The following is a 42874-nucleotide window of genomic DNA, read 5'->3' on the forward strand; positions in this document are numbered from 1 at the left end:
GAGGGGGCGTCCAGTGGCTTCGGAACGGCCGTGTGCCCCTGACCATGAACGACCAGATCTTCGAAACCGTGGTGACGACGCAATCGTCGGAAGGCGTGGCGCACATTGCGCCGATGGGTGTGCGCTACCAGGCGGGCCGCGTGGTGCTGATGCCCTTCAAGCCCTCGAGCACGCTGGCCAACATCCTGGCCACGCAGCATGCGGTGCTCAACCTGATCACCGACACGCGCGTGTTCGCCGGCTGCGTCACCGGCCGCCGTGCATGGCCGCTGGTGCCGGCCGAGCGCATCCACGGCCAGCGCCTGGCCTGCGCCTTGAACCACGTCGAACTGCGCCTCGACGAACTGCTCGACGACGCGCAGCGCCCGGTGCTGCGCATGGCGCGTGTGCACGAGGCGGGCCACGCGCCCTTCGTCGGCATGAACCGCGCGCAGGCGGCGGTGGTGGAGGGGGCGGTGCTGGTCAGCCGGCTGCACATGCTCGACGACCAGAAGATCGCCAGCGAGATGGCCTACCTGCAGATCGCCATCGACAAGACCGCCGGGCCCGGCGAGCACGAGGCCTGGGGCTGGCTGCAGCAGGCCATCGCGGCGCATCGCGAGAAGGCGGTGGCCCGATGAGGCGGGCCGAGCGCTGGGCCGCTCCCAAGCCGGCTCGCATCCCCCCGGGGGATCGTCCGACGTGCCCGTCGGACGAGGGGCAGTCATGAGTACCCGCCTGCTGGTCAGCGTGCGCAGCGTCGACGAGGCGCTGATCGCCGCGCGAGGCGGCGCCGACTTCATCGACCTGAAGGAGCCCGGCCAGGGCGCCCTCGGCGGGCTGCCGGTGGCGACGATCCGAGAGATCGTCGCGGCGCTGCGCGCGCACGGCTCGCTGCTTCCGGTCAGCGCCACCATCGGCGATGTGCCGATGCACGAGCTCGACACCATCCTCGCCCGCGTCGAGGCGGTCGGTGCCTGCGGCGTCGACTACGTCAAGGTCGGCATCGAGCGCGCACCCGGCGCCGGCGCGGTATTGCGCGCGCTCGCCGCCTGCGGGCGGCCGCTGGTGCCGGTGTTCATCGCCGACCGCGGGCTCGACGAGCACGCCGTGGCGCTGGCCCTGTCGCTGCGCTTTGCCGGCGTGATGGTCGACACCGCCGACAAGCACGCCGGCAGCCTGTTCGAGCTGATGCCCACGGCGGCGATCGAAGGCTTCGTCGCGATGGCTCGCCAGGCGCAGACGATGGTCGGCATCGCCGGTGCGATGCGTCGCGCGAATGCCGATCGCATCGTCGCGCTGACGCCGGACTTCGCCGGCTTCCGCAGCGCGGTGTGCCGCGGCGAGCGCAGCGAGGCGCTGGACGCGCAGTGTCTGTCCGAGCTGGTCGCCGCGATGCGCGCAGCGCAGGCGGCTCAGGCCTCGCCCAGCCGCACGTCGCCGAGCAGCAGCGAACGCATGCGCGCCAGCTCGGTGCGGTGAATCACGTCGATCGGGAAGCTGGCGCCGGCGGCCAGCGTCGCGAAGCGGTGGTCGAGAATCTTGCCGGCGCCCAGATCGGCCAGCGTCGCTGCCGGGTCGATCGGACAGGACTTCACCACCACCATGCGCTCGGCGTTGAGGCGGCGCGCCAGGTCCAGCGCGATGCTGTCGCCGCTGTTGGCCCAGTTGGTGTCGGGGCCGGGGCGGTCGCGCAGCCAGTCATAGGGTAGCCACAGCGCGGCGTGGCCGGCGTGCAGCACCTGGTGCAGTTCCGCCTTGTCGGTGGCCAGGCGCAGCGCGGGCTGCAGGCCGTGGGCGAGGTAGGCGGTCTGCACCATGGCCAGCACGGCCATGTTGTGCGCGGCCAGTTCGTCGAGCTGCCAGTGCGACTGCGTGCGACGCACCTCGTCGGCGAAGCCGCCGCCACCGCACACCAGCGTCACGCGCCCGCCGCCGAGCTGTGCGAGCAGCTCCAGCCACTGCGGCAGCAGTGGGTCGGCATTCAGGCTGCCGCCGATCTTGACGACCCACATCAGGCACATTCCTCCGCGTAGAGCGAGGCCACCGCCACCGCCGGCGCGCCGACCTGCACCCACGCGGCCACCTCGGCAGCCGCATCCGGCCCGACCCGCGCCACGTCGCGGCCATAGGCCATCAGCGACCAGCCCGGCGCCAGCAGCTCGGGCACGAGGAAGGCGCCGCATCCCGCCGCAATCACCGTCGCCTCGGCGGCGAGGTCATGCAGGGCCGCCACACGCTCGACCTGGGCACGAAGTTCAGCGAGCTGTGCCACGCGCCAGGCCTGCGCGAAGGCGCTCCACTGCGCCGCGCTGCCGTCGCGTTCGTCCAGGCCGATCATGCGGGCCAGGCGTGCGCGGGTGTGAAGCGCATCCTTCGGCGCGTTGTCGGCGCTCGGGTGCTGGTCGTGCGCCGGGTCGAGCTCGCCGGTCAGGCGGTAGACGTCGGCCGTGGTGGCGAAGAACTCGTTCATCACGTTGAGCGACGCGCCGCGCCACTCGATGCGCCGCGCCAGCGCGCACAGCGGTGTGCGCACGACGCCGTGGTAGACCAGCTCGCCGGTCTGCAGCCGCTGTGCATCGCTGCGGCTGGCGGTGAGCACGCGGCCGCGGCGGAAGGCGATCAGGTCGGTGGTCGTGCTGCCGATGTCGATCAGCAGCCCTTCGCGCTGCGGCAGCACGCGCGCCGCGTGCCGTGCCGTGGCCAGCCAGTTGGCCGATGCGATGCGTTCCCACTGCGCGCCGGCCTCGTGCGCGGCGGGCCAGGCTGCATCGCCGGCGAAGAAGCGCGGCGCGGGCAGGGCGGCGGCCAGCAGGGCGGCGATGCGCTGCACGCCGTCTTCGCGGTGCGCGAACAGGTCGACCATCTCGCCGGTCATGGTCACCGCGTGCGCCTGGTCGCGCAGGTCGGGCCAGCGCCCGCGTGCCTGCTCGAGCACGGCCTCGAGCCGGTCCATGCCCTGCCACAGCGGGCAGGGCCACTGTGCGGCGTCGAGCACGGCGCCGCCGCGCCAGAGCGCGGCCTTGACGTGCGCGCCGCCGATGTCCCAGCCGATCACGCCGCGCTCAGGCATCGATGCGCTCCAGGCGTTGCAGTGCCAGCACCTCGGCGGCGAGGTTGCGGCCCAGGCGCTGCGACAGGCCGACATAGGCGCAGGTCAGCCGCGGGTTGATCTCGATGAGCACCGGGCCGTGCTGCGCATGCCAGACCAGGTCGATGCCGACGAAGCCGCGCAGCCCGGGCAGGGCCGCAGCCACGCGCGAGGCCAGCGCGGCCAGCGTGCGGCGGCGCGGCTCGCGCCGCGGCCAGACGTCGATCGACACGCCGTCGTAGCGCAGCGAGCCGTCGGGCAAGGTGGCAATGCGCTGCCGGTTCACGCAAAGCAGTTCGGCCTGGCCCAGTTCGCACAGCAGCGAGAGGCTCAGCGCCTCGCCCTCGACCCAGGGCTCGAGGCAGGCGCTGTCGCCGCGCGCATGTCGTGCAGCAAGGTCGGCCTCGGCGGACTGTCGGCCGCCGTGCACGCGCGTGGCCACACTGCCGGCGCCGTCGTCGGGCTTGACGACCCAGCGCGTGGCCAGCGGCTCGTGCTGCCATGGCGTCGGCAGCCCGTGCGCGGCGAGGTGGCTCAGCGTGGCCGACTTGCTCGATCCGATCGCGATGCTGCGTGCATCGCAGCCCAGCCAGCGCGGAGCGCCGATCGCGCGCTCGAACTCGGCGAGGCAGCCGCCGGTTTCCGGCGCGATGATCCAGGCCGCGTCGTGTTCGGCGGCCAGCCGCGCGGCGAAGTCGACGGGGCTCTCGCCGTCGCGTGCCACGGCCTCGGCTGCGCCGGCGGGCAGGGCGCTCGCGCGCACGCAGGTGGCTGCTGTCACGTCACAATCGCCGCTGGCCAGCAGGTCGGCGACCAGCGCGTCGCGCATCGCCAGGCCTTGCGGCATCAGCACCGCGGTGGCAGCCGCATCGCCGTCGACCAGCCCGCCACCGCTGAGATACTCGCAGACGAAGACCTGCATCATCGCCACGCCCGCCCCGCTGCCAAGACCATGATCCTCATTCCCGTGATCGACCTGATGCGCGGCCAGGTGGTGCGCGCCGTGCGCGGCGACCGCGCCTCGTACCGGCCGATCGTCTCGGCGCTGTGCGAGGGCAGCGACCCGGTGACGGTGGCGCGCGCGTTGTGCGCGCATTGTGATTCGACGCGGCTGTACGCCGCCGACCTCGACGCGCTGACCGGCGGGCAGGCGCAGGCCGAAGTGATAGCCCGCATCCTGCGCGCCTTGCCCGACCTCGAGTTCTGGGTCGACGCGGGCTTCGCCGACGCACAGGGCGCACAGCGATTGCGCGAACGCGTCGGCGAGGGTGCCGAGCGCATCGTGCCGATCTTCGCCAGCGAGTCGCTGCGTTCGCGCGATGACCTGGCGCAGTGCTTCCCGGACCGCGAGGCCGGCGTGCTCTCGCTCGACCGTCGCGACGGCCAGCGTCTCGACCCCGCCGGCTGCTGGGAGGCTCCGCAGGCCTGGCCCGGTCGCGTGATCGTGATGACGCTGGAACGGGTGGGCGCCGACGCCGGCCCGGACCTGGCCACGCTGCGCGAGGTGCAGGCCCGATCGCCGGGCACGAAGCTGGTCGGCGCCGGCGGCATCCGCCATGCCGCCGACCTCGACGCCGCACGCGATGCCGGCGCCTGGGCCTGGCTGGTGGCCAGTGCGCTGCATGACGGCAGGCTGCCGCCGGTGCGCCACCGATGATGCCCCCCCGTGTCCTGCGCACGCTTCATGGAGCCCCATGCCATCATGATTCGTGCCACGTCCCCCGAGGGGGGGCGGACAGCGCCGGGCCGCCGGTTTCGCCACACTGTGTGGCAGTTTTGGCCGCGCACTGCCCGCCTCGACGCTTGTCGGCCCGGTGCTGCCAGTGGCACATCGTTTGCGTGAATGCTCATTCATGACCACCCCTTCCGCGGCCTCCGGTGCCTGGACCTGCCCCTTCTGCCCCCTGGCCTGCGACCACCTGGGTGTATCGACGGCTGCCGACGGCGGTCTGATGCTGCAGGGCAGCAACTGCGAGCGGGCAGCGCGCGGGCTCGCCGCCTGCGCCAGTGCGAGTGCGGCGCCGTGCATCGATGGTCAGCCGGCGAGCCTCGACGCGGCCATCGCCGCCGCGGCCGAGCGCCTCGGGGCGAGCCGCCAGCCACTCTTCGCCGGCCTGGGCAGCGACGTGGCCGGCGCCCGTGCGCTGTACCCGCTGGCCTGCGCGACCGGCGCGATCGTCGATTCGGCCGGCAGCGACGCGCTGATGCATGGCCTGCGCGCGATGCAGGACCGCGGGCAGTTCACCACCACCCTGGCCGAGGTGCGCACGCGCGCCGACCTGATCGTCTTCGTCGGCGGCCTGCCGACGTCCGTCGCGCCGCTGATCGGTGAACGGCTCGGCATCGGCGATGCACAGGTCGCGCAGCGCCATGTGGTCGTGATCGGGCCCGAGGCGGGCGACGAGGCCGTGCTCGCCGCCTGGGCCGGCGCGGGCGTCAGCACCGAGGCCATCCCCCTGCACGGCGACCTGTTCGACACCGTCGCGCTGCTCGACGCGCTGGTGGCGCGCCGCCCGGCGGTGGCGAACCTGGCGGTACCGGCCGCGCTGCGTGCGCTGGCGGATCGGCTGCATGCGGCGCGCTACGGCGTGCTGGTCGGTGCGCCGCCGCGCCTGCCGGCGCAGGGCGCACTGCTCATCGAGGCGGTGCACCGCATCGTCGGCGAACTGAACCGCAAGACGCGCGCGGCCGCGCTTTGGATCGGCGGTGGCAACGGCGTGGCCACGGCGAACCAGGTGTTCGCCTGGCTGTCGGGGGTGCCGATGCGCTCGCGCGCCGGCCCGCGCGGCCTCGAGCACGAACCGCTGCGTTTCGGCACCACGCGGCTGCTGGCGCAGGGAGCGGTCGATGCGCTGCTGTGGGTGGCGAGCTTCGACGCCGAGTCGGCGCCGCCCGGTACACCGCTGCCGACCATCGTGCTCGGCCACCCTGCGCTGGCTTCACGCTGCAACAAGCCGGGCACGGTCTTCATCCCCGTGACGACGCCGGGCATCGGCAGTGCCGGCCATGTCTTCCGCACCGACGGCACCGTGCTGATGCCGCTGCATGCGGTGCGAAAGGACAGCCTCCCGACGGTCGCCGAGGTGGCGAAGCGGCTGCTGCAGGCACTGCCGCAGAGGAGCGCGGCATGAGCGCGATCCTGATCCGCGGCGGGCGGCTGATCGATCCGACGAACCGCATCGATGCCGTGCGCGACCTCGTCATCCGCGACGGCCGCATCGCCGCCGCGATGCCCGGTGAACGCTTCGACGACACCCTCGATGCGAGCGGCTGCGTGGTGATGGCCGGCGGCATCGACATGCACACCCACATTGGCGGCGGCAAGGTCAACCTCGCGCGCATGCTGATGGCGGAGGACCACCGCGACGGCGCCAACCCGTTTCCCCTGCCCGACAACCTGCTCGAACTCGCCTCCTGCGGCAACTGCGCGCCGGGCACGCTGGCCACCGGCTACCGCTACGTCGAGATGGGCTACACCGCCGCCTTCGAGCCGGCGATGGTGCCGAGCAACGCACGCCACGCCCACATGGAGATGGGCGACGTGCCGGTGCTCGACCACGGTGCCTACGTGATGCTCGGCAGCGACGAGCTCTTCCTCGAACTGCTGGCGCAGGGCGGGCCGGCGCTGAAGAACTTCGCGCAGATCCGCGACTACACCGCCTGGACCATCAACGCCAGCAAGGCGATGGGCGTGAAGGTGGTCAACCCGGGCGGCATCTCGGCCTTCAAGTTCAACCAGCGCAAGCTCGACGTCGACGAGCCGCATGTGCGCTGGCAGGTCACGCCGCGCCAGGTGGTGCACACACTGGCGCGCGCACTGAAGGAACTCGGCGTGCCGCACCCGCTGCACATCCACGGCAGCAACCTCGGCGTGGCCGGCAACATCCGCTCGACGCTGGAGACCATCGAGGCGCTCGAAGGCCTGCCCGCGCACCTGACGCACATCCAGTTCCACGCCTACGGCACCGAGGGGCCGAAGAAGTTCTCCTCGGCGGCGCTGCAACTGGCCGAGGCGATCAATGCCAACCCGCAGGTCTCGATCGACATCGGCCAGGTGATGTTCGGCCAGACCGTCACCGCCTCGGGCGACACGATGCGGCAGTACGCGCAGTCCGACCTCGCCAACCCGCGCAAGTGGGTCGGCGCCGACATCGAGCTGATGGCCGGCTGCGGCGTGGTGCCGTTCCGCTACCGCGAGCAGAGCTACGTCAATGCGCTGCAGTGGGTGATCGGGCTGGAGATCTTCCTGCTGGTCAGGAACCCCTGGCAGGTGGTGCTGACGACCGACCATCCGAACGGCGGCCCGTTCACCAGCTACCCGCACCTGATCCGCCTGCTGATGGACCGCAGCTTCCGCGAGGAGCAGCTCGCCAAGCTGCACCCCGACGTGGTGGCGAACTGCGCGCTGAAGTCCATCACCCGCGAGCTGACGATGGACGAGATCGCGGTGATGACGCGCTCCGGCCCGGCCAAGCTGCTCGGCCTGAAAGACCGCGGGCACCTGGCCGTAGGCGCTGCAGCCGACATCGCGATCTACCGCGAGCAGTCCGACCGCGAAGCCATGTTCCGCACGCCCGACTGGGTGTTCAAGGACGGCACGCTGGTGGCCAAGAGCGGCACGCTCACCGCCACGCCGGTGGGCGGCACGCACTTCATCGAGCCCGGCTACGACACGGCGATCGAGAAGACCCTGCGCAAGCACTGGCAGGATCACGGGGCGATCCAGTTCGACAACGTCGCGATCACCCACGACGAGCTGTGCAGTTGCTGCAACGGTGGGCGGCTGTTGCCAGCGGAATGCTTCACCGGGACCGACGCATGAACCGCAACGGCGTGATCATCGACGAGACCTTCGCCGAAGCCTTCCCGATGAAGGCCACGCGGCTGCTCATCACCGCGCACAACCTCGACTGGGCGCGTCACGCGGCGGTGGCTGCCACCGGCTTCGCCACCTCGGTGATCGCCTGCGGCTGCGAGGCCGGCATCGAGCGCGAGATCCCCGCCGGGGAAACGCCCGACGGCCGCCCCGGCATCGCGGTGCTGATCTTCGCGATGTCGGGCAAGGAACTGGCCAAGCAGATCGAACGCCGTGTCGGCCAGTGCGTGCTGACCTGCCCAACGACTGCGGTCTACGCCGGCATCGATGACGGCGAGGCGGTGGCCCTGGGCAAGAACCTGCGCTTCTTCGGCGACGGCTGGCAGACAGCCAAGATGATCGGCGGCAAGCGCTACTGGCGCGTGCCGGTGATGGACGGCGAGTTCGTCGCGCAGGAGACCACCTCGGTGGTCAAGGGTGTGGGCGGCGGCAACCTGCTGCTGCTGGCGCGCGACACCGACACCGCACTCGCCGCCGCCGAAGCGGCGGTGGCGGCAATGAAGACGCTGCCCAACGTGATCATGCCCTTCCCGGGCGGGGTGGTGCGCTCCGGCTCCAAGGTCGGCAGCAAGTACCCGGCGCTCGGCGCCTCGACCAACGATGCCTTCTGCCCGAGCCTGGTCGGCCTGGCGAAGAAGACCGAGCTGACGAGCGAGACCCGCTGCGTGATGGAGATCGTGATCGATGGCCTGACCGAGGCCGACGTGGGCGCGGCGATGCGTGTGGGCATGGAGGCCGGCATCGCGCTCGGCGCCGCGGGCGGCCTGCTGCGCATCTCGGCGGGCAACTACGGCGGCAAGCTCGGGCCGTTCCACTTCCATCTGCACAAGCTGATGGCCGGAGGCGCAGCATGAGCGGCTTCACGCTGTCACTCAAGGCGCCAGTGCCGCTGCGGCTGGACCTGCGCGGCGTCACGCCGACGGCGCTCGCAGTCCTGTCGGCGGCCGAGGTCGAACGCCTGCCGGTCGGCTGCGGCAACGCGCTCGTGCCATTGGCCGAGTTCTTCCAGGTGGCGGCGCGCAGTGACGACACGCTGCTGTTGCAAGGCGATCTGTCCTGCTGCGACTACGTCGGCTGGCAGATGGACGGCGGCGCGCTGATCGCCGAAGGCAGCGTCGGTGACTACGCCGGCGGCGGCATGAAGGCCGGCACGCTCGCCGTGAAGGGCCATGCCGGTGAGCTCGCCGCCTGCGAGATGGCCGGCGGCACGCTGGAGATCACCGGCAACGTCGGCGACTTCGCCGCCAGCACGCTGCCCGGCAGCATGGACGGCATGCGCGGCGGCACGCTGGTCGTGCGCGGCAACGCCGGCGCGCGTTTCGGCGACCGCATGCGGCGCGGCACGGCGCTGATTTGCGGCGACGCCGGCGACTTCCTCGCCTCGCGCCTGGTGGCCGGCACGATCGGACTGGCCGGTCGTGCCGGGGTGCATGTGGGCTACGGCATGCGCCGCGGCAGCATCGTCTTCGCCGGGCCGGCGCCCGAGGTCTCTGCCACCTTCGTGCCCGCGGTGGCCGGCGCGCCTGTATTCTGGCAACTGCTGTCGCGCGACCTGGCGCGGCACGGCGGCGCGTTCGGCTCGCTGGCCTCGCGCGGCATCGTTCGCCATCTCGGCGACGTGGCCGCCGGCGGCAAGGGCGAACTGATCGTCGTGCGCTGAATCCCTTTCTCTTCTCCTGAGCGTTCCCCCACCATGAGCAACGACTACCTCTTCCACGCCGGCGAGGCGACCGTGCTGGCCGCCGAGGGCCAGTTCACCGACGCGATGCCCGAGATCCTGATCGGCCGCACCAGCGGCCCGGTCGGCCAGGCCTTCGCCAACATGATGGCGCAGAGCAAGGGCCACACCGCGATGTTCGCGATCCGCGCCTGCAACCAGCTGGTGCGCCCGGCCACGATCACCGTGCCCAAGGTGACGCTGAAGGACGTGGCCAACATCGACCTGTTCGGCGGCGTGGTGCAGAGCGCCACGGCCGACGCGGTGATCGACTGCGTGATCGAGGGCATCATCCCCAAGTCGCTGGCCAACGAGCTGTGCATCATCAGCCTGGTGTGGATCGACCCGCGCTGCGCGAAGGACCCGAACCTCGACAAGAAGGACATGTACCGCACCAACTACGAGGCCACCAAGCTGGCCATCAAGCGGGCGCTGAACAACGAGCCGTCGATCGAGGAACTGATCGCGAACCGGCACAAAATCAAGCACGACATGGACGACTGGTCCTGACCGAGCTGTCATGACCACGACCGTCGTCGCGCTGCTCGACGACCGTCAAGCGAGCGAAGCGAACCCCACGAGCCGGCTCTACACCGGCTTCCTGCGCGAACACCGCAATCACGACCCAGCCCGGCTCGACGAGACCTGGGCCGCGGTCGAGGCCGGTCAGCGTGCGGGCCACCACGCGCTGCTGCTGGCCGACTACGAGTGGGGCGCGCGGCTGCTGAAGGCGGGGCACGAGCGGCTGGCGCCTGGTTCGCAAGGCGCGCTGCGCGTGCTGATGTTCGAGCGCTGCGAAAGGCTCTCGCGCGAGGCGGCGACACGCTGGCTCGACACGCAGCCCGACGGCGACGGACCCGCCGGCACGATGGACCTGCGCGCCAGCGTCGACCGCGCACAGTTCAGCGACGCGATCGCGCGCATCCACGAGGCCATCGCCGCCGGCGAGACCTACCAGGTCAACTACACCTACCGCCTGCACGGCCAGGCCTTCGGCACGCCGCTGGCGCTGTACCGCGCCCTGCGCGAACGCCAGCCGGTCGCCTACGGCGCCTACGTCGTGCTGCCCGATGCGGGTGAGGGTGGCGGAGCGACGCATGTGCTGTCCTGCTCGCCCGAACTGTTCGTGCGCGGCGAGGACGGCCTCGTCACCGCCCGGCCGATGAAGGGCACGGCCGGACGCTACGCCGCCCCCGAAGGCGACAGCGAGACGGCCCGCATGCTGTCGCTGGACATCAAGAACCGCGCCGAGAACCTGATGATCGTCGACCTGCTGCGCAACGACCTCGGCCGCGTCGCCGAGATCGGCTCGGTGAAGGTGCCGGAGCTGTTCGCCGTTGAACCCTACTCGACGGTGTTCCAGATGACCTCGACGGTGCAGGCCAGGCTTCGACCCGGCATCGGCATGCCCGAGCTGTTGCGTGCGATCTATCCCTGCGGCTCGATCACCGGCGCGCCCAAGCACCACACGATGCAGTTGATCGCCGGCCTGGAGAGCACGCCGCGTGGCCTCTATTGCGGTGCGATCGGCTGGGTCGATGCGCCGCGCGCGGGTGCGCGCATCGGTGACTTCTGCCTGTCGGTGGCGATCCGCACGCTGACGCTGGGGCCGGCGCAGCGGGGCCTGCGACCGCTCGCGCTCGGCGTCGGCGCGGGCATCGTGAAGGACAGCCGCGCCGACGACGAGTTCGACGAATGCCGCCTGAAGGCACGCTTCCTCACCGGCCTCGATCCGGGCTTCGAGCTGTTCGAGACGCTGCTGTGCACGGCCGCCGGCGACCTGCCGAATCTCGCGCGTCATCTTCAGCGCCTGCAACGCAGCGCCGCGGCGCTCGGCTTCGCCTGCGACATCGAGGCGGCACGCAAGCTGCTCGAATCGACCGCTCGCGAGGCCGAACAGGGCACACCACGCCGCCTGCGCCTGGCGCTCGCTCACGATGGCCGCCTCACGCTGACGCAGGCCGTGTTGGCGCCGCTGCCGGCCGGCGAGGTGCCGTTGTGCATCGCCGCGCAGCCACTGCCCGATGCCGACCCGCTGACCGCGCACAAGACCACGCGCCGCGCCCACTACGATGCCGGCGTGCGCGAGGCCGAGCGACAGGGTGCCTTCGACAGCCTGTTCTTCAGCGAGAGCGGCTGGCTGGTCGAGGGCGGGCGCAGCTCGGTGTTCGTGAAGCTCGACGGCTGCTGGTTCACACCACCGCTGACCGATGGCGCGCTGCCCGGCGTGATGCGCGCCGTGCTGCTCGACGACCGCGCCTTCGGCGCCGCCGAGCGGCGCCTGACCCGCGAGGACCTCGGCCGTGCGGAGGCGCTCATCGTCTGCAACGCCCTGCGCGGCGCGCTGCCGGCACGGCTGCAACCGGTGGCGGCGCACGCATGAATCTGGCGCTGTTCGATCTCGACCACACGCTGATCGGCTTCGACAGCGGCATGGCCTGGACGCAGCATCTGGTCGGTGTCGGCGCGCTCGACGCGGCGGCCGAGCAGCGCTACCTCGACTTCTGCCACCAGTACGTCGCCGGCACGCTGGACATCCACGCGATGCACCGCGCCGTCATGACGCCGCTGGCGGCGCTCGAGCCGGCGCAGTTGACCCAGTGGCGCGACGAGTTCGCACAGGCGATGGCGCAGCGGCTGTCGCCCGCCGCGCGCGAGCTGGTGGCGCGGCACCGCGACGCCGGCGATCTCTGCGCCATCGTCACCGCCACCTCGCGCTGGGTGGCTGAGCCCTTCGCGCAGGCCTTCGGCATCGCGCACCTGGTGGCCACCGAGCCGGTGATGATCGATGGGCGCCCCGCGGGCGACATCGACGGCCTGCCCTGCTACCGTGAGCACAAGCCGACGCGGGTGGAGGCCTGGCTGGCCGCTGCCGGGCTGCCTGCGCTGGCTGCCTTCGACGCATCGTGGTTCTATTCCGACTCCGCCAGTGACCTGCCCTTGCTGCAGTGCGTCACGAACCCCGTGGCGGTGCGGCCGGATCCGCGCCTGCGTGAACGATGTCTCGAGCAGGGCTGGCCGGTCATCGACTTGCTGTGACAGACCGGAGCGATTGCACTCAAGTCGTGCGTCATTTCTGTCGATAGCCGCTTCAGTCCCGGGGCAGACTCCCGGGGACAGGAGACATCGTCATGGAATGGATTCGCAAGGTCAGCCTGGTGCGCCGGGTGGTGATTGGCTTCTCGGTGATGGGCGCATGGTGCGCTGGCCTGGGCGTGGCGGCAGTGTCCGCGATGCCCTCGGGTGCCGCGGCCTCGGCGATCGGGCTGGCCGCCGGCGCCGGCTGCGCGACGGCGCTGCTGGCCGCCTGGGTGATCCGCGCCAGCATCAAGGATTCGGTGGAGTCGACCGTGCAGGCGGTGATCCGCATCGCCGGCGGCGACCTGGAGACCAAGATCGAGTCACCCGGCAAGGACGAGATCTCCTGGCTGCGCGGCGAGCTCAACGGCATGCGCAAGAAGCTGCGCAACATGGTGCTCGAGGTGCGGCAGACGGCGGACAGCGTCGGTAGCGCCTCGTCTGAGATCGCCTCGGGCAACACCGACCTGTCCTCGCGCACCGAGAGCCAGGCCAGCGCTTTGCAGCAGACGGCGAGTTCGATGCAGCAGCTCGCGCAGTCGGTGCGGCACAACGCCGAGAACACCCACAAGGCACGCGAGGAAGTCACGCAGTCGAGCACGGTGGCCGGCCGCGGCGCGCAGACCATGCAGGACGTGGTCACGCGCATGGGCGAGATCAACGCCAGCGCCACGCGCATCGGCGAGATCGTCGGTGTGATCGACGGCATTGCGTTCCAGACCAACATCCTGGCGCTGAACGCCGCGGTGGAAGCGGCGCGTGCCGGCGAACACGGCCGCGGCTTCGCGGTGGTGGCCTCCGAAGTGCGCGCCCTGGCGCAGCGCAGTTCGACGGCGGCGCGCGAGATCAAGACGCTGATCGGCGACTCGGCGGCCAAGGTCGACGCCGGCTCCAAGCTGGTCGACGACGCCGGCCGCACGATGCAGGAGATCCTGAACAGCGTGAAGCGTGTGGCCACGCTGATCGGCGAGATCGCCGAGGCCGGCGAATCGCAGAGCAGCGGCATCGCCGAGATGAACCAGGCCGTGGCCCAGATCGACACGATGACGCAGCAGAACGCTGCGCTGGTCGAGGAACTCGCGGCCGCCGCCCAGTCGCTCAACGGCCAGGCCGGCCGGCTCAATCAGTCGATGGGTTCATTCCGCGTCGCTGCCTGAGATCACGCCCGCCTGGGCGGCGCGCAGCGACGCGATGCGCTTGCGCGTACCCGGGTGGGTGGCGGTGTCCTGCTGCAGCGTGCTGCTCCTGAACACGGCGAAGGCGTCCTCTGAAGGACGGCCTAGCGTTCGCAGCACACGCAGCGCATAGGCGTCGGCCTCGAACTCCTGGCGGTGCGAGGTCGCCGAAGCCTCCCGGCCCAGCTGGTTGGCCACCGGGTCGGTGGTCTGCGGCGTCACCTCGCCGGGCACCCAGTGGCGGTAGACCGCCCCCATCTGCTGCCAGTGGTCGCTGGCCACGTGGCCGAGCTCATGCGCCAGCACGAACAGCCGCGCGCCTTCGGGCAGGTCGGCGAGTGATTCGTTGGCGACGACGATGCGGCCGTGCAGCGTCTCGGCCAGCGTGCCGCCGCTGACCACGCGCAGTTCCACCGCCACATCGGCCGGCAGGGCGTGGCGCAACTGCGCGAAGCTGCGCCGCACGGTGTCGGCGCGTGGGCCGTCGGCGGCGAGGGGCATGGCGTCCAGCCGCACTTGCTGAGAGCGACGCAACACGTCGACGATGTCCTCGCCGCGTGCCGGTCCGGCGAGCGCGAGGCCGAGAAGTGTCAGCTGGAACCACCGCATGTTGCACCTCCGTGGGGCGAACCAGGGTCCGGCCGCCTACGGCGTGCTGCTCCGCAACAAGCGTGCCCATTCAAGGGTTAACCCGCATTTGCGGGGAGAACACCCCTCAGATCTGGATCAGCCCCCACTGCAGCGCCACCAGCGTCAGCTCCGACTGGTTGCTCGCGCCGAGCTTCTGCTTAACGTGGTACAGGTGCGTGCCGACGGTGCTCGGCGACAGCTTCAGGTTCTCGGCGATCTGCGCCACGCTCTGGCCGCGCGCGAGCTGCAGGAAGACCGAGAACTCGCGCTCGCTGAGCATCTCGGCCGGGCTGGTGTCGCCCTTGACCTGGGCCATCGCCAGCGTGCGGGCGGTCTGCGCGTCGACATAGGCCTCGTTGCGCGACACCGCGGTGACGGCGGCGATCAGCGCATCCGGCGCGCTGCGCTTGGTCAGGTAGCCGAGCGCGCCGGCGCGCAGCACGCGCTGCGGGTGCGCGGTGTCCTCGTGGGCGGACAGCGCGAGGATGCGTGCCTTCGGATCCTGCGCGACGATGCGCCGCACCGCCTCGAGCCCGCCCATGCCGGGCATCGACAGGTCCATCACCACCACGTCAGGCTGCACGCGCGGGTACTCGGTGCAGGCCTGCTCGCCGGTGTCGACCTCGGCCACCACCTCGATCTGCGAATCGGCGAGCAGCATGCGAAAGCCCATGCGCACCAGCGCATGGTCGTCGACGAGCATCACGCGGATCATGGGTTCTCCGGAGTCAGGGGCACGCGCACGGCCAGCTGTGCGCCGCGCGGCAGGGCGGGTTCGAGCGCGACGCTGCCGTGCAGGCTCTCGACCCGCTCGGCGAGCCAGCGCAGGCCGTAGTGTCCGCTGGTCGGCAGGCCTTCGGGCGGGAGCCCGCGGCCGTCGTCGCGCAGGCTCAGGTGGACGGAATCGGCGGCGCCGGCGAGGTTCAAGGCAATGCGCGTGGCCTCGCCGTGACGCAGCGCGTTGGTGATGCCCTCCTGCGCAGCGCGGTACAGCGCCAGCGCGACCTCGCCGGACAGGCGCGCCTCGCCGAGCGCGATGTCGACGTCGATCTGCACCGCCGGATGGCTGCGCCGCGTGCGCTCGACCAGGTCGGCGATCGCGTCGGCGAGGCCGAAGTTGTCGAGCACCAGCGGCGTCAGGCGCGGGATGATGCCGTGCATCGCGTCGTACAGGCGCGACGACTCCTCGGCGATCAACCGCGCCGCCTGCTCGGCCTGTGCATCCTTGCCGGCGCAGCGCTGCGCGATCGACAAGGCCATGCTGCGCATCGCGGTGACCGACTGGCCCAGCTCGTCGTGCAGCTCGCGCGCAATCATCAGCCGCTCCTGCTCGATGTGGTGGTCGATCCAGCGCGTCAGTTCGCGGCTGTCGGAGAGCTGCAGCTCGGCACGCACCGCGCGGCGCTCGGTCTCGATGTGGCCTTGCAGCTCGCCGACCATGCGGTTGAAGGCGGCGCCGATCGCACCGGCCTCCTGGCCCGGCAGCGGTGGCAGCGCGACGTCGAAGCGGCCGTGCTTCAGCTCGTCGAGCGCGCCGACGATCTGCCCGAAGGGCTTGACGGTGCGGCCGACCAGCCAGAACACCAGTGCGTTGACCGCCAGCAGCAGCACCAGCGCGCTGCCGACCAGCATCAGCGCGTCGTCCCAGGCGTCGACCGCGGCGCGCGAGGCGTTGGCGCGCACCTCCAGCTTGCCGTCCGGGAACTCGATCGACTGCACCGAGGGCGGCGGCGCGATCAGCGCCTCGAACCAGGCTGGCGCGTCGCGCCCGGCCTTGTAGGGCGAGGGCGGAGAGCGGTAGAGCTCGTTGCCGGCGGTGTCGAACAGCGCGACGTCGTTGGAGCGGATGCGGCCCATGCCCTGCAGGAAGGCGAGCATCGCCGGCGTGCCCTGCGCCGCGTAGCGCCACACCGTGCGGTTGAGCAGTTGGGAGGCGACGCGGTTGGCAGCCACCACCTCCTCCTGCACCGAATCGCGCATGCTGCGCAGCTGCAGCGTCAGCACGGCGGCGAGGAAGAGCAGCGTCAGCGCACCGACGATCAGGTTGATCTTCAGGCGCAGGGTCATGCGGCAGATCCGCGGTCGAAATGGCCGTGCGAGGCGTAGCGCGCGAGTGCGGCGACCATCGCGGACACCATGGCCGGGTGGCCAGCGTCGTGCCCGCCCTCGTCGACCCACTCGAGTTGCGACAGCGGCAGCCGCTCGTGCAGCCGCTCGGCGCCCTCGGGGGGACAGATGCGGTCGTCGCGCGCATGCAGCAGCAGCGTCGGCACGCGCGGCACCGCCTCGCAGCGTTCGAGCAACGTGGGCGATTGCAGCCAGCAGCCGTGGCGCAGGTAGTGCGCCTCCACGCGCAGGCGATCGACCTGCGCGGCGAGGGCCTCGCCGGCGGGCTCGGCAGCCGCCGTGCCGGCCAGCGACTGCTCGTGCCGCCACCAGCGCAGCGCCGCATGCTCACGCTCGGCCGGTTGCGGCGACGACAGCGCCTCGGCCAGCATCTCGAGCGACAGCTCATCGAAGAAGCCGGCCACGTCCTGCGGCCGAGCGAGGAAGCTGGCCCGCAGCAGCAAGGCTGCCACCGCACGCGGCTGCGCGGCCGCATGGGCCAGCGCCAGCGTGGCGCCCCAGGAGCCGCCGACCACCAACCAGCGTGCTATGCTCAGGTACTCGCGGATGCGATGCAGGTCGGCGATCAGATCATCCGTCGTGTTGTGATCGATGCTGCCGCGCGGCGTGCTGCCGCCGGCACCGCGCTGGTCGGGGCAGACGATGCGGAAGCGCGCCGGGTCGAACACGCGGCGCAGCAGCGGCGAGCAGCCCGAGCCCGGGCCGCCGTGCAGCACCACGGCGGGAATGCCGTCGGCGCGGCCGAACTCCTGCACCTGCAGCACATGCCCGCCGGGAACGGCGAGCGCATGCGAGGCGAGCAGCGGCGGATCGGGAAACAGCGTGGAAGTCGACACCGGGCGATGGTATCGGTACACCCGGATGCGCCCTCCGTCCATGACCCCGGGAGAAGCCGTAGGCCGATTCCAGATATTCATGAGGCCTGAATCATGGTGCGGGGACTGTGCCCGGCGCGCCCGGGCAGCCACTATTCAGCACGGGATGAATGCATCCCCGCGGTGTCCTCCCGGCACCGTGCCACCCACAGGAGACTGTTCCATGCAATGGCAAACCCCGGCTGCGGCCGACTTCCGCTTCGGTTTCGAAATCACGATGTACGTCGCCGCTCGCTGAGCGACTGACATCGGGCCGCCGCGCGTGAGCTCACGCGCCGGCGGCCTTCTTCATTGGACCCCATGCGAATCACCATCCTCGGTTCGGCGGCAGGCGGCGGCTTTCCGCAGTGGAACTGCAACTGCCGCAATTGCGCCGGCGTGCGCAGCGGCACGGTGCGCGCCAAGCAGCGCACCCAGTCGTCGATCTTCGTGCAGGGTGATGCCGGCGCCGACGGCGTGCTGTTCAACGCCTCGCCCGACATCCTCGAGCAGATCCGCTCCAACCCCACGCTGCAGCCCGGCCGCGCCATCCGCGACACCGCGATCGCCGGTGTCGTGCTGATGGACGGCCAGATCGACCACGCCACCGGCCTGTTCATGCTGCGCGAGCGCGGCCGGCCGCTGCCGCTGTGGTGCACCGATCCGGTGGAGGAAGACCTGAGCACCGGCAACCCGGTGCTCAAGGTGCTGGGCCACTACTGCGGCGTCGAGCGCCACCGCATCGGCCTCGAGGGCACGGCCTTCGAGGTGCCTGGCGCGGCGCATCTGACGTTCCGCGCCTTCCCGCTGTCGAGCAAGGCGGCGCCGTACTCACCGCACCGCGACAACCCGGTGCCAGGCGACAACATCGGCATGCTGATCACCGACAGTCGCAGCGGCCGCAGTGCCTTCTACGCGCCCGGCCTCGGCGAGATCACTCCGGCGCTGTTCGACGTGATGGGCGGCGCCGATGCGGTGCTGGTCGACGGCACCTTCTGGACCGACGACGAGATGATCGGCCTGGGCCTGTCGAAGAAGACCGCGCGCGACATCGGCCACCTGCCGCAAAGCGGCGAGGGCGGCATGATCACTTGGCTGGACCGCCTGCCCTCGGCGACCCGCCGTTTCCTCATCCACATCAACAACACCAACCCCATCCTCGACGAGGACTCGGCGCAGCGCGCGGAACTGGCGCAGCACCGCATCGTCCCCTGCGAGGACGGCATGACCATCGAGCTCTGAGATGACTGCTACTGCGTGGGACCGCGTCGAATTCGAAGCCAAGCTGCGCGAGCGCGGCCGCTCGTACCACATCCACCACCCGTTCAACGTGATGCTCAACACCGGCAAGGCGACGCCGGAGCAGATCCGCGGCTGGGTGGCGAACCGCTTCTACTACCAGATCGCGATCCCCATCAAGGACGCGGCGGTGATGTCGAACTGCAACGACCGCGAAGTGCGGCGCGGCTGGATCCAGCGCATCCTCGACCACGATGGCTTCGAGATCGGCGGCGTCAAGGATCCGGGTGGCATCGAGGCCTGGCTTCGTCTCGCGCAGGCCGTCGGTCTGACGCGCGAGGAGGTCGAGGACCAGCGCCACCTGATACCGGCGGTGAAGTTCGCCGTCGATGCCTACGTGAACTTCGCGCGCCGTGTGCCGTGGCAGGAGGCGGTGTGCTCCTCGCTCACCGAACTGTTCGCGCCGGAGATCCACAAGCAGCGCCTGGCCACCTGGCCCGAGCACTACGGCTGGATCGAGCCCGAAGGCCTGAGCTACTTCCGCAACCGCGTCAGCCAGGCGCGGCGCGACGTGGAGCAGGGCCTGGCGGTGACGCTGGATCACTTCGACACCCGGCCGCTGCAGGAGCGTGCGCTCGAGATCCTGCAGTTCAAGCTCGACATCCTCTGGGCGATGAACGACGCGATGGCGCTGAAGTACGGCATGAATCCATGACGCCGGTCAGTGTCGACAGCCGGCCGCGTGTCGGCGCGGGCTTCCGCCTGCAGTGGGAGCCCGCGCAGGATTGCCATGTGCTGCTCTACCCCGAAGGCATGGTCAAGCTCAACGGCAGCGCCGGCGAGATCATGAAGCGCTGCGACGGCCAGCGCAGCGTCGGCGAGATCGTCACCGACCTGGAGGCTGCCTTCAAGGTGCAGGGCCTGCAGGGCGACGTGATCGCCTTCGTCGAGATGGCGGCCAAGCAGCGCTGGCTCACCTGGAGCTGATGCGATGACCATCGGACCCCCGCTGTGGCTGCTTGCCGAGGTCACCTACAAGTGCCCGCTGCACTGTGTGTTCTGCTACAACCCCGTCGACTATGCGACGCAGCCGGCCGAGCTCTCCACCGACGACTGGCTGCGTGTGCTGCGCCAGGGCCGCGAGATGGGCGCGGTGCAGCTCGGCCTGTCCGGCGGCGAGCCGCTGCTGCGCGATGACCTCGAGATCATCGTCGCCGAGGCACGCCGGCTCGGCTACTACAGCAACCTGCTGACCTCCGGCGTCGGGCTGACGGCCGAGCGCGCCGCGGCGTTGAAGGCGGCCGGCCTCGACCACGTGCAGCTGTCGTTCCAGGACTCGACGCGCGAGATGAACGACTTCCTCTCGCACACCAAGACCTTCGAGCTGAAGAACCGCGTTGCCAGGATCATCAAGGACCAGGGCTGGCCGATGGTGATGAACGTGGTGATCCACCGGCTGAACATCGACCACATCGGCCGCATCATCGAGATGGCCGCCGAACTCGGCGCCGAGTACATCGAACTGGCCAACACGCAGTACTACTCCTGGGCCTTCGTCAACCGTGCGCAGCTGCTGCCGACGCACGAGCAGCTCAAGCGCGCCGAAGCGATCACCGACGAGTGGCGCAAGAAGCTCGACGGCCGCATGCGCATCTTCTTCGTCGCGCCCGACTACCACGAGGGCAAGGCGAAGAAGTGCGTCAACGGCTGGGGCAGCATGTTCCTCACCGTGACGCCCGATGGCACCGCGCTGCCCTGCCATACGGCGAAGATGCTGCCCGGATTGACGTTCCCCAACGTGCGCGAGACCTCGCTGCGCGAGGCCTGGTTCGAGTCCGAGGGCTTCAATCGCTACCGCGGCACCGGCTGGATGAAGGAGCCGTGCTCGTCCTGCGAGCACAAGGAAGAGGACCTCGGCGGCTGCCGCTGCCAGGCCTTCCTGATCGCGCAGGACGCCGAGGCGGCCGACCCGGTGTGCCGCAAGAGCCCGCACCACGACAAGGTGCTGGCGGTGGTGGCGCAGGCGGAGGCCGAGGCGCGCACGCGGACCACCGAGCACCCGCTGGTGTTCCGCGATCCGGCTGAATCCCGGCGCCTCGCGGCGGCCGAACTCGCGCTGAAGTGAGTCAGCGCGAACGGAACAGTGGCGCTCAGCGCGACTGCACGTACGCCGCCACGGCCTTGAGCTGCTGCGGCGTCATCGCCGCGATCTCGTTCTTCATCACCACGCCGTGCGGGCGCAGCGGCGTGCGGAAAGCCTGCAACTGCTTGTAGACGTAGTCGGCGCGCTGCCCCGCCAGCCGCGGGAAACCGGCTGCGCCCTCGGCGTTGTCGCCGTGACACTGCTTGCAAGGCAGCACGCCCTTTCCAGGCAAGCCCTTGTCGTAGATCGCCTTGCCGGCCGCTTCGAGCCGGGGCTGGGTGGAGCGGCCGGCAGCCGGCTTCTGCGCCGCGTAGTGGTCGGCAAAGCCCTCGATCTGCTCGTCGGAGAGCAGCGCCGAGATGCCCCACATGTAGGCCTGGATGTCGGTCTCCGAGCGCGACTGGCTGCGGAAGTCCTTCAACTGGCGGATCGTGTAGTCGCGCATCTGGCCCGCCAGCGAGGGGATCAGCGCCTTGCTGCTGTTGCCGTTCTCGCCGTGGCAGGAGGCGCACACATGCACCGCCCGCTGCACGCTGTCGAGATCTGCTTTCGAGGTCTGGGCCTGCGCGCCGGCTGCGCACAAAGCGGCGGCCAAGGCGAGGAGTTGTCTGCTTGTCATCGTTGTCCCTCCGGTGTTGCTCTCGGAAGGATTCTGGGAGCGTCACCCGTGACGCAACTTGCGATGAGTCAAGCGGAGAAGGCTACTGCTCGAGCCGCAGGATCTCGAGCTGCTCGGGCACCGTCTCGAAGGTGCCGGTGCCGGCCGGCATCTGCATCAGCGGTTTGCCCGAGGGGTCGAGCAGCCAGACGCTCGGGTAGACGAGCTGGCGCACCCGCTCGTCGCCGAGCGCGCGCATGAAGTCGGCATAGGGCAGCGACTTGTCGCCGATGCGGAACCAGAGGCGATCGGCCTGGTAGCTCAGGCTGCTGCGCATCTCGAAGACGATCCATTCGCGGGCGAAGTGCGGCGCCAGTTCGGCGGCGTTCTTCTCGAGGAAGGCTTCGTACTTGCGGCAGAACGGGCAGTCGCTCGCGCCGAGGTAGAGGTAGATGCGCTTGTTCTCGCGCTGGGCGCGCTGCAGCGCGGCGCTGAGGTCGAACTCGAGGCGCTGCGGCGCACCGCTGGGCTGGATCAGCGTCGGCGAGTAGCGCGCTGGCAAGCCGATCGCCTGCGCCGCAAAGGCCGCCACGCCGAGCAGGAGGGTGACGACGAGACGGCGCACCAGCATCATGTTCGACTCAGCCGATCGCCAGCGTGCCGACGAACTGCCCGTCCTTGGTGTCGGTCACCTCGGCCCGCAGTTCGCCCTTGCCGTGCGGCACGAAGTTGAAGCGCAGCGTCGGGTTCTCGCTGACCGAGAAGTCGAGTTCGGCGTCGAACACCTTGCGCCCGGCGTAGCTGACGCGGATGGAGCGCACGAAGTGCGGCGGGATGTACATCACCGTCACCTGGTTCAGCTCGAAGCCGGTGTCGTTGGGGTGGATCACGGTCACGTCCGCCGCGACCGGCTGGTCCATGTGCACTTCGCCAGCGACCTTCAGCATCGTCTTGCCGATCAGGTGCAGCGCCTCGCGGTTCGGTGGCGCCGAGCAGCCGCCGGAGGTCTTCACGTAGCGCGAGTCGGTGTGCAGTTCGCCGTTGGACAGCTCGCTGACCACGCGAACGTGGCTGTATTCGTCGACCCGCAGGCGCGTCTCGAAGTCGGCCTGGCCAACCTCGGTGGTCAGGTCCAGCACGGCCGCGATCGGCGAGGGATTCTTGTCGACGACGAGGAACAGGCGGCGCACGTACAGGTCACTCTTCTGCGCCAGCTTGGACACCACCTTGACCGGCACCGAGGCGCCGTAAGCCGCGCGCAGCGGCGCGATCACCTGCACCGTGCCCTGGCCGTGGATCAGCGTCTTGCCGGGAAACAGCTTGCCGCTGATGCGTTCCCATTCGGGCGAGGAAGCGTCGTGCGTCGCGCTGGGCAGCCCGCCGGGCGCGGCGAAGACGGTGGCCGGAGCGATCGCCAGCGCGGCGAGGCCCTGCAGGGCGTGGCGGCGATTGCGGTCGGGATGCATGGGCGACAACTCCTGGAACTACTTGAACATCAACTCGCGCTCGATGCGCAAGAACGCGATCGACGCGTTGCGGCGGTGGATCAGTTCGTACTGGTCCCAGCGCTGGTAGGCGGGCAGGTCCCCGGCCTCGGGCACGTCCATCAGCGAGGTGCCGGCGGTCACCAGCTGGCGCATGCGCGCCTCCAGCGCGCTCAGGTAACGATCCACCGTGTCAACCAGTTCGGATGATGAGGCGGGGCCATGCCCAGGCACCACGGTGGCAACCCGCAAGCCGCGCAGCGCGGCCAGCGCCAGGTGCCAGCGGGCGAGATCGGCGTCCTGGATGTCGGGCACACGCTGCGCGTCGAGCAGGCCGCCGCCGAACAGCACGCCGCTGGCTTCGTCGAGCACGGCGATGTCGCCCGGGCCGCTGGAGTGGCCGAGGTACAGCACACGCACCGCGCGGCCGATGCCCTCGATCGTGTGCGTGTCGGCGAAGGTCTGGTCGGCCTTGTACATGGTGGTGCCGGCCAGCGGCGCCTCGCCGATCACCTGGCGCAGCTGCTTCAGGCAGGTCTCGCAGCGCGCCGCCATCAGCCGCGCGGTGCGCTCGTGCATGCGCACCGGGATGCCGGCATCCTGGAAGGCCTTGCCGCCGAACAGGAACTCCGGCCGCGTGTGCGTGACCAGCGCGAGCTTGATCGGCTGATCGGTGACGGCGCGGATGGCGGCGAGGATCGCCTGGCCATGGGCGTACGAGGTGCCGGTGTCGACCACCACCACGCCCGCGCTGCCGACGATGAAGCCGGCATTGCCGATGCGGCCGAGGTTGCTCTCGTCGGCCGCACCGATGCTGCCGGGCAGCATGTAGACGCCGGGGGCCAACGCACGCGCAGCGGGCGCCGTGCCGGGCGCGCCCGCGGCGGCGCAGCCAGCCAGCACGGCCGCGCCGGCGACGCTCAGCCAGGCCAGCCAGTGCCGACGCGAGAGACAGGACATTCGCAAGCCGCCTACTTCTTCTCGGCCAGCGTCTTCAGGTTGGCGAGCCCGGCCTTGTAGACGCCGGTGATCGCCGCGACGGCGGCCTCGTCGTTCTGGTCGGGCGGCGGATCGTTGTTCGGGAAGCCACGGTAGAAGGCGCCACGCCACTCGACCACCGAGCCGCTGCCCTCGGCCTTCACGGTGATCGTCGAGGTGTAGTTGGTCACCGGCAGCGCGCCGCCGTCCTTGGCGCGGTAGCTGTAGCGCATCTTGGCGGCGTCGTAGGACTCCAGCGACTCGGTCAGCGCGCCGCCGTTCTTCAGCTTGATCTGGCGCACCGAGCCTTCGTCGTTGCCCTTGTCGGCCGGGCTCTCGGCCACGGCCGGGTGCCAGTTCTTCAGCGCGCCGAAGTCCTTGACGATGCCCCAGACCTTGTCGGCCGGCGCGTCGATCGCGATGGTCTCGGTGACCTTCTGTCGTGTCGGGCCGTGGGCGGCGGCGGGTGCCACCAGGGACGCGGTCAGTGCGAGGCCGGTCAGCCAGCGCAGGGAGCGGGAATGCATCGAAAGGTCTCCTCGGGTGTCGTGAATGCAAAGGGGGTCATGGCGTGGCCGGCGCGCCGATGAACGCGCCGAAACCACGGCTGTTGCTGCCGGTGGCGATGGTGTCCAGCGTGCGGCCGCTCTGCGCGTCGAGCACGGCGACGTTGTCGTCCATCCAGTTGACGACGTAGACGCGCTCGCCGTGCGACGCGATGCCTTCGGGGTAGGCGAAGCCGGTCAGCGTGCGCTGCACGGCGAGCGTCTCGGCATCGATCACGCTGACGCTGTTGCCGTGCTGGTTGGTCACGTAGAGCAGGGCGCCGCCGCGCGCCAGGGCTGCGCCGTAGGGCGCCTTGCCGACCTTCACCGTGGCGGTGACCGAGAAGCTGCGCAGATCGATCACCGAGACATCGTCGCTGAGCACGTTCAGCGCGTACAGGCGCTGCCGCGGTGCGTCGAGCAGCAGTGCGAAGGGGTGCGAACCGACCTTCACCCGTGCGCTCACGCTGCGGCGGTCGAGATCGATGCGCGCGATGCTGTCGTCGTCGCGCTCGGCAACGTAGACGCTGCGGCCGTCGGCAGCGGCCGCCACGCCGGCCGGCGCCTTGCCGACCTCGATCTCGAGCGGCGTGCCGTCGCGCTTCGAGGCGTCGATGACCAGCAGCCGGTGGCGGTACCAGTCGGCGACGAACACCCGCGCGCCGTCGGGCGATGCATCGATGCCGACCGGCCCGCTGCCGGCCGGCCAGGTGTCGATCACCCGCTGCGTGCGCATGTCGATCACCGACAGGGTCTTGCTGTCCGGGTTGGAGACGTAGACGCGGCCGGTCGCACTCGCCGCCACCACGCCGGCCGGCGAGCGCCCCACCGGCACGGTGGCCACCACCTGCTGCTTCGCCAGGTCGATCACCGAAACGTCGTGGCTGCCCTGATTGGTGATGTAGGCGAACGGCGCCGCCGAGCTGGCACCGGCGGCGCAGCAGCAGGCGGCGATCAGCGCGCGAACGCTCATTTCGGCGAGTCGCGCAGCGCCTGCGCTGCGACGAAACGCAGCTCGTTGGAGTCGACCACCGTGGCGCGCAGCTCGCCGCTGCCCTGCGGCTGGAACCAGAAACGGAAGTTCGGGTTCTCGCTCATCGAGAAGTCGACGTCGGCACTGAACACCGGCTTGCCGGCGTAGCTCACGTCGATCTTGCGCACGTAGTGCGCCGGCGTGAACTGGCGCGTGTACTGGTCCATCGCCAGGCCCGAGTGATTCGGATGGTCGATCATCAGCTGCGCGAGCACCGGGCTGCCGCCCTTCACGTCGCCCTCGATCCGGAAGCGCATCTGGCCGAGCGTGGCCAGCGCCGCCTTGGCGTCGCTGCCGGGCGCCGCCGAGCAGCCGCCCGAGGCCTTGACGAAGCGTGTCACGCCGAACAACCGGCCGTCGCTGAGCTCGGCGATCGCGCGCACGTGCGAATAGGCGTCGATGCGCACGCGCGTCTCGATCTCGGCGCGGCCGCTGTCCGGCGTGAAGCTGAAGATGCCGGAGATCGGCGAGGGGTTGGCGTCGATGATCAGGTAGAGCTTGCTGACATGGGCGCCCGGCGTCTGCGGGAACTTCGTGCGGATGGCCACAGGAACGACCGCTGCGTCGATCGCCCGCGCCGGCGCCTCGAGCTTCAGCATGTCCGCCGGGGCCGGTGCGATCGAGCGGCCCTCGAACAGGCTGGCGCGCACCTTCTGCCACACCGGGCTGGCCGCCGGGTCGTCGGTCGGCTGCAGGTTGGCAGCGGCGGCCGGGCCGCCCACGACGGCGACGAGCAGGACGGTCAGGAGTGCGGAGCGGCGGTTCATGGTGTGTCTACCTCGGGTTGATGAAGCAGCCCTTCTGCACCTGGGACTGCAGTTCGCGGTAGCGCTTGAGCGCCGGCTTGACGGTCTCGTTGTCGCGCAGCTCGCTGCCGCGCTCGCCGCCGATCGAGATGGCGTTGGCGATGGTGGCCATCTCGACATACTCGTCGAACTTGACCTCGCGCGCCAGTGCATCGAGCGCGCAGGAGCACTTGTTGACCATCTCGAAGTTCGGGCCCGGGTTGTTGCGCATGCACTCCTGCACGTACAGGACGCGGTCGACGGTCGGGAAGTCGTTGGCGAACGTCGGGCCGGACAGCACCAGCAGTGTGGTGACGGCGGCGAGGGAACGCGGGATGTTCATGGTGAGGTCCGTGGGCAAAGGCGGAAGGTCAGGGCTTGCGCGTGGCGGCGACACCGCCGTCGAGCAGCATCTCCTCGGCGATCAGCGGCGCGGCGTCGGCCGTCTCGCCGTCGATGCGCGAGCGCACCGCGTAGACGCCGCCAGGCACCGCGTCCGACAGCGTGAACACGTACTGCTTGTTGGCGAACTTCTCGAAGCGCACGCGCAGCGGATCGTCGCGGTAGGGCGCAATGGTGATCTGGCGCGCCGCGACCGTCTTGCCGCGATAGCTCACCGAGACGTCGTCGATCTGCGCGCCCTGGTAGACGGCCATGCGAATGCGCTTGCGGAAGTAGTTCTGCTGGCCTTTGGTCAGGCGGTTCATCTCGCGGATGTCGCGTTCGAGGAAGTACAGCACCGCCGGGTTGCCCTGCGCCTCGTCGACTTCGGGCAGTGCCAGCTTGCGTGCCCCGCTGAGGAAGTCGGCGCTGGCCATGCAGCACTTGCCGTCGCGGCGCGCGCTGAGCTTGACGGCCACCTGGTCGTCGAACGCCTCCTCCATGCTGCCGCTCTTGCTGAAGCTGTAGCGCAGCGTCGCCGGCGGCTTGGTGCCGGCGAGATGGTTGGTCATGAACAGCGCGCGCTCGGCGGGCGAGAAGTCTTCGGCGGCCCGCGCCGGGCCGGCCAGCGCCAGGAGGGCGGCGGCCAGGGCGGCGGCGCGGCAAAGGGTATCGGTCAGGTTCATCGTGTCGTCGAGGCGGAAGGGGCCGGGGAAGGGATGGGTGTCACGCGGGCGCGCTCGAGCACTGCGCCCGCCTCGTCGGCGCGACCCTGGCGGGCGAGGGCGGTCGCCAGCAACTGCCGTGGCTCGGTATCGTCGGGCTCGGCGCGGAGCCAGTCGCGCGCCAGCGCCTCGAGTTCCGGCCAGCGGTCGTTGCGCACCAGCACCGCCGCCTGCAGGAAGCGCGGCTGGCTGGCCGGGTGGGTCTGCCAGTACGGCAGCTGCTGGGAGTCCAGCGGCATGACCTGGCGGAAGCTGCCGCGCTGCGCATCGGCGAGCATCTGCGCCACCCACTCGACCGGTGCGGCGAAGTAGTGCGACTCGCCGCCACGCAGCCGGAAGGTAAGGATGCCGACCAACCGGCCGTCGTCGTCGAACAGCCCGCCGCCGCTGGCGCCGGAGTTGAAGAAGTTGCTGCTCTGGATCACGCGGCTGCCGTCGTGGCGGTGCAGCTGGATCACCGCGCCCGTGCTGTTCTGGATGCCCATGCCGCCGGTGTAGCCGAGCGCCGTTACCGGCTGGCCGATCGTCAGCTCGGCGGCGCGTCCGAGCGCCACCGGCTGCGCGCCGAGGCCGGGCACGTCGAGCAGGCACAGGTCTCGGCCGATGTCGCTGGCCTGCCAGCGCGCCGGGTAGCGCAGCCCACCGCGCAGGATGTGGATCGCCGTGGCATCGCGTGTCACGTGGCAGTTGGTCACCACCTTGTCCGACTCGAGCGCCACCGCCGAGCCGAGAGAAAAGCCGCCGCGCTGACGTGGCGCTTCGACGCGCAGCACGCTGGCCGCGAGGCTGACGTAGGCGGCCTGGTCCAGCGCCGCCCACGCCGGCGCCGGCACCGCCAGCGTGGGCAGCAGCGCGAGCAGGGGCAGCAGGTACTTCATTGCGGGCGAGCGGCGCAGGCCCTCAGGGCTTCTTCGCAGCGTAGCTTTCGTCGACGACAGGGACCCCGAACTCCTGCAGGATGGCGGCGATCTCGGGCTTCTTCGATTCGAGCAGGCCCTCGATCTGCTGCTTCCACTCGCGTTCGCCGTAGCGCACACCCATCGCCATCTCGTAGTCGAACTTCACGCCCGGCTCGGAACGCAGCGGCACGACGGTGAGCTTGGGCGACTGCACGCGCTTGGCGAAGTAGCCGGCGATCGGCCCCCACACGACGGCGGCGTCGATCTTGCCGGCGGCCAGGTCCTTCTCGATGATCTCGCCCGGGTACTGCGCCGGGTCCGCGTTCATGATCTGGTACGGCACGCCCGTCTCGACCAGGCCATGCCTGACCAGCCACTCCGATGCGGGAGAACGGTCGTACAGCCCGATGCGCAGCTTGGCGAGCACCGCGCGGTCGGTCTTGAGGAATTCATCGCTGGTCTTCACGCCGTCCAGGCCCTTGCCGGGCGCGTAGACGAGCGCGTAGGTCGAGCGGTAGTAGGGCTTGGTCACCGACACCTGGTCGAATCCGGCCGGCACGCCCATGACGATGTCGCAGGGGTAGTCCTGGCCGGGCAGCTTGTAGCGAAGCGTGTTGCGGATGAAGGCCAGCCGCTGCGGGAACGAGTAGTAGGTGACCGGCAGGCCGAGCGCCTTGCCGAACACCTCGGCGATGCGGTTCTCGATGCCTTCGGCCTGGGTGTTCGAGAACGGCAGGTTGTTGGGGTCCTGGCAGACGCGCAGCGCTTCGCGCTTGGGCGGAGCGTCCGCGCTCTGGGCCGTCGCTGCGGCCGCCGTGAACATCGTGGCGATGAGCGCCGCAGCGCGCAATGTCGTCATTTCTGGATGGGCTCGACCTTGGCGCGGGTGATCGCACCGTCGGAACGGCCCTTCAGGTAGGCGTACAGGTGGTCCATGTTGTCCATCACCTGCTGGCTGGTGCCGAAGCTCTGCATGCCCTTGTCGAGGCGGCCGTCGCGCACGGTCTTGACGAACTCTTCCTTGGTCAGCGTCTTCAGGCTGTTGACGAGCGAGGGACCGACCATGCCTTCCTGGTTGGCGCCATGGCAGCGGTCGCAGGCAGCGGCGCGCCAGGTGCGGAAGCCCTTCATCGTGTTCTCGTCGACCTTGTAGCCGTCGACCACGGTGTACAGCGGTGTCTGTTGAGCGAATGCCGTGGTGGCAGCGAGGAGCGAAAGGCCGATGAAAGTGTTCCGAAACATGTGACTGTCTTCCGTTTGAAAAAAGGGGGACGGTGCCATCGGCCCCATCCCCCCGGGGTACGAACCGGCCCGTTGGACCGGTTTTTTCGCGATCAGTTCGGCAGCGCGAACACGGTCAACGAACCGCCCAGGTCGGTGTACTGGTTCAGTTCCTTGTAGCCGCCCACGGCGCCCAGGCCATCGGTGTCCTTCTCGAGGCCAGCCGCCATGCCGATGCCGGCCCAGCCGCCAATGCCAGAGAACACGCCCATGTACTGCTTGCCCTTGTGCTCATAGGTGAACACGTTGCCGATGATGCCGGACGGGGTGCGGAACTTGTACAGCTCCTTGGTGATGTCCTTCGCATCGACGCACTTGAAGTAGCCTTCCAGCGTGCCGTAGCAGCTCAGGCCGCCCGCGGTGTTGAGCGAGCCGCTCCACACCGAGAACTTCTCGGGCTTGCTCTGGACGATCTTGCCGGTGCCGGCGTCCCAGGTGATGTAGTTGCCCATGCCGCCGTGGCTTCCCGGTGCCGGGAACATCGACAGCGTGGCACCCACATACGGCTGGCCCGCGGTGTACTCGACCTTGAACGGCTCGTAGTCCATGCAGACGTGGTTCGTCGGCACGTAGAACAGGCCGGTGTTCGGGTCGAACGAGGCGGGTTGCTGGTCCTTCGAGCCGAGCGCCGCCGGGCAGATGCCCTTGGTGTTGACGTCAGGACCGTTCTGCGCGGTCGAGTACTTCGCCACCACTTGCGGACGGCCGGTCTTCATGTCGACGTGCGTCGCCCAGTTCACCTTCGGGTCGTACTTCTCGGCCACGAGCAGCGCACCGTTGGTGCGATCCAGCGTGTACGCGAAGCCGTTGCGGTCGAAGTGGACCAGCGCCTTGGTCGGCTTGCCCTTCACCGGGATGTCCGCGAGGATCATCTCGTTGATGCCGTCGAAGTCCCACTCGTCGAACGGCGTCATCTGGTAGACCCAGTTGACCTTGCCGGTGTCGACGTCACGCGACCAGATGGACATGGACCACTTGTTGTCGCCAGGGCGCTGCGCCGGGTTCCAGGTCGACGGGTTGCCGGTGCCGTAGAACACCGCGTTCAGCGCCTTGTCGTAGCTGTACCAGCCCCAGGTCGTGCCGCCGCCGATCTTCCACTGGTCGCCCTTCCAGGTCTTCAGCGAAGAGTCCGGGCCGACGGGCTTGACCGCGCCGTCCGTCCAGGTGGTGGTCTTGGCCGGGTCGATCAGCATCTCGGCGTCGGGACCGACGCTGTAGCCCTTCCAGGCCAGCTTGCCGTCGGACAGGTTGTACGCTGCCAGGAAGCCGCGCACACCCCACTCGCCGCCGGAGATGCCGGTGATGACCTTGTCCTTGAAGACGTGCGGCGCGTTGGTGTTCACCGCGCCGAGCTTCGGGTCGCCGTTCTTGACCGACCAGATCAGCTTGCCGGTCTTGGCGTCCAGCGCGATCAGGTTCGAGTCGGCCTGCTGCAGGATGACCTTGCCTTCGGCATAGGCCAGCCCGCGGTTGACCGTGTCGCAGCACATCTGCGGAATGACCGCCGGGTCCTGCTTCGGCTCGTACTTCCAGACGATCTTCTGGGTGTCGAGATTGATCGCGAAGACCTTGTTCGGGAACGGCGAGTGCAGGTACATCATGCCGTCGATCACCAGGGGCGAGCCTTCGTGGCCGCGCAGCACGCCGGTGGAGAAGGTCCACGCGACCTGCATCTTGCCGACGTTGCCCTTGTTGATCTGGTTCAGCTTGCTGTAGCGCTGGTTGTACATGTCACCAGCCTGCATCGCCCAGTTCTTGGAGTTGGCGATGTTCTTCTCGACGTCCGCGTTGGCAAGCGCCACACCCGGAACAGCGAGAGATGCCGCCAGACCCAAGGCCGACCAAGCCAGCCTGCGGGATTGCCCTGAAATTCGCATCGATGTCTCCTTGTTGAAGTGACCGGAGTCCGTTCGCGCGGATCAACCCAATGAACCCACCCCCGCGCGATTTCGAGAGCTCGGCGACCGGCGCAACCGCAATTTCTGCGCCTGCTTTTCCGGCCTGCCACCGATTCGACTCGCATCGCCGCGGCGGTTGTGGACTTGAACGCGCCAGCACAGACCACGGCTGACCGTCGGGCGTATCCGACGCGTACAAATGTGCCGCGTCGGCAGCCGCTGCGCGGGAGCTCCAGGGATCATCCTGATAGGGAAACCACGGGGTTCGGTGGCGCGTTTCGTTGACGTGCGACGCGCGATGCAAAGCGCCGCGAACAAGGTGCGCCGAATCCGTGGCATCGCTGCCGGCACAGAGTGTTTCATCGATGCGGAGCATCGTTGACATCGATCGATGCGGGCGCGGTCGCTCGCCGTGGCGGATGTAAAAATCAAGCGCGGGAATCCACCGCCTTGCGGTCGTGTGGCGTGTCCCCGTTCAATGGCGGCGCCTGACGGGCGGGTCCATCCCTTGCTCGCAATGACCCATGAATGCGCCGAACCCCGAACCCGAGGCCCGACCCTTTCGATGACGATCAACGCCAAGGCCGCCGTGCTGCGCACGACCGGCCTGACCAAACGCTATGGCAAGCATGCCGCCCTCGACCAGCTGACGCTCGAACTCTGCGCGGGCAGCTTCGTCGCGCTGCTTGGCCCCAACGGCGCGGGCAAGTCCACACTGTTCCAGGTGCTTACCGGCCTGTTCGCCGCCGACGAAGGTGACGTCGAGGTGGCCGGCCACTCGCTGCGCCATGCCGGCTCGGCGGCGCTGCGCCACATCGGCGTGGTGTTCCAGCAGATCTCGCTGGACCTGGACCTGAGCATCCGCCGCAACCTGCAGTTCCAGGCCGACCTGCACGGCCTGCCCGGCGCGCTGGCGCGTGAACGCATCGAGTCGGGCTGCGCGCGCTTCGGGCTGGAGGGGCAGATGGACCGAAAGGTGCGTGAGCTGTCTGGCGGGAATCGCAGAAAGGTGGAACTGGTGCGGGCCAATCTGCACCAACCGGCCGTGCTGCTGATGGACGAGGCCACCGTCGGGCTGGACCCGAAGTCGCGCCAGGACCTGCTCGCCGCGCTGCATGCCGACGTGCGCGAGCGTGGCGTCTGCGTGCTGTGGGCGACGCACTGGGTCGAGGAGACCGAAGGCGCCGACCGCGTCCTCGTGCTGCACAAGGGCAAGTTGCTGGCCGACGGCAGCCGGCCCGCGGTGACCGAGTCTCTCGGCGAAGCCACGCTCGAGGCCGGCTTCATTGCCCGCACACAGTGATATTGACCAACAACAAGCCGCAAGGAGACCGACGCATGACCCTCGCCCCCCGCATCCTGACGACGCTCTGCCTGGCGCTGGCCGTCGGCGCCGCCGCCGCGCAGGGCACGGCCTACGTCAGCAGCGAGAAGGACGACGCGCTGACGCTGATCGACACGCAGACGCTGGCCGTCAAGGGCACGATTCCGACCTGCAAGCGCGGCCGCCACATCCAGCGCCTGCCCGACGGCAAGCTGATGGTCGCCTGCACCGACTCCAACGCCGCCGACGTGATCGACCCGGCCACCGGCAAGTCGGTGCGCCGGGTGCCGCTGGGCGACGAGCCGGAGGCCTTCGACATCTCGCCCGACGGCAAGACGATCTATGTCTCCAACGAGGACGAAGCCGAGGCCAGCTTCGTCGATGCCGCCAGCGGCAAGGTGCTGCAGTCGATCAAGGTCGGCCAGGAACCCGAGGGCGTCAAGCTCAGCGCCGACGGCAAGACGCTGTACGTGACCTCCGAGGTGGCCAGCATGGTCCACGTGATCGACGTGGCCGGCGCGAAGGTGGTGAAGAACGTCAAGGTCGGCAAGCGGCCGCGCCGCATGGCGATCACGCCGGACGGCAAGGAACTGTGGGTGACCAACGAGCTCGACGCCAGCGTCAGCATCGTCTCGACCGCCGACCACAGTGTCATCGGCACGATCAAGTTCACCGTCAAGGGCGCCCGCGCGGAGGACATCTCGCCGGTGGGCATCACCATGACGAAGGACGGCAAGCGTGCCTTCGTCTCGCTGGGCAAGGCCAACCACGTCGCCTTCGTCGACGTGCCCGGCCGCAAGGTGACCGACCTGGTGCTGGTCGGCAAGCGCGCCTGGAACGTCACGCTCGACAAGGCCGAGGCACGGTTGTGGGTGGTCAACGGCATGAGCGACGACGTCACCGTGGTCGACGTGGCCGGCGCCAGGGCGGTCAAGAGCATCCCGGTCGGGCGCGTTCCCTACGGCGTGGTGATCGTCGAATGAGGCGTTTCGCGATCCTCTTCGTGCCGCTGGCACTGGCGCTCGCCGCAGGCCCGGCGACGGCGCAGGTGCTGAAGGCCACGCTGCTTCATCCGGCCGACGATGCCCGGCTGGAGCGCTCGCGCGCCGAGCGCGCCTACCTCGGCCACCCGACCGGCCCGGCCGAGGACGGCGCGAAGATGGCGCTTGAGGAGGGCCAGTTCGAGCTCGAAGCCGTCGGCGCCAAAGTGGTTCTGGACAGCAAGCCGGCGGCGACGCTGGAGGCCGCCAGGGCGGCCGCCCTGGCGGCCGAGAAGGCCGGCGCCGCGGTGCTGCTGGCCGACCTGCCGGCCGACTGGCAGCTCGCGATCACCGATGCGGTGAAGATCCCGGTGCTCAACCTCAGCGAGCCGGCCGACCGGCTGCGCGCGCAGGACTGCCGTGCGCGGCTGTTCCACCTGATCCCGAGCGAGCGCATGCGCAGCGACGCGCTGGCGCAGACGCTGGTGTCGCGCAAGTGGAGCAACGTGCTGCTGCTGATCGGGCCCAGCCCGGCCGACCAGCAGCGTGCCGCCACCGTGCAGGCCTCGATGAAGCGCTATGGTCTGAAAGTGGCCGGCAGCAAGCCGTTCAAGATGTCGGCCGACCCGCGCGAGCGCGACCTCGCCAACCCGCTGCTGCTGACCGCCGGCGCGCAGTACGACGCGGTGTGGGTGGTCGACAGCGACGGCGAGTTCGCGCGCACGCTGCCGTACCGCACCGTGCTGCCGCGGCCGGTGGTCGGCGACGCCGGGCTCGTCGCCGTGGCCTGGCATGCGCAGTTCGAGCGCTTCGGCGCGCCGCAGGTGTCGCGCCGCTTCATGAAGGCCACGAAGCGGCCGATGACGGCGCACGACTGGTCGGCCTGGATGGCCGGCAAGGCGCTGGTCGGCGCGGCGGTGGCGGCGCCCAAGGGCCCCGCAGCCGCCTGGGCGCAGGCCATCGCGAAGACGCCGGTGGACGGCTCCAAGGGCGTGGGCATGACCTTCCGCCCCTGGGATGGCCAGCTGCGCCAGACCCTGCTGCTGACCGACGGGCAGGGCGTGATCTCGCAGGCGCCGATCGAAGGGCTGCTGCATCCCACCAACGTGCTGGACACCCTGGGCGCCGATGCGCCGGAGAAGCTGTGCAAGCAAGCGCGCTGAACCCTGCTGCCGGCGTGCGCCGCGGCCTGCCGCATGCGCTGCAGGCGCTGCGTGCGATCGTGCTACGCGAGCTGCTGAAGTTCTCGCAGCAGACCGGCCGCCTCGTCTCCGCGCTGGTGCGGCCGCTGCTGTGGCTGGCGGTGTTCGCCGCGGGCTTCCGCAACGTCTTCGGCGTGGCCATCGTCGAGCCCTACGACACCTACATCCCCTACGACGTCTACATCGTGCCCGGGCTGGTCGGCATGGTGCTTCTGTTCAACGGCATGCAGTCGTCGCTGGCGATGGTCTACGACCGCGAGATGGGCTTGATGCGGCTGCTGCTCACGGCGCCGTTGCCGCGGTCCTGGCTGCTGTTCTGCAAGCTGTGCGCGACGGCACTGCTGTCGGTGCTGCAGGCGCTGGCCTTCGTGGTCGTCGCGCTGCTGCTCGGCACCGAGCTGCCGGTGCTGAGCTGGACCACGCTGCACGCGCTGGTGGCGCTGCTGGCCGGCGCACTGATGCTCGGCGCGCTCGGCCTGCTGCTGTCGGTGCACATCAAGCAGCTGGAGAACTTCGCCGGCACGATGAACTTCGTCATCTTCCCGATGTACTTCATCTCCACCGCGCTGTACCCGCTGTGGAAGCTGCAGGAGTCGGGCGCCGAGTGGGTCTACCAGCTGGCCCGCTTCAACCCGTTCACGCACGCGGTCGAGTGGATCCGCTTTGCCTGGTACGGCAAGGACCCCGGCCTGGCGCCGTGGGTCGTGCTCGGCTGCCTGCTGGTGTTCTTCGGCTTCGCCTGCTGGGGATACGACCCTCAGCGCGGCTTCGGCGGACTCACCAAGCGCGGCCCTGGGGGAAGCCCATGACCGCGCCGCGCTGGACGCGCCGCGAGTGGTTCGCGGCGATGGCTGCGCTCGCTGCCGTGCCCACGCACGCCAGCCAGCCGTTCCCCACTGCCCGGCCGATCACGCTGTGGGTGCCCTGGCCGGCCGGTGGCGCCACCGACATCACGATGCGGCTGCTCGCCGACATCGCCGGGAGCCACCTCGGCCAGCGCGTGGTGGTGGAGAACCGCCCGGGTGCCGCCGGCACGATGGCGATGCCCATCCTGCAGCAGGCCGAACCCGACGGCTACACCATCGCGCAGATCCCGCAGCCGGTGCTGCGAGCCGTGTACACGCAGAAGGTGTTGTGGGACCCGATCCGCGACGTCACGCCGATCATCCAGATCTCCGGCGTGACCTTCGGCGTGCTGGTGCAGGGATCCAGCGCCTTCCGCACGCTCGACGACCTGTTCGCCTTCGCCCGCGCGCGGCCGGGCGAGCTGAGCATCGCCACCAACGGCGTCGGCACCACGCCGCACGTGGTGCTCGAGGAACTGTTCACCGCGCGTGGCATGAAGTACATCCATGTGCCCTACAAGGGCACCTCCGAACAACTGCTGGCGGTGGACAGCGGCCAGGTGATGGTCGGCGTCAACTCGACCGGCTTCGCGCCGATGGTCGACAACGGTCGGCTGCGCCTGCTGGCCACCTTCGCTGCCAAGCGTTCGCCGCGCTGGCCGAGCGTGCCGACGCTGAAGGAACTGGGCTTTCCGATCGTCGCGATGTCGCCGTACGGCCTGGGCGGGCCTCGCGGGCTGCCGGCGCCGGTGGTGACGGTGCTGCACGACGCCTTCCGCAAGGCGATGTTCGATCCGGCCTTCATCCACGAGATCGGCAAGTACGACCAGGAACTCGACTACCTCGGCCCGGCCGAATACGGCGCCTGGCTGCGCGAGCAGCACGCCAAGGAGAAGCTGGTGGTCGAACGCATGGGCCTGACGCGAGGGGGCAGCTGAAATGAGATTCGCATGATCCGTGTGCTGATCGCCGACGATCATCCGGTCGTGCGCGCCGGCTACCAGCGGCTGCTCGAACAGGCCGGCGACATCCGCGTGGTGGCCGACGTCGGTGACGGCGCGGCGGCCTACGCGGCGTGCCAGGAGCAAAGGCCGGACGTGCTGGTCACCGACCTGTCCATGCCCGGCGGCGGCATGGACCTGATCCAGCGTGTGTCGCAGCGCCATCCGTCACTGCGCGTGCTGGTGTTCAGCATGCATGACAGCGCGCCGCTGGTGCAGCGCGCCTTCGAGGCCGGTGCGCGTGGCTACATTCCCAAGTCCAGCCCGCCCGAATGCCTGGTCGAAGGCGTGCGTGCACTGCAGGCGGGGCGACGCTACCTGGCCCCGGAGTTGCCGGCGGAACTGCTGAAGTCGCGCGACCCGCTGTCCGAGAGCGAGCGACTCGCCTCGCTGAGCGCCCGCGAGTTCGAGGTGTTCCGCCTGCTCGCACAGGGACAGTCGGCCAGCGAGTGCGCGGCGGCGCTCAATCTCAGCGCAAAGACGGTGTCCAACCACCAGAGCGCGATCAAGGACAAGCTCGGCGTGAGCACCTCGGCCGCGCTGGCGCACCTGGCGATCCGCCACCGCGTCATCGAACCCTCGGCCCTCTGACTTTCCCTGATCCGTGCCGGGAAGTTTTCCCTGGAGTGCGGCGCGGGTGATCGTTAGCGTCGGCGCCGAAGCCCGCCGAGTCGCAGAGCAGGCCGAAATCGAACCACACGAGGGACACCCATGCCGAACTTCCGCGCGCCGCAGCGGCGCCATTCCCCCATTGCGCTGGCCTGCCTGGCGCTGAGCGCCGGGCTGGCCCAGGCCCAGTCCGATTCGACGCTGCCGCGCGTCGAGGTGATCGGCGCCACGCCGGTGCCCGGCATCGGTGTGCCGAAGGACCAGATCCCGGCCAACGTGCAGAGCCTGGACGCACAACGCCTGCGCCAGACCCAGGTGCTGAACCTGCCCGACGCGATGACGACGCTGATGCCCAGCGCCAACGTCAACGAGATCCAGGGCAACCCGTACCAGCTCGACGTCAACTACCGCGGCTTCACGGCCAGCCCGCTGCTGGGCACGCCGCAGGGCCTGTCGGTGTTCCAGGACGGCGTGCGCATCAACGAGCCCTTCGGCGACGTCGTCAACTGGGACCTGGTGCCGCGCGCCGCGCTGGCCGGCCTGGTGATGATGCCGGGCTCGAACCCGGTGTTCGGCCTGAACACGCTGGGCGGCGCGCTGACGCTGACCACCAAGAGCGGCGACACCCACCCGGGCACCGAGGTCGAGCTGCTGGCCGGCTCCTTCAAGCGCTTCTCCGGCGAGGTGTCGCATGGCCGGCAGCTCGGCGAGAACGGCCACCTGTTCATCGCCGGCAGCGTGTTCGACGAGGACGGCTGGCGCGACTACTCGCCCTCGAAGGTGCAGCAGCTGTTCGTCAAGGGCGGCGCACATGTCGGCGACCTGTCCTGGTCGCTCAGCCTGACCCATGCCGACAACGACCTGATCGGCAACGGCGTGCTGCCGGAGTCGATGCTGGAGCGCAGCCGCACGCAGATCTACACGCGGCCCGACCAGACGAAGACGAAGATGACGATGCTGACGTTGAACACGCTCTACGACGTCAGCGCCACGCATCAGCTCTCGGCCACCGCCTACCTGCGTCGCGGCCGCACCGCCACGCTCAACGGCGACCTGAACGACGACTACGATCCGCCTGCGGTCACCGAGACCGGTGTCGAGAACCGCACCAAGACCAACCAGCGCAGTCTGGGCCTGGCGCTGCAGTCGACGCACAAGCTGGCGAACCAGCAGCTGACGCTGGGTGTGTCGATCGACCGCGGCCGCAGCGACTTCGAGCAGACCGAGGCCGAAGGCGAACTCGACGACACCCGCGCGGTGATCCCCGAGGACGATCCCGAACTCGACGCGATGATCTCCGGCAAGAGCCGCACCACCAGCGTCTACGCGCACGACCTGATCTCGCTGGCGCCGAACCTGCAGCTCACCCTGGCCGGCCGCTACAACAACACCCGCGTGACCACGGTCGACGACGGCCGCATCCGCTTCGGCCTGCCGACCACGCTGGACGGCGAGGGCAGCTACAAGAAGTTCAACCCCTCCGCCGGCCTGACCTGGCAGGCCACGCCCGCGCTGACCGTGTTCGGCAACCTCAGCCAGGGCAACCGCGCGCCCAGCCCGATCGAGCTGGGCTGCTCCGACCCGGCCAACGCCTGCGTGCTGCCCAATGCGCTGCAGTCGGATCCGCCGCTGAAGCAGGTGGTGTCGCGCACGCTGGAGGTCGGCGCGCGCGGTCGCCTCGGCGAGCAGCTGCAGTGGAACGCCGCCGTCTTCCACACCGTCAACAACGACGACCTGCTGTTCATCAGCAACAGCCTGGCGGCCGGGTACTTCACCAACTTCGGCCGCACGCAGCGCCAGGGCTTCGAGCTGGGGCTGTCGCAGCGCGCCGGCAACTTCGGCTGGTCGGCCTCGTACAGCTACCTGCGCGCGACCTTCCAGTCCTCTGCCTGCCTGGTGGCCGAACCGAACAGCACGGCCGAGACCAGCGCCGCCTGCACCGGCGAAGGCGAGATCGAGGTGCGCCCGGGCAACCGCCTGCCGGGGCTGCCGGCGCACAGCGTCAAGCTCGGCGCCGACTGGCAAGCGCTGGACGCCTGGAACGTCGGCGCGCAGCTGCGCGGCTATTCGGGCCAGTACGTGCGCGGCAACGAGAACAACAAGCACAAGCCCGACGGCGTGGACTTCTTCGGTGCCGGGCGGGTCGGCGGCTTCGCGGTGGTCGACGTGACGACCAGCTGGCGCTTCGGCAAGAACGTCGAGGTGTTCGGCAAGATCGCCAACCTGTTCGACCGCCGCTACGCCAGCTCGGGCACGCTGGGCGAGAACGCCTTCGATGCCAGCGGCGCGATCCTGGCGCCCGACGACTGGCGTGACGAGCAGTTCGTCGGCCCCGGCGCGCCGCGCGCCGCCTGGGTCGGGGTGCGGCTGAGCTTCTGATCCGCCTTCCGATGCGCTGAGCGCAGGCCGCCGGGAGGCGGCTTGTGTCTTGCTTGCCCGCTGGCGCGCGGCCGGCAATGTGCCGCGCGCGACGCAGTCTGTGCCGCAACGTGGCACCATGCGGCGCACAACAAGGCACAGGAGACGCCGCATGGAGCGCAACGATGCGCTGCTCGCCGACTGGCGGCAGCGCGCCCTTTCTCTGGAGACGGAGGTGGGCCAGGCCGTGATCGGCCAGCAGCGGGTGCTCCGGCTGGTCAACACCGCCGTGTTCGCGCGCGGCCACGTGCTGCTGCAAGGCGACGTCGGCGTCGGCAAGACCACGCTGCTGCGCGCCTTCGCGCAGGTGCTCGGTGGTGCCTTCGCGCGCACCGAGGGCACGGTCGACCTGATGCCCAACGACCTGATCTACTACACCTACATCAGCGAGCAGGGCCGGCCGGCGGTCGAGCCCGGCCCGCTGATCCGCCACGGCGAAGACCTGGCGATCTTCTTCTTCAACGAGATCAACCGCGCCCGCCCGCAGGTGCATGCGCTGCTGCTGCGCGTGATGGCCGAGCGCAGCGTCTCGGCCTTCAACCGCGAGTTCCACTTCCCGCACCTGCTGGTGTTCGCCGACCGCAACCGCGTCGAGCGGGAAGAGACCTTCGAGATCAGCTCGGCGGCGCGTGATCGCTTCATGATGGAGATCACCATCGAACCGCCGGCCGACGACGCGATGCGCCGCGCGCTGATGTTCGATCCGCGCTTCCACGACACCGACCGCCTCGTCGGCGCGCTGCAGCCGGCGATGGTCGAGCATCGCGAACTCAACGAGGTAGCCGCCACCATCCAGCGCAGCGTGCAGGCCTCCGACGCGCTGCAGGACTACGCGCTGCGGCTGTGGCGCGCGACGGCCGAGCCGGCGGCGTTCGGCGTCACGTTGAGCGACCTCGACACCGCGCAGCTGATGCTCGCCGGCGCCAGCCCGCGCGGCATGAGCCTGCTGCTGCGCGCCGCGCGCGTGGCGGCCTGGCTGGAAGGGCGCAGCTACGTCACGCCGGAAGACGTGCAGGCGGTGTTCGTCGAGACCATCGCGCACCGCCTGGTCTACCAGCCGGTGTTCGAACTGCATCGCCACGAGATCTCGCCGCGGCTGATGGCGGGGATCCTGTCTGCGGTGGCTGCTCCCTGACTCCATGCGGGCGCAAACGTGTTCGATGCGCCAGCGGGTCGAGCGCCGGGCCGCTCCCAAGCCGGCCCGCGCCCCCGCGGGGGGCCGACCGCGGTACGCCGCGGGCGGGGGGCCGTCATGATTCGCGAGCTGCACTACCGCATCGCCGGCGCGGCGACGGGCCTGCTGCCGGGCGCGCACCGCAGCCGCAGCGGCGAGGCCGGCTTCGAATTCCGCGGCCATGCCGCGCTGCAGGACGCGCCCGACGTGCGCCGGCTCGACCTGCACGCCAGCCTGCGCGACCCCTTCGGCGGCTGGATCGTGCGCCTGCACGCGGAGCGCAAGTCGATCCCGGTGGCGGTGGTGGCGGATCTCTCCGCCTCGATGGGCTTCGAGGGCGAGACACGCAAGCTCGACGTGCTGGCCGACTTCACCGAGAGCCTGGCATGGTCGGCCTGGCGGACCGGCGACAGCTTCGGCTTCGTCGGCTGCGACGAGCGTGTGCGCGCCGACTACCTGCAGCCGCAGACGCGCAGCCGCGGCGCCGGCCTCTTGCTGGCCGAACGGCTGCGCAACGAGCCGCTGGCGGGCCGCTCGGCGGCCGGCCTGCGCGACGCACACCGCCATCTGCCGCGCCGGCGCACGCTGGTCTTCCTGGTCTCGGACTTCCACTTCCCGCTGGCCGAACTCGACCCGCTGCTCGACAGCCTGGCGCCGCACGACGTCGTGCCGGTGGTGCTGTGGCAGCCGGTCGAGTTCGCACTCGGCGCGGCGCACGGCCTGGCGCAGGTGCGCGAGCCGGAGAGCGGCGCGGTGCGCTGGCTGTGGTGGCGACCGGCGCTGCGCCAGCGCTGGCGCGAGGCGCACGACGCACGCCGCGACGCGCTGATGAAGGTCTTCGGTGCCCGCCGGCTCGCGCCGTTGTTCATCGAGGGCGCCTTCGACGCCGATGCGGTGACCCGGCATTTCCTGGCCTGACGATGCGGCGCCATCTGCTGTTCGTGACGATGCTCGCGGCGTTGCCCGTGGCTGCTGCGGGTGCCGACGATGCCGTGCTGCGTGTCGAGGCCAGCGAGCCGCGCGCCTACGGCTACCAGGTCGGCGACCACCTGCAGCGGCGCGTGGTCGTGCACGCACCCGCAGGCTGGGTGCTCGACGAAGCCTCGGTGCCGCGGCCGGGTGCGCGCGGCACGGCGCTCGAGCTGCGCTCGGTGCAGCGCAGGAGCGTCGCCGACGGCGGCGGCCAGCGCATCGAGCTCGACCTCGACTACCAGGTCTTCCTCGCCCCGGCGGCGGTGCGCACGGTGGAGATCGCGCCGATCGCGCTGCGCTTCGCCGGCGCGAGCCGCAGCGAAGACCTGCGCATCGATGCCTGGCCGGTGACCATCGCGCCGCTGGTGCAGGTCGAGGCGCCGACACGCCGCGGTCTCGGCGAACTGCAGCCCGACCGACCGCCGCTGCTGCGCGACACCTCGACGCTGCGCACGCGGCTGGTGGCCTGGGCGGCGATCGCGCTGCTGCTGATCGCCACGCTCGCCGTGGCCTACCTGGGCCCGCCCTGGCGCGCTGCGCGCAACCGGCCGTTCGGTATCGCGTGGCGGCAGTTGCGCCGCCTGCCGGCGCAGCCGGACGACGAGGCCTGGCGTGACGCCTGCGTGCGCTTGCACGGGGCCCTGAACCGCACCGCCGGCGAGGTGCTGTTCGAGCGTGACCTCGATGCCTTCGTACAGCGCCACCCCGGCTTCGCACCGCTGCGCGACGAGCTGCAGCGCTTCCTGCACACCACGCGCGAGCAGTTCTTCGGCGGTGCGCGGCGCAGCGCCGACGATGGCCGCTGGCTTCGCGTGCTGTGCAGCCGCTGCCGC

General features: G+C 70.0%; 45 protein-coding genes. 25 read left to right on the forward strand and 20 right to left on the reverse strand.

What is annotated here, in order from left to right; all coding sequences use genetic code 11:
* Positions 1–44 precede the first annotated feature (44 nt).
* Together AAG801_RS00735 and AAG801_RS00740 are read left to right on the forward strand one after the other, a co-directional pair.
* Positions 45–620 carry a DUF447 domain-containing protein gene (locus tag AAG801_RS00735; protein WP_341886708.1) on the forward strand — a complete coding sequence of 192 codons (576 nt, stop codon included), beginning with the start codon at positions 45–47 and terminating at the stop codon, positions 618–620.
* 85 nt (positions 621–705) lie between these two features.
* Complete coding sequence (locus tag AAG801_RS00740) at positions 706–1461, forward strand: (5-formylfuran-3-yl)methyl phosphate synthase (protein WP_341886709.1); 756 nt, start codon at positions 706–708, stop codon at positions 1459–1461.
* Here the strand turns inward: AAG801_RS00740 and AAG801_RS00745 are convergent.
* From AAG801_RS00745 to AAG801_RS00755, 3 genes are read right to left on the reverse strand one after another with little or no spacing between them, the layout of a single operon-like run.
* Positions 1395–1994 carry an aspartate kinase gene (locus tag AAG801_RS00745; RefSeq protein ID WP_341886710.1) on the reverse strand — a complete coding sequence of 200 codons (600 nt, stop codon included), beginning with the start codon at positions 1992–1994 and terminating at the stop codon, positions 1395–1397. The genes AAG801_RS00740 and AAG801_RS00745 overlap by 67 nt on opposite strands.
* Positions 1994–3052: a hydantoinase/oxoprolinase family protein gene (locus AAG801_RS00750; RefSeq protein WP_341886711.1), complete on the reverse strand. Its 1059-nt coding sequence runs from the start codon at positions 3050–3052 to the stop codon at positions 1994–1996. The genes AAG801_RS00745 and AAG801_RS00750 overlap by 1 nt, the downstream gene beginning before the upstream one ends.
* Complete coding sequence (locus AAG801_RS00755) at positions 3045–3992, reverse strand: ATP-grasp domain-containing protein (RefSeq protein ID WP_341886712.1); 948 nt, start codon at positions 3990–3992, stop codon at positions 3045–3047. Before AAG801_RS00755 ends, AAG801_RS00750 begins: the two co-directional genes overlap by 8 nt.
* A gap of 30 nt (positions 3993–4022) precedes the next feature.
* Between AAG801_RS00755 and AAG801_RS00760 the strand changes: the two genes are divergently transcribed.
* The 9 genes from AAG801_RS00760 to AAG801_RS00800 all read left to right on the forward strand — a co-directional run bounded on the left by AAG801_RS00760 (position 4023) and on the right by AAG801_RS00800 (position 13898).
* Positions 4023–4727: a HisA/HisF-related TIM barrel protein gene (locus AAG801_RS00760; RefSeq protein ID WP_341886713.1), complete on the forward strand. Its 705-nt coding sequence runs from the start codon at positions 4023–4025 to the stop codon at positions 4725–4727.
* A 196-nt stretch (positions 4728–4923) separates the two neighbouring features.
* Positions 4924–6201, forward strand: coding sequence for a formylmethanofuran dehydrogenase (locus AAG801_RS00765; RefSeq protein WP_341886714.1), 1278 nt, complete (start codon positions 4924–4926; stop codon positions 6199–6201).
* Positions 6198–7892 carry a formylmethanofuran dehydrogenase subunit A gene (locus tag AAG801_RS00770; RefSeq protein ID WP_341886715.1) on the forward strand — a complete coding sequence of 565 codons (1695 nt, stop codon included), beginning with the start codon at positions 6198–6200 and terminating at the stop codon, positions 7890–7892. Before AAG801_RS00765 ends, AAG801_RS00770 begins: the two co-directional genes overlap by 4 nt.
* A complete protein-coding gene (fhcD, locus tag AAG801_RS00775; protein WP_341886716.1) occupies positions 7889–8800 on the forward strand; it encodes a formylmethanofuran--tetrahydromethanopterin N-formyltransferase in 912 nt (303 codons plus the stop codon). Before AAG801_RS00770 ends, fhcD begins: the two co-directional genes overlap by 4 nt.
* Positions 8797–9606, forward strand: coding sequence for a formylmethanofuran dehydrogenase subunit C (locus tag AAG801_RS00780; RefSeq protein ID WP_341886717.1), 810 nt, complete (start codon positions 8797–8799; stop codon positions 9604–9606). The genes fhcD and AAG801_RS00780 overlap by 4 nt, the downstream gene beginning before the upstream one ends.
* A 33-nt stretch (positions 9607–9639) precedes the next feature.
* Entirely contained in the window at positions 9640–10173 is a 534-nt protein-coding gene (gene fae / locus AAG801_RS00785) for a formaldehyde-activating enzyme (RefSeq protein ID WP_341886718.1), read from the forward strand.
* 10 nt (positions 10174–10183) lie between these two features.
* Positions 10184–12046 (forward strand): aminodeoxychorismate synthase component I, encoded by a 1863-nt coding sequence (gene pabB, locus AAG801_RS00790; protein ID WP_341886719.1) that lies wholly within the window; start codon positions 10184–10186, stop codon positions 12044–12046.
* Positions 12043–12702: an HAD-IB family hydrolase gene (locus tag AAG801_RS00795; protein ID WP_341886720.1), complete on the forward strand. Its 660-nt coding sequence runs from the start codon at positions 12043–12045 to the stop codon at positions 12700–12702. Before pabB ends, AAG801_RS00795 begins: the two co-directional genes overlap by 4 nt.
* Before the next feature lie 92 nt (positions 12703–12794).
* Positions 12795–13898 carry a methyl-accepting chemotaxis protein gene (locus AAG801_RS00800; protein ID WP_341886721.1) on the forward strand — a complete coding sequence of 368 codons (1104 nt, stop codon included), beginning with the start codon at positions 12795–12797 and terminating at the stop codon, positions 13896–13898.
* Here AAG801_RS00800 and AAG801_RS00805 read toward each other — a convergent pair.
* The 4 genes from AAG801_RS00805 to AAG801_RS00820 all read right to left on the reverse strand — a co-directional run bounded on the left by AAG801_RS00805 (position 13878) and on the right by AAG801_RS00820 (position 17509).
* Complete coding sequence (locus AAG801_RS00805) at positions 13878–14525, reverse strand: M48 family metalloprotease (protein WP_341886722.1); 648 nt, start codon at positions 14523–14525, stop codon at positions 13878–13880. The two genes, AAG801_RS00800 and AAG801_RS00805, sit on opposite strands and share 21 nt — an antisense overlap.
* Positions 14526–14631: 106 nt before the next feature.
* Complete coding sequence (locus AAG801_RS00810) at positions 14632–15261, reverse strand: response regulator transcription factor (RefSeq protein ID WP_341886723.1); 630 nt, start codon at positions 15259–15261, stop codon at positions 14632–14634.
* A complete protein-coding gene (locus AAG801_RS00815) occupies positions 15258–16613 on the reverse strand; it encodes an ATP-binding protein (RefSeq protein ID WP_341886724.1) in 1356 nt (451 codons plus the stop codon). Before AAG801_RS00815 ends, AAG801_RS00810 begins: the two co-directional genes overlap by 4 nt.
* Positions 16610–17509: an alpha/beta fold hydrolase gene (locus AAG801_RS00820; RefSeq protein WP_341886725.1), complete on the reverse strand. Its 900-nt coding sequence runs from the start codon at positions 17507–17509 to the stop codon at positions 16610–16612. Before AAG801_RS00820 ends, AAG801_RS00815 begins: the two co-directional genes overlap by 4 nt.
* A gap of 339 nt (positions 17510–17848) precedes the next feature.
* Between AAG801_RS00820 and pqqB the strand changes: the two genes are divergently transcribed.
* From pqqB to pqqE, 4 genes are read left to right on the forward strand one after another with little or no spacing between them, the layout of a single operon-like run.
* The gene (pqqB, locus tag AAG801_RS00825; RefSeq protein WP_341886726.1) at positions 17849–18769 is read left to right on the forward strand and encodes a pyrroloquinoline quinone biosynthesis protein PqqB; all 921 of its coding nucleotides are present in this window, start codon (positions 17849–17851) and stop codon (positions 18767–18769) included.
* Position 18770: 1 nt separating this feature from the next.
* Positions 18771–19481 (forward strand): pyrroloquinoline-quinone synthase PqqC, encoded by a 711-nt coding sequence (gene pqqC / locus AAG801_RS00830; protein ID WP_341886727.1) that lies wholly within the window; start codon positions 18771–18773, stop codon positions 19479–19481.
* On the forward strand, positions 19478–19753 hold the full coding sequence (pqqD, locus tag AAG801_RS00835; protein WP_341886728.1) for a pyrroloquinoline quinone biosynthesis peptide chaperone PqqD: 276 nt from the start codon (positions 19478–19480) through the stop codon (positions 19751–19753). The genes pqqC and pqqD overlap by 4 nt, the downstream gene beginning before the upstream one ends.
* Positions 19754–19757: 4 nt before the next feature.
* Positions 19758–20891, forward strand: coding sequence for a pyrroloquinoline quinone biosynthesis protein PqqE (gene pqqE / locus AAG801_RS00840; protein WP_341886729.1), 1134 nt, complete (start codon positions 19758–19760; stop codon positions 20889–20891).
* Positions 20892–20916: 25 nt separating this feature from the next.
* On the opposite strand, the gene AAG801_RS00845 is transcribed toward pqqE, so the two are convergent.
* From AAG801_RS00845 to AAG801_RS00905, 13 genes are all read right to left on the reverse strand, one after another.
* Positions 20917–21528 (reverse strand): c-type cytochrome, encoded by a 612-nt coding sequence (locus tag AAG801_RS00845; protein ID WP_341886730.1) that lies wholly within the window; start codon positions 21526–21528, stop codon positions 20917–20919.
* A gap of 82 nt (positions 21529–21610) precedes the next feature.
* Positions 21611–22138, reverse strand: a complete 528-nt coding sequence (locus AAG801_RS00850) for a thioredoxin family protein (protein ID WP_341886731.1) — start codon at positions 22136–22138, stop codon at positions 21611–21613.
* A 10-nt stretch (positions 22139–22148) separates the two neighbouring features.
* Positions 22149–22973, reverse strand: a complete 825-nt coding sequence (locus AAG801_RS00855) for a quinoprotein dehydrogenase-associated SoxYZ-like carrier (RefSeq protein WP_341886732.1) — start codon at positions 22971–22973, stop codon at positions 22149–22151.
* A gap of 18 nt (positions 22974–22991) precedes the next feature.
* Entirely contained in the window at positions 22992–23951 is a 960-nt protein-coding gene (locus AAG801_RS00860) for an MBL fold metallo-hydrolase (RefSeq protein ID WP_341886733.1), read from the reverse strand.
* 11 nt (positions 23952–23962) lie between these two features.
* Entirely contained in the window at positions 23963–24496 is a 534-nt protein-coding gene (locus AAG801_RS00865; RefSeq protein ID WP_341886734.1) for an SRPBCC family protein, read from the reverse strand.
* 37 nt (positions 24497–24533) lie between these two features.
* Complete coding sequence (locus tag AAG801_RS00870) at positions 24534–25487, reverse strand: YncE family protein (protein WP_341886735.1); 954 nt, start codon at positions 25485–25487, stop codon at positions 24534–24536.
* Positions 25484–26314, reverse strand: a complete 831-nt coding sequence (locus tag AAG801_RS00875) for a quinoprotein dehydrogenase-associated SoxYZ-like carrier (protein WP_341886736.1) — start codon at positions 26312–26314, stop codon at positions 25484–25486. The genes AAG801_RS00870 and AAG801_RS00875 overlap by 4 nt, the downstream gene beginning before the upstream one ends.
* A gap of 7 nt (positions 26315–26321) precedes the next feature.
* Positions 26322–26675, reverse strand: a complete 354-nt coding sequence (locus AAG801_RS00880; protein WP_341886737.1) for a hypothetical protein — start codon at positions 26673–26675, stop codon at positions 26322–26324.
* Between the two features lie 28 nt (positions 26676–26703).
* Entirely contained in the window at positions 26704–27399 is a 696-nt protein-coding gene (locus tag AAG801_RS00885; RefSeq protein ID WP_341886738.1) for a hypothetical protein, read from the reverse strand.
* Complete coding sequence (locus AAG801_RS00890; protein ID WP_341886739.1) at positions 27396–28316, reverse strand: trypsin-like peptidase domain-containing protein; 921 nt, start codon at positions 28314–28316, stop codon at positions 27396–27398. Before AAG801_RS00890 ends, AAG801_RS00885 begins: the two co-directional genes overlap by 4 nt.
* A gap of 22 nt (positions 28317–28338) precedes the next feature.
* Positions 28339–29160 (reverse strand): substrate-binding domain-containing protein, encoded by an 822-nt coding sequence (locus AAG801_RS00895; protein ID WP_341886752.1) that lies wholly within the window; start codon positions 29158–29160, stop codon positions 28339–28341.
* A 32-nt stretch (positions 29161–29192) separates the two neighbouring features.
* Entirely contained in the window at positions 29193–29579 is a 387-nt protein-coding gene (locus AAG801_RS00900; protein ID WP_341886740.1) for a cytochrome c, read from the reverse strand.
* A 92-nt stretch (positions 29580–29671) separates the two neighbouring features.
* Complete coding sequence (locus AAG801_RS00905; protein WP_341886741.1) at positions 29672–31495, reverse strand: methanol/ethanol family PQQ-dependent dehydrogenase; 1824 nt, start codon at positions 31493–31495, stop codon at positions 29672–29674.
* Between the two features lie 610 nt (positions 31496–32105).
* Here AAG801_RS00905 and AAG801_RS00910 point away from each other — a divergent pair.
* The 10 genes from AAG801_RS00910 to AAG801_RS00955 all read left to right on the forward strand — a co-directional run.
* On the forward strand, positions 32106–32819 hold the full coding sequence (locus AAG801_RS00910; RefSeq protein WP_341886753.1) for an ABC transporter ATP-binding protein: 714 nt from the start codon (positions 32106–32108) through the stop codon (positions 32817–32819).
* A gap of 35 nt (positions 32820–32854) precedes the next feature.
* The gene (locus AAG801_RS00915) at positions 32855–33823 is read left to right on the forward strand and encodes a PQQ-dependent catabolism-associated beta-propeller protein (RefSeq protein ID WP_341886742.1); all 969 of its coding nucleotides are present in this window, start codon (positions 32855–32857) and stop codon (positions 33821–33823) included.
* Positions 33820–34983, forward strand: a complete 1164-nt coding sequence (locus tag AAG801_RS00920) for a branched-chain amino acid ABC transporter substrate-binding protein (protein ID WP_341886743.1) — start codon at positions 33820–33822, stop codon at positions 34981–34983. Before AAG801_RS00915 ends, AAG801_RS00920 begins: the two co-directional genes overlap by 4 nt.
* On the forward strand, positions 34965–35831 hold the full coding sequence (locus AAG801_RS00925) for an ABC transporter permease (protein WP_341886744.1): 867 nt from the start codon (positions 34965–34967) through the stop codon (positions 35829–35831). The genes AAG801_RS00920 and AAG801_RS00925 overlap by 19 nt, the downstream gene beginning before the upstream one ends.
* Before the next feature lie 38 nt (positions 35832–35869).
* Positions 35870–36805: a tripartite tricarboxylate transporter substrate binding protein gene (locus AAG801_RS00930; RefSeq protein ID WP_341886754.1), complete on the forward strand. Its 936-nt coding sequence runs from the start codon at positions 35870–35872 to the stop codon at positions 36803–36805.
* Between the two features lie 12 nt (positions 36806–36817).
* Positions 36818–37459, forward strand: a complete 642-nt coding sequence (locus tag AAG801_RS00935; protein ID WP_341886745.1) for a response regulator transcription factor — start codon at positions 36818–36820, stop codon at positions 37457–37459.
* A 120-nt stretch (positions 37460–37579) separates the two neighbouring features.
* A complete protein-coding gene (locus AAG801_RS00940; protein WP_341886746.1) occupies positions 37580–39856 on the forward strand; it encodes a TonB-dependent receptor in 2277 nt (758 codons plus the stop codon).
* 151 nt (positions 39857–40007) lie between these two features.
* Positions 40008–41030, forward strand: a complete 1023-nt coding sequence (locus tag AAG801_RS00945) for a MoxR family ATPase (protein WP_341886747.1) — start codon at positions 40008–40010, stop codon at positions 41028–41030.
* A gap of 117 nt (positions 41031–41147) precedes the next feature.
* Positions 41148–41987, forward strand: coding sequence for an MxaS protein (locus AAG801_RS00950; protein WP_341886748.1), 840 nt, complete (start codon positions 41148–41150; stop codon positions 41985–41987).
* 2 nt (positions 41988–41989) lie between these two features.
* On the forward strand, positions 41990–42874 hold an 885-nt coding region (locus AAG801_RS00955; protein ID WP_341886749.1), incomplete at its 3' end, for a hypothetical protein.

This window comes from Variovorax sp. YR752, from assembly GCF_943372545.1.

What these genes read in the sequence shown, in the direction of transcription:
- AAG801_RS00735 (WP_341886708.1), top strand. Translation starts at nt 45, where the DNA reads ATGAACGACCAGATCTTCGAAACCGTGGTGACGACGCAATCGTCGGAA.
- AAG801_RS00740 (WP_341886709.1), top strand. Translation starts at nt 706, where the DNA reads ATGAGTACCCGCCTGCTGGTCAGCGTGCGCAGCGTCGACGAGGCGCTG.
- AAG801_RS00745 (WP_341886710.1), bottom strand. Translation starts at nt 1,994, where the DNA reads ATGTGGGTCGTCAAGATCGGCGGCAGCCTGAATGCCGACCCACTGCTG.
- AAG801_RS00750 (WP_341886711.1), bottom strand. Translation starts at nt 3,052, where the DNA reads ATGCCTGAGCGCGGCGTGATCGGCTGGGACATCGGCGGCGCGCACGTC.
- AAG801_RS00755 (WP_341886712.1), bottom strand. Translation starts at nt 3,992, where the DNA reads ATGCAGGTCTTCGTCTGCGAGTATCTCAGCGGTGGCGGGCTGGTCGAC.
- AAG801_RS00760 (WP_341886713.1), top strand. Translation starts at nt 4,023, where the DNA reads ATGATCCTCATTCCCGTGATCGACCTGATGCGCGGCCAGGTGGTGCGC.
- AAG801_RS00765 (WP_341886714.1), top strand. Translation starts at nt 4,924, where the DNA reads ATGACCACCCCTTCCGCGGCCTCCGGTGCCTGGACCTGCCCCTTCTGC.
- AAG801_RS00770 (WP_341886715.1), top strand. Translation starts at nt 6,198, where the DNA reads ATGAGCGCGATCCTGATCCGCGGCGGGCGGCTGATCGATCCGACGAAC.
- fhcD (WP_341886716.1), top strand. Translation starts at nt 7,889, where the DNA reads ATGAACCGCAACGGCGTGATCATCGACGAGACCTTCGCCGAAGCCTTC.
- AAG801_RS00780 (WP_341886717.1), top strand. Translation starts at nt 8,797, where the DNA reads ATGAGCGGCTTCACGCTGTCACTCAAGGCGCCAGTGCCGCTGCGGCTG.
- fae (WP_341886718.1), top strand. Translation starts at nt 9,640, where the DNA reads ATGAGCAACGACTACCTCTTCCACGCCGGCGAGGCGACCGTGCTGGCC.
- pabB (WP_341886719.1), top strand. Translation starts at nt 10,184, where the DNA reads ATGACCACGACCGTCGTCGCGCTGCTCGACGACCGTCAAGCGAGCGAA.
- AAG801_RS00795 (WP_341886720.1), top strand. Translation starts at nt 12,043, where the DNA reads ATGAATCTGGCGCTGTTCGATCTCGACCACACGCTGATCGGCTTCGAC.
- AAG801_RS00800 (WP_341886721.1), top strand. Translation starts at nt 12,795, where the DNA reads ATGGAATGGATTCGCAAGGTCAGCCTGGTGCGCCGGGTGGTGATTGGC.
- AAG801_RS00805 (WP_341886722.1), bottom strand. Translation starts at nt 14,525, where the DNA reads ATGCGGTGGTTCCAGCTGACACTTCTCGGCCTCGCGCTCGCCGGACCG.
- AAG801_RS00810 (WP_341886723.1), bottom strand. Translation starts at nt 15,261, where the DNA reads ATGATCCGCGTGATGCTCGTCGACGACCATGCGCTGGTGCGCATGGGC.
- AAG801_RS00815 (WP_341886724.1), bottom strand. Translation starts at nt 16,613, where the DNA reads ATGACCCTGCGCCTGAAGATCAACCTGATCGTCGGTGCGCTGACGCTG.
- pqqB (WP_341886726.1), top strand. Translation starts at nt 17,849, where the DNA reads ATGCGAATCACCATCCTCGGTTCGGCGGCAGGCGGCGGCTTTCCGCAG.
- pqqC (WP_341886727.1), top strand. Translation starts at nt 18,771, where the DNA reads ATGACTGCTACTGCGTGGGACCGCGTCGAATTCGAAGCCAAGCTGCGC.
- pqqD (WP_341886728.1), top strand. Translation starts at nt 19,478, where the DNA reads ATGACGCCGGTCAGTGTCGACAGCCGGCCGCGTGTCGGCGCGGGCTTC.
- pqqE (WP_341886729.1), top strand. Translation starts at nt 19,758, where the DNA reads ATGACCATCGGACCCCCGCTGTGGCTGCTTGCCGAGGTCACCTACAAG.
- AAG801_RS00845 (WP_341886730.1), bottom strand. Translation starts at nt 21,528, where the DNA reads ATGACAAGCAGACAACTCCTCGCCTTGGCCGCCGCTTTGTGCGCAGCC.
- AAG801_RS00850 (WP_341886731.1), bottom strand. Translation starts at nt 22,138, where the DNA reads ATGCTGGTGCGCCGTCTCGTCGTCACCCTCCTGCTCGGCGTGGCGGCC.
- AAG801_RS00855 (WP_341886732.1), bottom strand. Translation starts at nt 22,973, where the DNA reads ATGCATCCCGACCGCAATCGCCGCCACGCCCTGCAGGGCCTCGCCGCG.
- AAG801_RS00860 (WP_341886733.1), bottom strand. Translation starts at nt 23,951, where the DNA reads ATGTCCTGTCTCTCGCGTCGGCACTGGCTGGCCTGGCTGAGCGTCGCC.
- AAG801_RS00865 (WP_341886734.1), bottom strand. Translation starts at nt 24,496, where the DNA reads ATGCATTCCCGCTCCCTGCGCTGGCTGACCGGCCTCGCACTGACCGCG.
- AAG801_RS00870 (WP_341886735.1), bottom strand. Translation starts at nt 25,487, where the DNA reads ATGAGCGTTCGCGCGCTGATCGCCGCCTGCTGCTGCGCCGCCGGTGCC.
- AAG801_RS00875 (WP_341886736.1), bottom strand. Translation starts at nt 26,314, where the DNA reads ATGAACCGCCGCTCCGCACTCCTGACCGTCCTGCTCGTCGCCGTCGTG.
- AAG801_RS00880 (WP_341886737.1), bottom strand. Translation starts at nt 26,675, where the DNA reads ATGAACATCCCGCGTTCCCTCGCCGCCGTCACCACACTGCTGGTGCTG.
- AAG801_RS00885 (WP_341886738.1), bottom strand. Translation starts at nt 27,399, where the DNA reads ATGAACCTGACCGATACCCTTTGCCGCGCCGCCGCCCTGGCCGCCGCC.
- AAG801_RS00890 (WP_341886739.1), bottom strand. Translation starts at nt 28,316, where the DNA reads ATGAAGTACCTGCTGCCCCTGCTCGCGCTGCTGCCCACGCTGGCGGTG.
- AAG801_RS00895 (WP_341886752.1), bottom strand. Translation starts at nt 29,160, where the DNA reads ATGTTCACGGCGGCCGCAGCGACGGCCCAGAGCGCGGACGCTCCGCCC.
- AAG801_RS00900 (WP_341886740.1), bottom strand. Translation starts at nt 29,579, where the DNA reads ATGTTTCGGAACACTTTCATCGGCCTTTCGCTCCTCGCTGCCACCACG.
- AAG801_RS00905 (WP_341886741.1), bottom strand. Translation starts at nt 31,495, where the DNA reads ATGCGAATTTCAGGGCAATCCCGCAGGCTGGCTTGGTCGGCCTTGGGT.
- AAG801_RS00915 (WP_341886742.1), top strand. Translation starts at nt 32,855, where the DNA reads ATGACCCTCGCCCCCCGCATCCTGACGACGCTCTGCCTGGCGCTGGCC.
- AAG801_RS00920 (WP_341886743.1), top strand. Translation starts at nt 33,820, where the DNA reads ATGAGGCGTTTCGCGATCCTCTTCGTGCCGCTGGCACTGGCGCTCGCC.
- AAG801_RS00930 (WP_341886754.1), top strand. Translation starts at nt 35,870, where the DNA reads ATGGCTGCGCTCGCTGCCGTGCCCACGCACGCCAGCCAGCCGTTCCCC.
- AAG801_RS00935 (WP_341886745.1), top strand. Translation starts at nt 36,818, where the DNA reads ATGATCCGTGTGCTGATCGCCGACGATCATCCGGTCGTGCGCGCCGGC.
- AAG801_RS00940 (WP_341886746.1), top strand. Translation starts at nt 37,580, where the DNA reads ATGCCGAACTTCCGCGCGCCGCAGCGGCGCCATTCCCCCATTGCGCTG.
- AAG801_RS00945 (WP_341886747.1), top strand. Translation starts at nt 40,008, where the DNA reads ATGGAGCGCAACGATGCGCTGCTCGCCGACTGGCGGCAGCGCGCCCTT.
- AAG801_RS00950 (WP_341886748.1), top strand. Translation starts at nt 41,148, where the DNA reads ATGATTCGCGAGCTGCACTACCGCATCGCCGGCGCGGCGACGGGCCTG.